Consider the following 55,500-nt stretch of genomic DNA (forward strand, 5'->3'; position numbering starts at 1 on the left):
AGCTCGTCCGGATCCAACTCCACGATCAGCGACACCTCGTTCCTGAACGGGGCGGATCCGGCGCTCACCAAGCCGTTCATGGTCGGCTTCACGAAGGCCATCGACGTCATCTACTGGGTCGGCTTCGGCGTGCTGATGCTCGCGTTCGTGCTGAGCTGGTTCTTCAAGGCGCCGCCGCTGCGCACGCGCTCGGCGCTGCAGGAGCAGGCCGACGCGGCGGGCGTCAGCGAGACCGGCACCATCAGGACCCAGCAGGCCTGAACGGAGGGGCCGGAACGGGCCGATTCCCGTTCCGGCCCTCCCGTCGGGGAGGATGAGGAGCATGATCGAGATCGCGGAAGGCACGGGCGCGGTGAGCGAGCGCGCCGGCGAGGGCCGACGCGAGCGCAAGAAGCAGCAGACCCGCCAGGCACTGCACGAGGCCGCCCTGCGCCTCGTCGAGGAGCAGGGGCTCGACGGCACCACGATCGAGCAGATCTGCCAGGCCGTCGACGTGTCGCCGCGCACGTTCTTCAACTACTTTCCCTCCAAGGCCGCGGCTGCGCTGAAGCTGCCCGCCTCCGGTGCGGCGGACGACGTGGTGCGGCGGTTCCTCGCGGCACGCGGCGAGCTCGTCCCCGCGCTGTGCGAGGTGGTCGGCTCCTCGATGGACGAGGGGATGGACCGGCAGCGGATCAAGCAGCTGCTCATCCGGCGGCCCGAGCTGCTGCCCGCGTTCTCGCAGTGGATGGGCTCGGTGCGCGAGCAGCTCATCGAGCTCGCCGAGCGTCGCTCCTCCGACCATGACGAGGCCGTGCGCGCGGTGTCGCTCGTGCTCGCGGCGATGAACGTGCTGGTGCACACCCGCACCACGCCCGATCGCCCCGGCGCCGCCCGCCTGCTGCAGGCTCTGGACGGCCTCGTCGACGTGCGCTCCGCGCGGATGTCGGATCCGGACCCTAGCCTGGAGGCATGACCTCCCCCGCCCTGGACCGGATCGCCCTCCCGCTGCGCACCGAGCGGCTCATCGTGCGCGCGAGCACGGCGGACGACTCCGACGCGGTGTGGCGCTACCGCCGCATCGACGAGGTGGGGCGCTGGCTGAGCACGGCGCCGGCCGACGCGGAGGCGTTCCGTGCGCACTTCACGGACCCGGAGCGGCTCGCCGTCACGCTGCTCGTGGAGCTGCCCGGGGCGGGCGTGATCGGCGACATCATGCTGCGCGTCGAGGACGCGTGGGCGCAGACCGAGGTGCGCGCGCAGGCGGAGGGCGTCCAGGCCGAGCTCGGGTGGGCAATGGATCCGGCGCATCAGGGCCGGGGCTACGCGACGGAGGCGGTGCGCGCGGTGATGGCGGCGTGCTTCACCGAGCTGGGTCTGCGCCGGGTGAGCGCCGGCTGCTTCGCGGCGAACGAGGCGTCCTGGCGGATGATGGAGCGGCTGGGCATGCGCCGTGAGGAGCACAGCCGGGGCACCGCGCTGCATCGCAGCGGCGAGTGGATGGACGGCATGAGCTACGGCCTGCTCCAGGAGGAATGGCACGCGCTGCCCGCGTGATCGCACCCTCTCGGCCGGAGCGCCTGGACAGGCCGGGCGCACTCGCCTAGTGTTGACCCGGCGCACATGAAAAGGGCCGTTCCCGTCCTGAGTCCCCAGCGAAGGCGGAAGGTCATCCCCAGCGACCGGCGGCCTGTGCGCACATTGGCCCCCTCGGCATATCCAGTCCCCAATGGATACCCCGAGGGGGCCGTCCTCCCCAGTATTCCGATGTATTGCGATGATAGACCCGCGACCCGGAATCTGTCCCCCTTTTGGGGGACAAATCCTTCGAACATGGGCTATGCTGATTTCAGACGCACCCTCCGGTCGTCCTGGGTCCCCATCGCTCCCCCCGCGGTGGGGACCCGCTCCATTTCCCGGCGGAACGCCGAGCGGCAGTCGGATCCCGGCCCGTCACGGGATGCAACATTTTCGTCACCTTGTTCCGCGGGGTGTTGCAATGACGGTGCTCTCGGATAGCGTTAGCATCGTCGGTGGCGTCTGCGCCGGCGTAAGCCCAAGCAAGAAGGCAGTACATGACTCAGGGCACGGTTAAGTGGTTCAACTCGGAGAAGGGCTTCGGCTTCATCTCCCCCGACGACGGTGGAGCTGACGTGTTCGCGCACTACTCCGCCATTGCATCCTCCGGCTACCGCTCGCTCGACGAGAACCAGCGCGTCGAGTTCGATGTGGCGCAGGGCCCCAAGGGCCTGCAGGCCGAGAACATCCGTCCGCTCTGAGCGACACGGACTTCTGACTCCCCCGAGGCTTCGGCCCCGGGGGAGTTCTCTTTGTCCGCGGTGACCGTCGGCTCGATTCGTGCGCGCGTCACCGCCGGCTCGATTCGTGCGCACGACCGCGAGACCGAACCTGCGTTCCGAAACCCACGATCCGAGCGTCGGTCTCGGGACGGAAGTTCGGTCTCGCGGTCGGGGGCGTTGCTGTCTCGCGGTCGCGCGCGTCTCGCGGAGCGTCGGGGTCGCGCTCAGCCGTGCGGGAGCAGGATCCGCAGCAGCTCTTCCGGCGTCGCGACCTCGGCGACGGATCCGGCGGACTCCCCCGCCTCGCCGAAGCCCCAGGTCACGAAGATCACGGGGACGCCCAGCGGGGCCGCTCCCTCGATGTCATGGAGGCGGTCGCCGATGAGCACGGGGCGGCTCACGTCCACGCCCGCATCGGCGAGACGGTGCAGTGCGCGGCGCAGCACCGCCTCCTTCCCGTCGTGCAGACCGGAGGCATCCGGGAGAGCGCCGGCGACGATGACGAAGTCGTCGAGCAGCGCGTAGTGCTCCAGGATCGCGAACACCTGGTTCTCGGGCTTCGAGCTGGCGGTCGCCTGCGGGATCCCCGCGGCCTTCACGGTCCGCAGCGCCTCCGCGACGCCGGGGTAGATGCGCACACTGGCCGCGTACCCGTCCCGAGCGGCGAGCCGGCGGTACTCCCGGACAGCCCGGTGGGCGTCCTCCTCGGAGAGCCCGGCCAGATCGCGGAACGATTCGAACATCGGAGGCCCGATCCACCGCGACAGCGACTCCGGCGCCGGCTCCTGCAGGCCGAACTCCGCGAAGACCTGGATGAGGCGCGGAAGGATGCCGGCCGAGGCGTCGGCGATCGTGCCGTCGACGTCCCAGAGGATGCAGGTATGGGGGGAGACGGCCATGCCTTCCAGCCTAGGGCGCGGGCTCAGGCGGGTTGTCGCGAGAGGCCCTCAGAACAGGGTGGGGATTCCGCTGTCGATGCCCCTCATCGCCTCGTAGTCGAGGACGAGGCAGCGGATCCCCCGGTCCTCGGCGAGCACCCGCGCCTGCGGCTTGATCTCCTGGGCGGCGAACACGCCCTGCACGGGCGCGAGGTGAGGATCCCGTCCGAGCAGCTCGAGGTAGCGGGTGAGCTGCTCGACGCCGTCGATGTCGCCGCGGCGCTTGATCTCGACGGCGATCGCCCTGCCCTCGGCGTCGCGGACCATGAGATCGACCGGGCCGATCGCGGTCGGGTACTCGCGGCGCACCAGGGTCGCGCCTTCGGAGATCCGATCCACCTGCTCGGCGAGGAGCCGCTGCAGATCCGCCTCGACGCCGTCCTTCTGCAGCCCGGGGTCGACGCCGAGCTCATGGGCGGAGTCGTGCAGGATCTCGTAGATCTGCACGCGCAGCGCGTCGCCGGTCTTCTGGTGGGTGACCCGCCAGACCTCGGTGACCCCGGCCGACGCCTCCTCCTCCCCCGGCGCCTCGGCCTCGAGCCGGCACGGCGGGCTCATCCAGTTCAGCGGCTTGTAGCTGCCGCCGTCGGAGTGCACGAGCAGGCTGCCGTCGCCCTTGTGCACGAGCAGACGCGTGGCGAGGGGCAGGTGGGCGTTGAGGCGGCCGGTGTAGTCCACGGCGCAGCGGGCGATGACGAGACGCACCCGAAGAGCCTAGCCCGCCGCGCGCCCGCGGGTCGCCCGGTCGACCCGGCTCCCCGCCCGGTCGCCCCGGCGTCCGCTCGGTCGACACGGCTCCCGCTCGCTCGACACGGCTCCCGCTCGCTCGACCCGGCTGTCGCGGGCGCCTGCTCGGCCGAGCCGGCGTCCCTTCGGCCGCCTCAGCCTGCGGAGACCTTCTCGTCCTCGCGGAGCGGCCGGGCGGCGCCGGAGAACAGGCCGGACAGGGCGGCGAGCACCACGATGATGTAGAGCGTGTTGAGCAGACCCAGGTGGTTGCTGATGAAGCCGAGCACCGGCGGGCCGCCGAGGAACGCGATGTAGCCGATCGTCGCCGCGGCGCTCACCCGGGCCGCCGCCTTCGCCGGATCGTCGGCCGCGGCGGACATGCCCAGCGGGAACCCGAGCGACGCGCCGATCCCCCACAGCGCCGCACCCAGGAACACCAGCGGAGTGCTCGGCGCGAGGATGAACAGCAGGATCCCGGCCGCGGCGGTGATCGCGAGCACGCGCAGCACGATGACGCGCCCGAAGCGGTCGACGAGTGGTCCGCCGAACAGGCGCACCACGGTCATCGAGACCGAGAACGTCGCCAGGGCCGCGGCTCCCAGCGCAGGACCCGCGTGGTGGTCCTCGGCGACGCCGAGCGCGAGCCAGTCGTTGGCGCCGCCCTCCGCGAAGGCCATACCGAGCATGACGACGCCGAGCGCGTACGTGCGCGGCTCGCGCCAGACTGCGAGCGAGGTGCGCATCCGCTCGCTCCAGGTGGCGCGCGGCGCGTCGGGAGTCGGATCCAGGGTCTCCTCGCACTTCGGCACCTGGACCACGCTGACGAGCGCGACGATCACGATGACCCCCGCGATCGCGAGGGTGTGCGGCCACACGGGGATGTGCAGCGCCGCCGCGGCGGCGCCGAGACCCGCGCCGATGACGGTGCCGAAGCTGAAGAAGGCGTGGAACACCGGCAGGATCGTCTTGCCGGCGTGCTGCTCGATCGCCGTGGCCTCGACGTTCATCATCACGTCGAGGCTGCCGCCGCCCAGCCCGAACAGCACGAGGCCGATCAGCACGACGGGCACGGCGTGCAGCACGTCGGCGCCGACACCGATCAGCACGGTGCCGACCGCCGTCGTGAGAAGCGTGATCAGCATGCCGCGTCGTCCCCCGGTGCGGGCGAGCACGGCGGGGCTGGTGGACACGCCCACGATCGAGGCGATGCCCATGCCGACGAGCACGAAGCCGAGCTGCGCCTTGTCGATCCCGAGCTCCTCCTTGATCGCCGGGACGCGCGACGCCCAGGTCGTCATCGTCATGCCGCTGACGAGGAAGATCGCGAAGATCGCGGTGCGCCAGCGCACGAACTGGGAGCGGGTGAGGGCGGTGTCCATCCGGACAGTGTATCGAATCGATTCGATTCCTGTGTTCCCCGCGGTGTTATTGTCGAGTCATGAGCTCGGATCCGGACGCCGCGGCCCCGCGGCGCCGCGCGACGATCGCCGACGTGGCCCGCACCGCCGGGGTGAGCCCGTCCACCGCTTCTGTCGTGTTCAGCGGCAAGGCCCCGGTGGCCGCGGCCACGAGGGAGCGCGTGCTCGCCGTCGCCGCAGAGCTCGGCTACACCGGCCCCGACCCCCGCGCGGCGTCGCTGCGGCGGGGGCGGAGCGGCATCGTCGCCGTCGCGCTCGAGGAGCACCTGCGCACCGCGTTCCTCGATCCCATCAAGACCGCGACCATGGACGGGCTGACCGACGGCCTCGCCGCGCTCGGCGCCGGCGTGCTGCTGCTGCGCGACGACCCCGAGGCGGGCGCCGATGCGCCGACGCTCGCCACCGCGCCGATCGACGCCGCCGTACTGATCGGCTGCAGCGGCCGCATGCGCGAGACGCTGCAGGCCGTGCGTGCGCGCGGTCTGCCCGTCGTGGTGATCGAGGGGGATGCGGGGGAGGGCGTGCCTCGCATGGAGCTCGACAACGTCGAGGCCGCGGCGCAGATCGCCCATCACCTGCGGGCCCTGGGGCACCGCAGCGTCGCCGTGGTGACGCTGCCGTTCGACACCGATCGGGTGCGCGGCGATGCGAGCCCGGAGCGCATCGCGAGCATCACGACGCCCGTGACCGCCGCCCGCCTGGAGGGCGCTCTCGCGGTCTTCCCGGACGCCCGGGTGGTGTCGGCGGGGGGCAGCCTCATCGACGAGGGCCTGATCGCCGGGCGACTGCTGTTCGCCGACCCGGAATCGCGGCCCACCGCGGTGATCGCGCAGAGCGACCTCATCGCAGCCGGGGTCATACGGGCTGCCGAGGAGGCGGGGCTGAGCGTGCCGGAGGACGTCAGCGTGGCCGGCTTCGACGGCATCGCGGTCGACGGCCTCGGCGAGCACGTGCTGACCACCGCCGTGCAGCCTGCGGTGGAGAAGGGACGCGCAGCGGGAGACGCCGTGGCCCGCCTGCTCGCGGGGGAGCAGGCGGCATCGATCCGCTTCACCTGTACGTTCCGCGAGGGCACCACGACCGGTCCCGCGCCGGCGCCCCGGCATTAGATTCCGGATCCGGCATGCAACGGGTCAGGCAACTGCCCCTAAACTGGACGGGAACCCGCCCGCCTGTGTCGACCTGCGCGCCCACCCGCTGAGTCCGCAGAGACCGACGAGCCAGAGGAGACCGCCATGCTGACGCTCCTCGCCGTGTTCGCCCTCGCCTCGTTGCTGCTGCCGCTGCTGGTCGCCTGGATCGGGGCCCGCGCGTTCGCCGTCGCGGCGCTCGTCCCGGCCGCGGCGTTCGTGTACACGGCAGCGCTGACCCCGCAGGTGCTGCTCGGATCCGCCGATCCGGATCTGGTCCCGCGGGAGTCGATCGAGTGGATCCCCCAGCTCGGGCTCTCGCTCTCGTTCCGGCTGGACGAGCTGAGCTGGCTGCTGGCCCTCATCGTCAGCGGTGTCGGGGCGCTCGTGCTGCTCTACTGCCGGTGGTACTTCCGCGGATCCAAGGAGGGGCTCGGCCAGTTCGCCGCCGTGCTGCTCGCCTTCGCGGGCGCGATGTACGGCCTGGTAACGACCGACGATCTCGTGCTGCTGGTGATGTTCTGGGAGCTCACCAGCATCCTGTCCTACCTGCTCATCGGGCATTATCACCGCCGCGGAGCGAGCCGGCGTGCGGCGCTGCAGGCGCTGCTCGTGACGACCCTCGGCGGACTCGCGATGTTCATCGGCGTCGTGTTCCTCTCCGTCGATGCGGGGACGTCGAGCATCTCCCGGATCCTGGAGATCGCACCCACCGGGCCGCTGGTCGATGCGTCGATCGTGCTGCTGCTCGTCGGAGCGCTCAGCAAGTCGGCGATCTTCCCCTTCCACTTCTGGCTGCCGGGCGCGATGGCGGCGCCCACGCCGGTCAGCGCGTACCTGCACGCCGCGGCGATGGTGAAGGCGGGCATCTACCTGATCGCGCGGTTCGCCCCCGTGTTCGCCCTGTCCGGCCCGTGGCGGCCGATCACGATCTCGCTCGGCGTCTTCACGATGCTGCTCGGCGGCGTGCAGGCGCTGCGTGAGACCGATCTGAAGCGCATCCTCGCCTTCGGCACGGTGAGCCAGCTCGGCTTCTTCACGATCGTGCTGGGCTACGGCACCTCGGACGCGATCCTCGCGGGTCTCGCCCTGGTGATCAGCCACGCGCTGTTCAAGTCGTCCCTCTTCCTCATCGTCGGCGTCATCGACCGCCAGCTCTCCACCCGCGACGTCACCGAGATCAGCGGCGTGGGGCGGCAGGCGCCGCTGCTGGCGACCGCCGGGTTCCTCGCGGTCGGATCCATGATGGGCATCCCGCCGACGATCGGGTTCGTCGCGAAGGAGTCGACGCTCGCGGCGCTGTTCGACGAGGCGCTGCGCGGGTCGCCCTGGGGGATCGTCGCGCTCGCCGGCGTGATCCTGGGCTCCATCCTCACCGCCGCGTACGGCGCGCGCTTCCTCTGGGGCGCGTTCTGGCGCAAGAAGGATGCGACTGGCGCATATATTCCCGATACGGAATGGCCTTCGCCGCCGTTCGGCTTCCTCGTGTCCCCGGTGGTGCTGGCCGCAGGCACCCTGGTGCTCGGACCCCTGGCGTCGGTGATCACCGTCGCGCTCTACGGTTTCGCGGACGACGCGAAGGCGCCGGACTATGACGGCAATCCGCTGGATCCGGGTTACCTCGCCCTGTGGCACGGCCTGGCCCCGGCCCTGTTCCTCTCGCTGGGCGCCGTGCTGCTCGGACTCGCGCTGTTCCCGCTCACCCGGCGCCTCGGCTGGGACCGTGCCCCCCGCCTGCTGCGGTTCACCGCCCAGGACGCGTACTACCTGGTGATGCGCGCGATCGACCGCCTCTCGGTCGTCACGACCTCCCTCACCCAGCGCGGCTCGCTGCCCGTGTACGTGGGGACGATCTTCGTCGTGGTGATCGCCGGGGAGACGACCGCCCTCCTCGCCGGCGGTCCGATCGACGCGAGACTCAGCGCGTGGCACACGCCGGTGCAGCTCGTCGTCGCGCCCATCATGATCGCCGCGGGACTCCTCGCGATCCGGGCGCGCAAGCGCTACACCGGCGTCGTGCTGGTCTCGGTCACCGGCCTCGGCATGGTCGTGCTGTTCGGCACGAGCGGCGCTCCCGACCTCGCGCTCACCCAGATCCTCGTCGAGACGGTGACCCTGGTCACCTTCGCCCTCGTGCTGCGCCGGCTTCCGGCGCGGATGGGGGAGCACAACGCCTCGGTGGGACGCGTTCCGCGGGCGATCCTCGGCATCGCGGCCGGACTGATGATGGCGGCCGTGGCGGTCGTCGCCACCGGATCTCGGGTCGCCGAGCCGATCTCCGAGGCGTTCCCGAAGCTCGCCTACGAGCTCGGGCACGGCAAGAACGTCGTCAACGTCGCCCTGGTCGACCTGCGCGGGTGGGACACCATGGGCGAGCTGTCGGTGCTGGTGCTCGCGGCGACCGGCGTGGCATCCCTCGTGTTCGTGACGCATCGCGCCGACCGGCTCTCGGCCACCAGGGCGCTGCCCGAGGGACCGCGCAAGGCGCGCCGGGCTCCGCTGGTCGAGACGACCGAGGGCGTGCGCGTGCAGACGGCCGGCGACACGGCGCCCCGCGCGTGGCTCGTGGGCGGCGGCAACGTCAAGCCGGAGAACCGCTCGATCCTGCTCGAGGTGATCGTGCGGATCCTCTTCCACACGATCATCGTGGTGTCGATCTACCTGCTCTTCGCCGGGCACAACGCCCCGGGCGGAGGCTTCGCGGGCGGCCTCGTCGCCGGCATGGCCCTCGTCATGCGCTACATCGCCGGCGGTCGCTGGGAGCTCGGCGCCGCCGCGCCCGCCGACGCCGGACGCCTGCTCGGAGGGGGTCTCATCCTCGCGGTCGGCGCCGCCGTGGTGCCCCTGTTCTTCGGTCTCGCCCCGCTGACGAGCGCGGTGTGGGAGGCGGAGATCCCCGTCATCGGGCACATCGAGTTCGTGAGCTCGACGATCTTCGACATCGGCGTGTACCTCGTGGTCATCGGGCTCGTGCTCGACGTGCTGCGCAGTCTCGGCGCGGAGGTCGACCGGCAGACCCTCGAGATGCGCGCCAGGGGGGTGGACATCTGATGGACGTCTCCCTCGTGCTCATCGTGATCATGGCCGTGCTGTTCGGGTGCGGCGTCTACGCGATGCTCGAGCGCAGCCTCACCCGCGTGCTCATCGGCTTCCTGCTGCTGGGCAACGCCGTGAACCTGCTGCTGCTCATCGTCATGGGCCGGCCGGGCCGGGCGCCGTTCTACGGCATCGACGGCGACATGAGCGACCCACTGCCGCAGGCGCTCACCCTCACCGCGATCGTCATCACGTTCGCGGTCTCCGCCTTCCTCCTCGCCCTCATCTACCGCTCCTGGCAGCTGGGCAAGGCCGACACCGTCGAGGACGACGAGGCCGACATCGCCCTGCGCGAGCGCACGGAGATCGAGGAAGACCTCATGGACGACGAGGTCGACCTCGAGGACGAGGACGCGACCACCGACTTCGTGGGCGTCGCAACCTCGCCGATCCGGGTGCTGCACGCGAAGGACCACGCCGCGCTCGTCGACGATGCGCCCGTGGATCTGCCGGATCCCACCCCCGACGACGCCGGAGGACGCGCGCACCGCACGACCGACGACGACCGCAGCCCGGGGGAGGGGGACCGATGAACGCCCTCGTCCCGCTGCTCGTCGCCCTGCCGCTGCTCGGCGCGGCGATCACCCTCGTGTTCGGCCGGAACACCCGGATCCAGGTGATCGTCACGGTCGCCACGCTCGCCGCCGTCTCGGTCATCGCCGCGACGCTGCTCGTGGTCGTCGACCAGACCAAGCCGATCGCCGTCATGGTCGGCGGCTGGCCCGCCCCGTTCGGCATCGTGCTCTACGTCGACCGGCTCGCGGCCCTGCTCGTCCTCGTGTCGAGCATCGTGCTCGTCGCGGTGCTGTTGTTCTCGGTGGGCCAGGGCGCCGCCGACGGGGCTGAGGAGACCCCGATCTCGATCTTCAACCCGTCGTACCTGATCCTCGCGGCGGGCATCTTCAACGCGTTCATCGCGGGCGACCTGTTCAACCTCTACGTCGGCTTCGAGATCCTGCTGGTCGCCTCCTACGTGCTCATCACGCTGGGCAGCACCGAGTCGCGGATCCGCACCGGCGCCGTCTACATCGTCGTCTCGCTCGTGTCGTCCGTCCTGTTCCTCGTCGCGATCGCGCTCATCTACGCCGCGCTCGGCACCGTCAACATGGCGCAGATCGCCGAGCGGATCGGGGAGATCCCGCCGAGCACCCAGCTCGTCCTGCACCTCATGCTCGTGGTCGCCTTCGGCATCAAGGCGGCGGTGTTCCCCATGTCGTTCTGGCTGCCGGACTCCTACCCGACCGCACCGGCACCGGTCACGGCGGTGTTCGCGGGCCTGCTCACGAAGGTCGGCGTCTACGCCCTGATCCGCACCGAGACGCAGCTGTTCAACGTGTCGAGCATCAACACCCTGCTCATGATCGTGGCGCTCGCGACGATGGTGATCGGAATACTCGGCGCCGTCGCGCAGGCGGAGCTGAAACGGATCCTGTCGTTCACGCTGGTCAGCCACGTCGGCTACATGGTGTTCGGCCTCGCGATCGCCACGCCGGCCGCGATCGGCGCCACCGTGTACTACATCGTCCACCACATCATCGTGCAGACCACGCTGTTCCTCGCCGTGGGGCTCGTCGAACGCCGGGCGGGCAGCACGTCGATCCTCAAGGTGCGCGGGCTCATGAAGGCGGCGCCCCTGATCGCGGTGCTCTACTTCGTGCCGGCGATCAACCTCGGCGGGCTCCCGCCGTTCTCCGGGTTCATCGGCAAGTTCGCCCTGTTCCAGGCGGCCGCCCAGGTCGCGACGCCCCTCATCTGGGTGCTCATCGTCGGCGGCGTGCTCACCTCGCTGCTGACGCTCTACGCCCTCATGCGCGCGTGGAACCTCGCGTTCTGGCGCAGCAAGGACGAGACGCCGGAGGAGATCGAGAACGAGCGCATCGCGCACCTCGGCGCGGCCCCCGCGGCCGACGAGCAGCAGGAGCGGCGCCGGATCCCCACCATCATGACCTTCGCGACCGGCGGGATGGTGGCCGTCACGCTCGCCCTCACCGTCTTCGCCGGGCCGATCTATGGGCTCTGCGAGCGGATCGGCGCCAACCTGCTGCAGCCGGTGCATCTCGACATGCTCGACGGCGACGAGGCCGGCTCATGAGCGCGGTGACGAAGCGCGGGATCTGGCGCGAGATCGGTCTGCAGCTGCCGTTCCTGCTCTGGCTGGTCGTGCTGTGGATGCTGCTCTGGGGTCAGTTCACGGCCCTCTCGGCGGTGACCGGCGTCGTCGTGGCGCTGTTCGTGACGCGCGTGTTCCGGCTGCCCACGATCGAGCTGTCCGGGCGGATCAACCTGTGGTGGGCGGCGCTGCTCGTCGTGCAGTTCCTCGCCGCGGTCGTGCACGGCTCGCTGAGCGTCGCCGTGCAGGTGCTGAACCCGCGGCGCTCGCCGGGGGCCGCGATCATCGCCGTGCCGCTGCGGTACGCCGACGACCTCGTGATGACCCACGTCGCGGTCACCTCGTCGCTCATCCCCGGTTCGCTCGTGGTCGAGGCCGAGCGCGACACCCGCACGCTGTACCTGCATGTGATCGGCGTGCGCTCGCTCGAGGACGTGGAGCACCAGCGCGCCGGAGTCCTGCGCTGGGAGCGCCGCATCGTGCGCGCCCTCGGCTCCCCGGCGCAGGCCGCGCAGCTGCGCGCCGATGAGCGCGCCGAGAGGGAGGTCCGCCCGTGAATCCGCTCCTGCTCGTGATCATGGTCGTGTTCGCGGTCGCCGCGATCCTCGCCGTGGTCCGCATCGTGATCGGCCCGTCGATCCTCGACCGCGCGGTCGCCGCCGACGTGCTGCTCACCGAGGTCATGTGCGTGCTCGGTGCGGACATGGCGATCAACCATCACACCCGGACGCTCCCGGTGCTCATCGTGGTCGCCGCGGTGGGCGTGTTCGGATCCATCTCGGTGGCGCGCTACGTCGCGCGGAGGGACAACACGCCGTCATGAACGTCTTCGAGTGGCGGATCCCGGATGCCGTGGTCGACACGGCCGTGTGGGTGCTCGTGCTGATCGGGGCGCTGTTGTGCCTCACTGCCGCGATCGGGCTGCTGCGCCTGCGCGATGTGCCGAACCGACTGCACGCCGCGACCAAGCCGCAGGTGCTGGGACTGCTGCTGATCTGCCTCGCGATCGCCCTCTCCCAGCGCTCTGTCATCGGGATCGTGCTGGGGCTGCTGCTCGTGGCGCCCGTAGTGCTGATGCAGTTCGCGACCGCCCCGCTCTCGGCGCACATGGTCGGACGGCAGGCGTACCGCAACGGCACGATCGACGAGCGCTCCCTCGTGGTCGACGAGCTCGCGGATTCGAAGCGCACCCCGCCCGCCGCCGGGTAGTCGGCGATCGGCCGCGGGGCGGGGGTCCGGGCCCGGGCGGTGGTTCGGCCGCGGGCGGTGGTCCGGCCGTAGGGCAGTCGTTCGGCCCGGCGCCGGTGGTTCGGCCCCGGGGCGGTGGTTCAGCCGTGCGGTGGCGTCGCCCCGCGCCGCATAATTCAGGCTGTAGTCCGTGGGCAGCGCGGATACGGGTATCTGCGCGGCCGATGCAGAGTTCTGGCCTGAGTTGTGCGCCCGGGATCTCGAGCCGGCCGCCGGTGCGGACGGTAGGCACGGTGCGGGAGCGGACGCTCGGGCCCGCCGCTGGCGCGGGCGCGTGGTGCCGACGCGACTGCGGTTCCGGGTGTGCGGAGGCTGAGCCACGCGCAATTCAGGCTGGACCGTTCGGTTTGCGGCCTATGTGGCCGTTCTCCGGGGTTTCCGGATACCGGGGCCTGAATAGTGCGCGGGAGAGGGGCGCGCTCCTTCGTCCTCCACAATCGGCGGCGAGCGGGAAGTTATTCATGACCCGGTTTCGGAGGGCCGTTCTGCGCCAGGGTCGGTGAATGCTGCGAACAACAACGTCGGATCCGGCGGGCACCACCGGACTGGATCCCTGCATCTTCCGGACCCGCGAACTGAGATCACAGGGCTGGACGCGATCGGCCATCGAGCTCGCTGTCCGGTCGGGGCGTCTCATCCGTGTGCGTCGAGGTGTCTTCGCCTCGGCCGACGCGCCCCCGGAGATGGCGAAGGCCGCGAGCCTCGGCGGCCGCCTGACCTGCGTGTCGCTGCTGCGACTCGTGGGCGTCTTCGTCCTGGACGATCGGCGCCTTCATTGCCACATGCCCCCGAATGCCGCGCGGCTTCCTCGTCGCGGCCCGCAGGAGGTGGCGCACTGGCGCGACCTGTCCGGGCCGACTCTGGGAACGCATGCTGTCGGTCTTCGGGATGCGATCCTGCAGTCGATCCTCTGTCAGAGCCCCCGTGCGACGATCGCCACCCTGGACAGTCTTCTTCATCTCGGGCTCATCGACCTGGAGGCCCTTCGGGACATCTTCGCCGAGCTCCCCGCGCGCTGCGGCGTCCTGCTGCGGCTCGTGGACGGCCGGGCCGAGTCCGGGCCGGAGACACTGGTGCGGCTGATCCTTCGCGGGCTGGACTGCTCGGTCGAGCTGCAGGTCTGGATCGACGACGTCGGCAGAGTCGACTTCCTGGTGGACGGCTGGCTGATCATCGAATGCGACAGTCGCGCCCATCACGGCGGGTGGGAGCAGCAGGTGCGAGACCGGGAACGCGACCTCGAGGCCGCCGCCCGCGGGTACGTGACGGTGAGGGTGATCGCCAGCGACGCCTTCGAGCGTCAGGACTGGCTCCGTCGGCAGCTTCAGCGGGTGATCGCCCATCGGCCTTCGTACAGTCCTCGCACAACTCAGGCCCCGCGGCGCAGAACCGGAGAAACACGGCGGATCGAAGCCCGGATCCGCGATGTGGCCTGAGTTGCGCGGAGGGTGCGCAGGCCACCGGATCCGCTTCACCTGCTGTTTCCCCGCCCGCGGTACCCTGGGCGCGCACGCGCCCCGCGTGCAGCCGCTCGAACGGAACCCGATGCAAGACATCCTCGACCGTGCCGCACTCGCGGCGACGCCCCGCACCCTGATCGACATCCTCGTCGACACCGCGCGGCGGCATCCGAACGCCTCGGCGATCGAGGACGCGGGCGGCGCGCTCAGCTACGGCGAGCTCCTCGCGCAGGTCTGGCGCACGGCGGCCCGCCTGCGGGAGCACGGGGTGCTGCGCGGCGACCGGGTCGGGATCCGCATGCCGTCGGGCGGCCGGGAGCTGTACATCGCCATCCTCGGCACCCTCGCGGCGGGCGCCGCGTACGTTCCGGTCGACGCCGACGATCCTCAGGAACGCGCCGACCTCGTCTTCGGCGAGGCGAAGGTGCGCGGCGTGATCGGTGCGGGCGGCGTGTTCCGCGGCCTGGATTCCCCGGAAGACACGGACGACGGATCCGGATCCGCGTCCGCCGGCGTCGCGGGCGACGGCCTGTTCGGCGGAGACGAGCCGCACCCCAACTCGGTCGCGATCACGACCGTGACCCCGCCGATGCCGCTCGACGACGCGTGGATCATCTTCACGTCCGGCTCCACGGGGGTGCCCAAGGGCGTCGCCGTGACGCACCGCTCCGCCGCCGCGTTCGTCGACGCCGAGGCGAACCTGTTCCTGCAGGATGCGCCGATCGGCCCCGGCGACCGGGTGCTCGCCGGCCTCTCCGTCGCCTTCGACGCCTCGTGCGAGGAGATGTGGCTCGCGTGGCGCTACGGCGCCTGTCTCGTCCCGGCTCCCCGCGCGCTCGTGCGCTCGGGGGAGGATCTGGGTCCGTGGCTGCTCGGGCACGGCATCACCGTGGTCTCGACCGTGCCGACGCTCGCCGCGCTCTGGCCCCAGGACGCGATCGAGAACCTGCGGCTGCTGATCTTCGGCGGCGAGGCGCTGCCGCCCGAGCTCGCCGCGCGCCTGGTGGGGGAGGACCGCGAGGTCTGGAACACCTACGGCCCCACCGAAGCCACGGTCGTCGCGTGCGCGGCGGAGATGGACGGCGACGCGCTGCGCGCCGGGGAGCCGGTGCGGATCGGCCTGCCGCTGGACGGGTGGGAGCTCGCGGTCGTGGACGCGGAGGGCAACCGCGTCGCGGAGGGCGAAGCCGGTGAGCTCGTGATCGGCGGCGTCGGTCTCGCGCGCTACCTGGATCCCGCGAAGGACGCTGAGAAGTACGCGCCGATGCCGTCTCTGGGCTGGGAACGCGCCTACCGCTCCGGCGATCTCGTGCGCTACGAGGAGGCGGGCCTGGTGTTCCAGGGCCGCGCCGACGACCAGGTCAAGATCGGCGGTCGGCGGATCGAGCTCGGCGAGGTGGAGGCCGCGCTGCAGAACCTCACGGCGGTCACCGCGGCGACGGTGGTGGTGCAGCGCAGTGAGGGCGGGATCCCGCTGCTCGTCGGCTATGTCGTGCCGACCGAGGGCTTCGACCGGCAGACCGCACGGGCCGAGCTCGCCGAGACGCTCCCCGCGCCGCTCATCCCGCTGCTCGCGGTCATGGACGACCTCCCGGTGCGCACCTCGGGCAAGGTCGACAAGGCCGCGCTGCCGTGGCCGCTGAACGACCCCGACGCCGACGACTCGACCCTCACCGGCACCGCCGCCTGGCTCGCCGAGCAGTGGTTCGCCGTGCTCGGCGTGCGTCCGCTCGACGAGGACGCCGACTTCTTCCAGCTCGGCGGCGGATCCCTCGCGGCCGCGCAGCTCGTGAGCCGGATCCGCGCCCGTGCGCCCGAGTTCACGATGGCCGACGTCTACGACCTGCCGCGCCTGCGCCGCATGGCCGACGCGGTCGAGGCCGAGGCCGGCGACGAGGAGCCGGAGCCCGGCGACTTCCACGAGTCGCGGCCGACGCCGCGGCGGATGCAGTGGATCCAGACCGTGCTCGGGGTTCCGCTGTTCGTGCTCGGGGGGATCCGGTGGGTGCTCTGGCTGCTCACCGGCAGCGCGCTCCTGCAGCTCGTCCCGGGCTTCGGCTGGCTGCCGACCGCACCGCTCTGGCTGCTCGTCGTGGGCCTGGTGGTGTTCGCGACCCCGTTCGGGCGCATGGCGATCGCCGCGGTCGCCGCCCGTCTGCTGCTCGCCGGGGTGCGCGCGGGGGATCACCCGCGCGGCGGCGAGGTGCACCTGCGCCTGTGGCTCGCCGAGCAGGTCAGCCACCAGATCGACCCCGTCGGCTTCGCGGGCGCCCCGTGGGTGAGCTACTACGCGCGGGCACTCGGGGCGAAGATCGGCCCCGACGTCGACCTACACACCCTTCCCCCCGTCACCGGCATGCTCGAGATCGGCCAGGGTGCCGCGATCGAACCCGAGGTCGACCTCTCCGGCTACTGGATCGACGGCGACGTCGTGCGCATCGGGGCGATCCGGATCGGCGCGGGCGCGGTGGTCGGCGCCCGCAGCACGCTCGCGCCGGGTACACGGATCGGGCGCGGCGCCGAGGTGGCCCCCGGATCCGCCGTCTTCGGGCGGGTGCGGGCCGGCCAGCGCTGGGCCGGGTCCCCCGCGGTGCGGGTGGGCGGCAAGTCGGCCCCGCTGGCTCCCGAGCGTCCGCCGTCGCCGCGGCGCTGGCTCTGGGCATATGCCGCATCGAGCATGGGTCTCGGACTGCTTCCGGTGATCGCCTTCGCCCTCGGCGCCCTGGTGCTGGTGCAGGGCGCGCGGGGGGCGGCGACGATCGGCGCGGCGATCCCCGGACTCGCGATCTGGCTCGTACCGTCGGTGCTCGTCACCGGAGTGGTGTTCGCGGTGCTCGTCGTGGCGTTCACGCGACTGCTCGCGATCGGGCTGCGCGAGGGGATCCACCCGGTCCGCGGGCGCATCGCCTGGCAGGCCTGGACCACCGAGCGTCTGCTCGACTCCGCCCGCACGCTGCTCTTCCCGCTGTATGCGAGCCTGCTCACCCCCACGTGGCTGCGGCTGCTGGGGGCGAAGGTCGGCAAGGAGGTGGAGATCTCCACCGTGCTGCTCATCCCCTCGATGACGACGATCGACGACGGCGCCTTCCTCGCCGACGACACCATGGTCGCCTCCTACGAGCTCGGCGGCGGCTGGATGCGGATCGCCGCGGCCCGCATCGGCAAGCGCGCCTTCCTCGGCAACTCCGGGATGGCCGGCGCCGGGCACAAGGTTCCCAAAGACGGCCTCGTCGCGGTGCTGTCGGTCGCGCCGGACAAGGCGAAGGCGGGCTCCTCCTGGCTGGGTTCGCCGCCGGTGCGTCTGCGCCGGGTCGTGAACGAGTCGGACCTCGAGCGCACCTATCGCCCGCGCACCGCCCTGCGGGTCGCCCGCGGGCTGTGGGAGCTGTGCCGGCTCGTGCCGGTGATCCTCACCTGTGCCCTGGGACTCGCGGTGCTGCTGACGCTCGCCGCCCTCGCCACGGGCGTCGGCCTGGGCTGGACGGTGGTGCTCTCCGGCGTCGTGCTGCTGATCGCCGGCGCCGTCGCCGCCGGGTTCGCGACCGCCGCGAAGTGGATCTTCGTCGGGCCGATCCGCCCCGGGGAGCACCCCCTGTGGTCGAGCTTCGTGTGGCGTACCGAGGTCGCCGACACCTTCACCGAGATGATGGCCGCGCCCTGGTTCGCCAACGCGGCGGCGGGCACGCCCGCGCTCGCCGTCTGGCTGCGCTCGCTGGGCGCGAGGATCGGGAAGGGCGTCTGGACCGACAGCTACTGGCTGCCCGAGCCGGATCTGGTCACCCTCGGCGATGGCGCCACGGTCAACCGCGGCTGTGTGGTGCAGACGCACCTCTTCCACGACCGGGTGATGAGCATCGACACGGTGACCCTCGAAACCGGAGCGACCCTCGGCCCGCACAGCGTGATCCTGCCCGCGGCGACGATCGGATCCGACGCCACGGTCGGCCCGGCGTCGCTCGTGATGCGCGGGGAGACCGTGCCGGTGGGGAGCCGCTGGAGCGGCAACCCGATCGGCCCGTGGCGCGCGGTGAAGGTGCGCACCTATCAGGCCGCGGAATGAACGTCGTTCCTCCGGGCGCGGGGGTCGCGCATCGCACGCCGCGATCTGTGAGCATGGAACCGTGAGCCCCGATGACTACACCCCGCACAGCGGCGACCGCCGCTACCGCGTCGAGCACTACGACCTGAGGATCGACTACCGCCTCGGCAGCAACCGGCTGGACGGGGTCGCGCTCGTGCACGGACGCGTGCTCGAGCCGACGAAGTCGATCTCGCTGGACCTCGTCGGCCTCCGCGCGACCAAGGTGCAGGCCCCGCGCGGGGGTGCGGGAAAGGGCGGCCGGATCGGCTTCACCCAGACCGACCGCAAGCTCAAGGTCGCGTTCGGGCGCGAGCTCGCACCGGGGGATCCGTTCGAGCTCGCCGTCTTCTACGGCGGGGCTCCCCGCCCACGGCGGACCCGCTGGGGCACCCTGGGCTGGGAGGAGCTGGAGGACGGGGCGATCGTCGCTTCGCAGCCCATCGGTGCGCCCTCGTGGTTCCCCTGCAACGACCACCCGGGCGACAAGGCGACCTACCGGCTCACCGTCACGACGGATCCGGGCTATGCGGTCGCCGCGGCCGAGCCCGTCTCCACCGCGACCAAGGGCGGGCGCACCACCTGGGTCTTCGAGCGTCCGACCCCCACCCCGACCTACCTGGCGACGGTGCAGATCGGGAAGTATGTCGCACGAGGCATGGATCTCGCGGGGGTCGAGGGGCAGGTGCTCCATCCGGCCGCGCTGACCTCGCGGGTGGACGCGGACCTGGCCCTGCTGCCGCAGATGATGGCGGTGTTCGCCGAGGCCTTCGGGCCGTATCCGCTGCCCTCGTACCGGCTCGTGGTGACCGCCGACGATCTGGAGATCCCCCTCGAGGCGCAGGGCATGGGCGTGTTCGGCGCGAACCACATCGACGGGCGGGGGAGCCTGGAGCGCCTCATCGCGCATGAGCTCGCGCACCAGTGGTTCGGCAACAGCGTGGGCGTGGAGCGCTGGCGCGACATCTGGCTCAACGAGGGCTTCGCCTGCTACGCCGAATGGATCTGGTCCGAGCGCAGCGGCGGCCACAGTGCGCACGCCAAGGCGCTCGGACACTGGGCGGCGCTCGCCGCCGAGCCGCAGGATCTGGTGCTCTCCGACCCCGGTCCCGAGCTCATGTTCGACGATCGCGTCTACAAGCGCGGCGCCCTGCTGCTGCACGCCCTGCGGCTCACCGTGGGCGACGAGACGTTCTTCCGGATCCTGCGGGAGTGGTCCTCGCGCTTCGCCGCGGCGACCGCCACGACGGCCGACTTCCGCCTGCTCGCCGCGGAGATCGCGGGCCGCCGGCTGGAGGCCTTCTTCGACGCCTGGCTCGACGCGACCGCGCTGCCGAGGTTGCCGGAACCGCCGGCGGGGATCGCGGCCGTCGAGCCGGCTCCGGTGACCGAGGCGCTGAACGTGAACCCGCGGGCGGGCGGTGCGGGCTGAGGAGCACGCGTGGCCGGGCGGACGAGGCGGGCTGACGACCACTCGTGGCCGGGCGGGCCGAGACGTGAGCCCACCGACCACCCGCGGGGGCTGTGCCTGATAGCCGGAACCGGTCACACTGGACATCGTGGCGACGGTGGCGGAGTGCGAGCGCGTGCAGACCGCGTGGTTCCGCGCCCGGGCGGAGACGCTGGGCGGCGAGTGCCTGGTCGAGGACGGGCTGGTCTGGACCGACGGGCCGGACGGCATGAACCTCCTGTTCCCGGAGGCGCCGACGGTCGACGCGCTGCGGCGCGGGGTCGCGCGGGCCGAGCAGCGGGGCCGGGAGATCGTCGGGGTCTGGCTCGGCGCGGAGGTCGACGAGACGCCGCTGGCCGAGGCCGGGTTCGAGCGGGGCTGGGCGCCGTGCTGGATGTCCGCGACGCTCGCCGAGACGCCGGTCGACGATGACGCGCGGATCGCCCTGATCCGCGAACCCGGATCCCTCGCCGGCGGATTCGAGCAGGAACGGCTCGCCCTCGCCCGCATCGAGCCCGCGATCGCCTGGTGCGCCGTGGCCCGCGACGCGGAGTCGGAGCGGTTCGCCGGGCGCGCCTGGTCTTTCCGCAGCGGGGACCTTGCCGGCGTCTTCGACATGGCGGTCTGGCCGGCGTTCCGTCGGCGCGGCCTCGGAACCGGCCTGCTCGCCGCCGTCTGCGCGGCCGCGGCGCGGTCCGGCGCCCGGGAGGCGGTGCTCAACGCGACGCCGGAGGGGGAGCTCCTCTACTCACGGTGCGGGTTCACCCGCGTGGGCACCGGCATCACGTGGTGGCGGCACCTCGCCGAGGGCTGAGCGGCCTCAGGTCCCGGCGTCCGGTGCGTCCCGCCCGATCCGCGCGAGCGAGCGGTCGAACACGGTGAGGACGAGGAAGACCGCGGCGATCCCGACCACGACCCAGCCGAGCACGTGCAGACCCTCCGTGGTCGCGCGCGCGCCGTAGACGTTGCCGTAGATCACAGAAGAGACGATCGCGCCGAGGTAGAAGAACGTGCGCAGCAGGCCGGCCGAGGACGCGATGCGCTCGGGCTCGGCCTGGTAGTACAGCGAGTTCTGGATCGCGAGGTTGTTGAGGCCCTGCGGGATGCCGAGCACGAGCATCGCGAGCACGAGGAACCAGATCGGCGAAGACCCGGTCATGAACAGCACGAGGATCCCGGCCACGAGCTGCGCGGCGGATCCGACCAGCAGCTTGCCGGCCACTTCGGGTCGCCGCCCGAAGGCGAGTGCGACAGCGATCCCCGCGGCGAAGACCGGGAGCAGCACCAGTCCCGCGAGGGTCGGGCTGAGGCCGCGGCCGTCCTCGAGCCACTGGGTGAAGCCGTAGACGAACGTGTACGAGATGGTCGCGGTCAGCAGGGAGCGCACGTAGCTGAGCAACAGCGGCCCGTTGCCCCAGAGCACGCGCACGTCGATGAAGGGATCCGGGATCCGGCGCTCCCACCACGCGAAGGCCGCTGCGGCCACGAGGGCGACGACCAGCAGCCAGATCAGGGTCGGTGCGAGGTTCTGCAGGAAGACGAGGAGGGCGAGCATCGCGACCGCGAAGAGGAGGATCCCGATCCCGTCGATCCGCGGCCGATCCTGCACGGCGGGCTCGAGGCCCGTCCGGCGCGGGAGGAAGAGGGCGCCGAGCAGCAGCGTCGCGAGACCCAGCGGCACGTTCACGGCGAACGTGGCGCGCCAGCCCCAGGCCCCCACGAGCACGCCGCCGAGCGCCGGCGCGATCACGGCGATGGTCTGCGTCGTGACGCTGAGCAGCGTGAGGATCCCCGCCGGCGATGCCAGGCCGGTGCGGTCTGCTTCCGCGCGGATCATGTGCATCGCGGCGGGGTAGCCGGCGCAGGTGCCGAGGCCGAGGATGACGCGCGCCGCGACGAGCCACCAGATGCTGTCGCGGTTCTCCGGCGCGAGCAGCCCGATGGCGCCCGCGGCGGTGACGAGCACCGCGCCGAGCAGGTACAGGGAGCGCACGCCGAAGATGTCGACGAGACGGCCGACGAGGGGCTGACCGATCGCGGTGGCGAGGTAGAGGCTCGACACCAGCCAGACGGTCTCCCGGGCGGGGGCGCCGAGCGCGAGGCCGATGGGGGTGAGCGCGACGGCGATGATGGCCGTGTTGATCGGATTGAGGATCGACCCCACCATCATCGGGGCGAGCAGCCGCCGGTCGAAGCGGCCCTCGGGCGCGGGCCCGCCGATCGGCGCCGCGGGCATCCGGATCACGGGAGCATCCGCTCCAGCAGTCCGGTCGCGGTGGAGATCGCGCGCAGCTCGCTCTCGTCGAGCGCGTCCAGAGCGTGCTCGAGCCAGGTCGCGGCCGCATCCCTCTGGCCCTCGATCCTGGCGCGTCCGGCGTCCGTGAGCTCGATGATCTGCCGGCGCCCGTCCCCCGGGTCGGGGCTGCGCGTGACGAGTCCGAGCGCCTCGATCGCGTCGACGGTCGCGGCCATCGACTGCGGCCGTACGCGCTCGGCCGTCGCGAGGGCGCTCACGGTCGAGACGCCGCCCTTGCCCAGCCGGGCCAGGGCCGAGGCCTGGGAGGGCGTGATCGTCTCGTCGGCGCCGGCCTCGCGGAACTGGCGGAGCAGCCGGGCGACCACGGTGCGGAGGTCGAGTGCGGTCTGCCGCGCACTCACAGCGGATGCATCGGTCGCGGGCGAGGTCTCGGACATATCAACAGCCTAGACTGCACAGTCGTACCTGTCTAATGGTCGAAGGGACCTCGGATGACCACCGCACTCCTGCTCATGGACTTCCAGAACGGCATCGCCGGACACTACGCCGAAGGCGGCTCCGATGTGCTCGTGCACGCGCAGCGCGCGCTCGCCGCCGCTCGCGCCGCGGGCATCCCCGTCGTCTTCGTCCGCGTCGCCTTCCGAGAGGGCTTCCCCGAGGCGGCCGCACGCAACAAGGCCTTCGGCGCGATCCGCCAGTCGCCCACGGCACCGTACATGGGGGAGGACGCAGAGGCCACGCAGATCGTCGCCGCTCTCGCACCCCTCCCCGGAGAGCCCGTCGTCATCAAGCGGAGGTACGGCGCGTTCGCCTCCGACCTCGACGTGCTGCTGCGGGGGTTCGATGCGACAGACCTCGTGCTCGCCGGCGTCTCGACGAGCGGGGTCGTGCTGAGCACCGTGCGCCACGCGGCCGACCACGACTTCGGGCTCACGGTGCTCTCGGACGCCTGCGCGGATCAGGATCCGGAGGTGCATCGGGTGCTGCTGGAGAAGGTGTTCCCCCGTCAGGCGGACGTGGTCACGGTCGACGAGTGGGTGTCGGGGCTGAGCGGCGGCGACGCAGGGCGAGGCTGACGACGAGGTCGGGACCGGCGGGGACCGGCAGGATCCGGAACGCACCGCCGCCGGGCACCGACGCGACTCCGTCCGGCGCGAACAGCACCTGATCCGGGGGTACGAGCAGTCCGCGCCCGTCGGCCTTGAGCACGGCCTCGATCGCCGTCCAGCCGCGCAGGTCCGGGGCGTCCGCGGGTGCGAACAGCGCCGTGAGATCGAGCGTGGTGTCCGGGACCTCCGCGTCGATGCCGAGAGCGTCGACCTCCCGATCCGGGGCGACCGCCACGACCACCCAGGGGTCCGCGTAGGCGACGCTGGCGTGCACCGGAGCGGACGGCAGCACCGGCCGTCCGTGCGCTCCGCCGCAGACGGGACAGCGGTGCTCGATCCTCAGGTCGGAACCCGGGGCGAGCTCGGCGGCCAGCGCGCGGATCAGGGTGCTCGCGGTCTCGCGGCGGTCGTCGGGGGCCGAGCGCGCCCAGGCGACGCGCACCCCCTCGACCATCGTCTGCTGCACGGGATCAGCGTAAGGCGGAATCTCTCCTCGACGCGGCGGGCCCGGGGCGAGTAGCTTCTCGCCATGGGAGACCACGTCGACGAACGGGTGTTCACCCGTCAGGACCGCACGGAGTTCCGCGAGAAGACCGCGCGCTGCCTGGACGCGCTCGCGATGATGCTCGCCGACGGGCAGTTCGAGATCGCGGAACCGCGGCTCGGTCTGGAGATCGAGCTCAACCTCGTCGACGGCGCCTGCGATCCGGCGATGGCGAACGCCGCGGCGCTCGACGCGATCGCCGACCCGGCGTTCCAGACCGAGCTCGGTCAGTTCAACATCGAGATCAACGTCGAGCCCCGCCCCCTCGCCGGACGCAGCGTCACCGACCTGGAGCACGCGCTGCGCGCCTCGCTGAACGCGGCGGACGAGAAGGCGCGCAGCACGGGGTGCGGCCTCGCCATGATCGGGATGCTGCCGACCCTCGACGAGCATCATTTCACCGGGGAATGGCTGTCGGCGGATCCGCGATATGACCTGCTCAGTCAGCAGATCCTCGCCGCCCGGGGGGAGGACATCGAGCTGCGGCTCGACGGACCGGCGCTCGGCGACGGCGCCGAAAGGGAGACGCTCGACATCGTCTGCGACACGATCCTGCCCGAAGCCGCGTGCACCTCGGTGCAGCTGCATCTGCAGGTGGATCCCGCGGAGTTCGCGGCGTACTGGAACTCGGCCCAGGCGATCGCGGGCGTGCAGGTCGCGCTCGCCGCCAATTCGCCCTTCTTCGCCGGGAAGGCCCTCTGGCACGAGACCCGGATCCCGCTCTTCGAGCAGGCGACCGACACCCGCTCGGTCGAGCTGAAGAACCAGCGCGTGCGCCCGAGGGTGTGGTTCGGGGAGCGCTGGGTGACGTCGATCTTCGACCTCTTCGAGGAGAACTCGCGGTACTTCCCCGCGCTGCTGCCCGTCAGCACCGCCGAGGATCCGTTCGCCGTGCTGGCGCGCGGCGGCACGCCCGCGCTCGCCGAGCTGCGCATGCACAACGGCACGGTCTACCGCTGGAACCGTCCGATCTACGACGGCAACGGCGACCGCTACCACCTGCGGCTCGAGAACCGCGTGCTGCCGGCCGGTCCGAGCATCGTGGACGTGCTCGCCGATGCGGCGTTCTACTACGGGCTCGTGCACGCGCTCGCGCAGGCCGATCGTCCGCTGTGGACGCAGATGACCTTCGACGCCGCGGAGGAGAACCTGCACGCCGCGGCGCGGGACGGCATCGAATCGCGCCTGTACTGGCCCGAGCTGGGCGGGATCGGCCCGCGCGAGCTGGTGCTGCGGCGCCTGCTCGCCCTCGCCTCCGAGGGGCTGGACGGCTACGGGGTGGATCCGGTCGAGCGCGACCGCTATCTCGGGATCATCGAGCAGCGCTGCCTGACCGGGCGCAACGGCGCGGTGTGGCAGCGTGAGAACGTCGCCGCGCGCGAGCGCGCCGGGGCCACCCGGTCCCAGGCGCTGCACGGCATGCTCGCCGACTACCTGGAGCACATGCACACGGGCGATCCGGTGCACACCTGGGAGCACTGACCGGCCGGCGTCGGGTGCACGCCGTGTGCCGCGCGCATCAGAGCCCTGCGAGGAACTCCCGGATCCGGTCGGCGGCGGGGCCGGCATCGCGGATCATCGTCTCGTGCCCGCATCCCGGGATCTCTGCGAACTCGCCGCGCGGGATCGCGTCGGCCACGGTGCGGGTCCACACCGGCGGGCAGACGGGGTCGCGCGCGCCGCGCAGGACGAGGGTCGGCACGGCGATCCGCGGATAGACCTCGTCGGGGTCGTGCGTGACCGTGGCGCGGATCTTGCGGATGATATGCGGGCCCGCCCGCAGGTACTCCCGTACGCCGCGCGCCACGACGCGGGGGTCGATCGAGGCGGTGTCGCGGAGGAAGCGCAGCGCCTGCCGCGCCACACGACGGGCGCCGGCGTCGACCGTCGGCGCCGCGAGCACCACCGCCCGCACCCGGTCGGGATGCCGCACAGCCAGCTCGGCCGCGACCTGGCTGCCCATCGAGTGGCCGATCACGGTGACCGGCGGCACGCCCGCTGCCGCGAGGTGCGCGGCGATCAGGTCGGCGTGCCCCGGCATCGTGAGCGGACGTCGGGGCTCCGGAGCCGCGCCGAACCCGGGGAGGTCGACGGCCACGACCCTCCCGTCGAGCCTGCGCGCCAGATCGGCGAAGACGCTGCGACCCATGCCGAGACCGTGCACGAGCAGGAAGGCGTCGGACCCGGATCCGGCGTGTTCGGCGATCAGCGTCGACGAACCGTCCGTGAACGCCAGGACGTCGCCGTCGAGCGCCGGCGTCAGATCGGGAGTGCTCACCTCACCACCTCATCACATCCGGCGGAGGACGAGCCCTACCGACCCGCGCCGCCGGCCCGCGCTGCCGGCCCGCGCGCCCGCGGCGCATGCCGAATTCAGGCCAGACTCGCGCGGAGACCCGAAACAGACGGCCGGGGCGCCCTTACGCGGACGTCCAGCCTGAATACGGTCGGCCGACGGCGGGCCACCGACGTCGCCTGGACCGCCTGAGGATCCGGCCGCCGGCCCCACCCGCCCGAGCCGGTCACCGCACGCACCCGCGCCGAACTCAGGCTGGATTCTTGCGCCGCCCCGGAACGGAGGGCTGAACTGCCGTTTCGCCGTTGTCCAGCCTGAATTGTGCTCGGCCGCGAGTCCGGCGCCGGTGCGGCCACCGCGGTGCCGGCGCCGGGGGCGGCAACCCGGCCGCGCCGCCGGCGCCGCCCACCCGGCCGCGCTGCCGGCGCCGCCCACCTCGCCGCTCACCCGACCGCGCTGCCGGCGCCGCCCACCTCGCCGCCCACCCGACCGCGCCGCCGGCGCCGCCCACCGTGGCGGGCGGCGCCGTGCCTCAGCCGATCAGGCTGGGCTGCAGGTCGCGCAGGGTGCGCTTGTGCGTCATCCTCGTCACGCCGATCATGGCGATCAGCAGGGATCCGACCAGCCAGATCCCGAGGACGCCCAGATCGGTCATCGCCCGGCCCACCTGGCCGCCGTACATGAGCTGGCGCATCGCGTCCACGACGTAGCCCATCGGCAGCACGTGGTGCAGGGCGGTGAGCGGCGTCGGGAGCGTCTGCCAGGGGAACGTGCCGCCCGCTGTCACCAGCTGTAGCACCATGAGCACGAGCCCCATGAACTGCCCGACGGATCCGAGCCACACGTTCAGCGCCAGGATGATCGCGGCATAGGTGGCCGAGGCGAGCACCATGATCCCGAGTGCGCCCCAGCCGTTCTGGAACGTGAACCCGAGCGCCCACGCCAGCACACCCAGCAGGCCCAGCATCTGCAGGGCGCCGAAGGCGGCGGGCGTGAGCCACCCCGCCAGCGTGATCCGGATCGGCGAGTGCAGCGCGGTCACCGCGCGCCGTGAGATCGGCTTGATGATGAGGAACAGCGCGTAGATGCCGATCCAGCCGGCCAGCGCCGCGAAGAACGGCGCGAGGCCCTGACCGTAGTCCTTCGCCGCGGCGACCTTGTCGCTCGACACGTCGACGGGGTTCGCGATGGTCTTGGCCTGCTCGGACCGCAGCTCGGGGGTGGACGCGGGGATCGCGTCGACGCCGGCGGCGAGGCCGTCCCGCAGGGTGACGATGCCGTTCGCGAGCGTGCCGAGGCCGTCGTGCAGCGCCTTCGCGCCGTCGCGCGCGCTCGCCGCGCCGGAGCTCAGGGTCGCGGCGCCCGATGCCGCGGTCTGGGCGCCGTTCGCGAGCTGCTGCGACTTGTCGGCGAGCGTCGCGCTGCCCGACGCCACCTGGGCGCTGCCGTCGGCGAGCTGGTCGATCTTGCCGACCGCGCCCTGCACTGTGTCGTTGCCGCTGCGGAGCTTGTCGCCGAGCGGATCCAGCTTCGCGAGCACCGCGTCGATCTCGGACGGCGAGAGTCCGCGGTCGGCGAGGGCGGCGGCGATGTCGCTGCGCACCTGGGGCAGGGTGTCGGTCGCCTGCTGCACGAGGGATCCGGCCTCGTTCGCGTACTGCGCGATCTGCTGGTTGCCGTCGCTCACCTGCTGCGCGCCGTTCGCCAGGGTCGCCGCGCCGTCGGCGAGCTGCTGCGAGCCGTCGGCGATCTGGGCCGTGCCGCCCGCGAGCTGTGCGGCCCCGTCGGCGAGCTGGGTGGTCCCGTCGGCGAGCTGACCGCTGCCGGAGACCGCGGTGTTCGCTCCGTCCGAGAGCTTTCCGGCGCCGTCGGCGGCCTCGCCGAGCTTGTCGCGCACGTCGCTGAGTCCGGTGAGCAGTTTGTCGGCCGCCTCCTGGCCCACCATCTCGGCGACCGAGCGCCGGATCTTCTCGACCGCGCCGGATCCGATCGACGACGCGAGGTAGTTGTTGGCGTCGTTCGTCTCGAGCTCGATCCGCGCCTGATGAGGGCTCGTGCCGGAGGAGGACAGTAGCGCCTCGGAGAACGTCTTCGGGATCGTCACCGTGAAGTCGACGTCGCCGTTCTTGAGCGCGGCGCGTGCGGCCGGGGCGCTCAGGCGCTGCCAGTCGAACGCCTTGCCCTCGACGAGGTTGTCGGCGACCTTCTCGCCGTAGTTCGTGGTGGTGTCGCCCGACGTGGCGCCGGTGTCCTCGACCACGAGACCCACCGGCACCTCGGTGAACTTGCCATACGGGTCCTGGTTCGCCCAGAGGTAGAGGCCGCCGTACAGGATCGGCACCGCCATCAGCGCGATCAGCGCGATCACGGCCATGGGCGACGCGGTCAGCCGGCGGAGCTCTGCGCCGATCATCGCGGGGATCTTCATCGCTCGGCTCCGTTCTCGGTCTCGGTGGGGGTGTGGGCTGGGGGATCCTGCGGGTCGTCGAGCGAGGACGGCGGGTCTTCCTCGGGATCGAGCGAGGGCGCCGGGTCTTCCTCGGGGTCGTCGAGCGAAGACCCCGCAGGCGCCTGAGACGAAACGCGCCGCTCGTCGGGTGGCGGGGTCTCCTCCCGCTCCGGCTCCGCCGGTGCCTGCTCGACGTCCACCGGGGGCAGCAGGTCCTCACTCGGATCCGCCGCCATCACCGCCGTCGAGCCGGTCACGTCGGCGAGCGGACGCACCGGCACCGTCGCGTTGGACGGATAGTCGGTCTCGAGCGCCTCCGGGAGTCGCTCGATGACGGCCGCCGCGGATCCGCCGACGATCACGAGCACGGCGAAGCCGCGCTCGGCGAACTCCGCGGCGATGCGCCACCATCCCTCGGGGCGTCCGCCGTGGCGGTCGGGGGAGACCAGCACGAACCCCTCCACGTCGTCGCGCAGCACGGCGAGCTCGGCCATGACGCGCACGCGCACGGAGGGCTTGATCGTGCCGATCGGCTGCGTGGCGAGCTCGGCGAAGCCGATCTGCTCGAGCCAGCGCCGGGCGTGCAGCGGGGTGGCGGGGAGACCGGCGAACATGAGCTCCTCGCCCACGACCGCGGCGAGCGTCACTCCGGGGTGCGGGTCGCTGACCTCGGGGGCGTCGACGAGGGCCATCCGGCGCCGCAGGTCGCGGTCGTTGCGGGTGCCGTCGATCGTGACCTCGCCCGTGTCGGGCCGCATGCGGCCCGTGGCGATGAGCCCCAGCACCGTGGGCCGCAGCTCGGTCTCGGCGAGCACGAACCGGGCGTGGCCCGTCTCGATCTCGAGCGATGTGGTGGGCAGCGCGTGGCCCTTCTTGCCCTTGCTGACCTCGTGCACGGCGATCCTCATGCGCGGCCCTCCTCGGCGGGAATCGTGGCAAGCGTATCGGGCGCGACGGTCGCCGCGAGTCCCGGGTGGGAGGCGAGCAGCGCGTCGATCTCCCGCCAGCCGAGGCCGGCGATGCTGAGCACCGCCCGCACGGCGATGCCCGCGGCGACGGGCGAGGAGGCGTCGGTGCGGGTGACCACGGTGCGTGCGCTCTCCTCGATGAGCCGGGCGAGCGTCGGTGCGGTCATGTCCTGCCGCAGCTCGCCGTCGTCCTGTCCGCGCCGCACGAGCGCGGCCAGCACGCGCCGCAGCGGGGCGAGCGCGGCCGCGGTCTCCTCGACGTGCGCCTCGTCGAGGGCGATGGCGGCGGCGACCTGCACGTGAGCGGCCTCGCGCCACAGGTCGGCGGTGAGCCGGGCAAGCGCGATGCGGCTGTCGGCATCGTCGACCCGCTGCGCGATCGCGTTGAAGCGCGCCGCCCCGGCGGAGACCAGCGCGTGCACGAGCGCGGTGCGATCGTCGAAGTGCCCGTACAGGGCGCGCCGGCTCAGGCCGGCTGCGCGCGCAATCTGGTCGACGGAGGCGTGCGGGTCCGCGGCGAGCGTCTGCGAGGCGGCGGCGAGGATGCCGGCGCGGTTCTCTGCGGCGTCGCGGCGCTGGCGCCGGGGAGCGGTCGTGTCTGTCACAGCACAAGTGTACCGCTAACTTGCACAGTTCTGTGCAAGTTACGGAGATGGACCGGCTCCGGGACGCCCCGGGGCCCGACCGGTCGCGCCGCTCGGCCGGTCGGAGGCCCCGGATCTTGTCGCAGGCCAACACCCGTTGTGGCGGAGGACGATCTTGGACTCGAGCGGGCGCGGGTTCAGGGATCCGTTGCCTACCGTGGAGCCGTGATCTCCATGGATCCAGGGCGGTCGGGCTTCGGCGTCTCGTGTCGGGCGGGCCGCGTCGCCGGGGCGGTCGGACGCAGGTCCGTCACGTCGACCCTTCTCGCGGTCCTCATGGCGCTGTTCCTCGTGGGCGGATCCGCCCTCGGGTCGCAGGCCTGGGCGCTGCACGCCGCTCTCGTGCTCGCCGCGTTCGCCGCCGCGGGCCTGCTGCGATCGTTCTGGTACACGAAGGGGCCGGGAGGGGTGCTGCTGTGGGCGCGCCTGATCGGCGGAGTGCGCCTGCAGCACGATGCGCGCATCCTGACGGTCGGAGCGACGCCCGATCACGTGGGTCTCATGCTGGCGTCGCGTTTCCCCACGGCGACCACGACGATCGGAGGGACCACCTCGTTCGCGGGCGGATGCCGCCTGCCGTACCGGGACGGGCAGTTCCAGCTCGTGACGCTCCAGCTGTCGAGCATCCCGGATCGCGCACGTGAGGAGCTGCTCCGCGAAGCGGCGCGGGTGCTCGCGCGCGGGGGGAGTCTCATCGTGCTGGACTACGGGCGCGCCTCCCGGGACGAGGTGCTCCTGCGCGCGTGCGGTCTCCGTGTCCGGCGCGTGCGCCCCGGGCCGCGGGGGCGCCCCGGTGGTCTGCTGGTGCCTCCGGCCGCCGTGGTGGCAGCAGGGTGACGCCGCCCTTCCCCGAGGATGCCCGGAGTTCCCGGCGCGGGGCGGGCCGCTGTCGACCCGCTCCGGGGGCGGCGAGCGGGAACCGGTCGTTCACGGCGGCCGATGCCGCCCGCGGTCAGTCGGTGCCGGAGTCGAAGGCCGCGCCCTCGCTGGCCGCGTCCACGGCGTCGGCGAGGGCCTCCTCGGTCTCGGCGAGGGTCGTGCCCTCGACCGACTCGGTGATCTCGTTCGCCTCACCCGCGGTCACACGGCCGACGAGCTCGCCCGTCGCGCCGCCGACCAGGCCCAGGCCGGCGTACTGCTCCAGACGCGCGCGCGAGTCGGCGATGTCGAGGTTGCGCATCGTGAGCTGGCCGATCCGGTCGACCGGGCCGAAGGCGGCGTCGCCGACGCGCTCCATCGACAGCTTCTCCGGACCGTAGGACAGGTTCGGCGAGACGGTGTCGAGGATCGTCCAGTCGTCGCCGCGGCGGAGGCGGATCGTGACGGTGCCGGAGATCGTGGATCCGACCCAGCGCTGGATCGACTCGCGCAGCATGAGCGACTGCGGCTCGAGCCAGCGGCCCTCGTACATGAGGCGGCCCAGACGGCGGCCCTGCTCGTGGTACGTGGCGAGGGTGTCCTCGTTGAGGATGCCGTTGACCAGGCGCTCGTAGGCGATGAACAGCAGCGCCATGGCGGGCGCCTCGTAGATGCCGCGCGACTTCGCCTCGATGATGCGGTTCTCGATCTGGTCGCTCATGCCGAGGCCGTGCCGGCCGCCGATCGTGTTCGCCTCCATGACGAGCGCGACCGGATCCGTGTACTCGACGCCGTTGATCGCGACCGGGCGGCCGGTCTCGAACGTGACCGTGACGTCCTCGGTGTCGATCGCGACGGACGGATCCCAGAACTTCACGCCCATGATCGGGTCGACGGTCTCGAGCGAGACGTCGAGGTGCTCGAGGGTCTTCGCCTCGTGCGTGGCGCCCCAGATGTTGGCGTCGGTCGAGTAGGCCTTCTCGGCGGAGTCGCGGTAGGGGAAGCCGTGCGCGACGAGCCACTCGCTCATCTCCTTGCGCCCGCCCAGCTCGGTGACGAAGTCGGCGTCGAGCCACGGCTTGTAGATGCGCAGGCGGGGGTTGGCGAGCAGGCCGTAGCGGTAGAACCGCTCGATGTCGTTGCCCTTGTAGGTGGAGCCGTCGCCCCAGATGTCGACGCCGTCCTCCTTCATGGCGCGCACGAGCAGCGTGCCGGTGACGGCGCGGCCCAGCGGCGTGGTGTTGAAGTAGGTCTTGCCGCCGGAGCGGATGTGGAACGCCCCGCAGCTGAGGGCGACGAAGCCCTCTTCGACCAGCGCGGTCTTGCAGTCGATGAGCCGCGAGGCCTCCGCGCCGTACTCCAGCGCGCGGCCCGGGATCGAGGCGATGTCGTCCTCGTCGTACTGACCCAGGTCGCCCGTGTAGGTGAAGGGCACGGCGCCCTTGTCGCGCATCCAGGCGACCGCCACGGAGGTGTCGAGGCCTCCCGAGAAGGCGATGCCGACGCGCTCGCCGACGGGCAGGGACTGGAGGACCTTGGACATGGGATCCAGTCTATCGGCGGCCCTGGACCCGATGACGGCGAGGCGGGCGGGCGGGTTCTTTTGCCCGGGTACCTGATAGTTTGACGAAGGGGCGACGAAAGTCTCACCGGTCGAGACGAATGGGCGAAGCGGCTCCGTCGCGTCGATCCCTACTCTGCAGATGCAGCCCATGGAGGGGTGCAGAGAACGGAGGGAGGGTCGTATGTCTGTGATGGAAGCGACCGCACTGCTGCAGAATCGCGTGGCCGAGGCCGTCGCGGCGGGGGAGGAGCGGATCCGAGGTCTGCTCGTGGTCCGTCGGGACAGCTACGTCTGGCTCATCGTCATCGCGATCGCCATCGTGATCGCGTTGGGGCTGATGACCGCGTGGTTCATCTACTGCCGCAATCAGGGGGGCTGGCCGGCACTGGACATGCCGTCCTGGACGTCCGGCGGCACGTGGAAGGTCTATTGCGCCTCCTAGGCGCGAGGTGACGGCGATGGCGGCGGAGGCGGTGCTGAGCGCGGAGGCGCTCGTGAAGAGCTACGGCTCGCGGACCGTGCTGGGGGACTTCTCTATGGAGGTCGGTCCGGGGCGGATCCACGGGCTGCTCGGGCCGAACGGCTCCGGCAAGACCACTGCGCTGCACATCGTCACCGGGCTGATCCGCCCGGATCGGGGCCGCGTCCGCATCGTCGGCGTCGACGTGCAGGACAAGGCGAGCCGGAGAGGGGTGGGATTCGCTCCCGACGACCTCCCCCTCCCCGGTGCCCTGACCGGCGGGGAGTTCCTCCGGTTCCACGATGCGCTGCGCGGACGGGACGACTCCGCCCGCGCAGCGAGCCTCGCCGAGATGCTCGGCATCGCGGATGACCTCGGCGTCGCCGTCGCCGAGTACTCGCACGGCATGCAGCGCAAGCTCCAGCTCATCGCCGCGGTCATGCACGAGCCGGCGCTGCTCATCCTCGACGAGCCTTTCCGCGGGCTGGATCCCGACGCCGCGCTGGGGGTGCGGCGTCTCCTCCTCGCCTACGCGGAAGGCGGGCACACCGTGCTGGTGGCGACCCATGACATGCTCCGGGCCGAGCGCGACTGCGATGAGGTGACCATCCTCGACCGGGGATCCATCGTCGTGGCGGGTGCGCCGGCGCGACTGGTCGCGCAGACCGACGGCTGCGCGACCCTCGAAGACGTCTTCCTGCGCGTGACGGGTCGCGCGGGCGATGCGGCGCTGCGTGCGGAGCAGCTCGCGTCGGTCTTCCTCTGATCCGCCCGACCGGTGAACGGCAGCCCGCCGTCCGCCGCATCTCGAAAGGAAGTGCATGCCGATGCCCTTCGGCCTCAAGGTCCTCCTGCATTGCCTCACCGGTCTCGTGCTCGGCGTGTGCGTGATGTTCATCGCCATCGCGGCGGCCCTGGCGATGGCGTTCAGCACCGCCGGAGACGTCGTGATCCCCGGGGTCATCAGGATCTGGCGTTCGGCGGAGAACAACGCGACCGCGCTGAACTTCGTGCCGCAGCCGATCGGCATCGGGGTCGGGGTGCTCGTCGTCGCCGCGCTGTACGTCGTCATCCGGACGCTCGCCGGGCGGAGGTCCCGCCATGCGCGGCAGCAGGCGGAGAACGCGGGGTGACTCCGTGCGCGAACTGAGCATGGTGTCGGCGGTCGTCCTGAAGCTCTGGGTCAGGGAGGTCGCGAAGATCCTCGGGACGACGACGCGGACGGTCACGGTCGCCGCCGGGAGCTCCGTCGTCGTCATGCTGCTGTTCGGGCTGGCGCTCGCCCTCATCGCGGGCGCGCAGCTGGGATCCGCGATCTCGCCGGAGCTGCGGCTGTCGCTCGTGAGGACGTCGTTCGCCGCGGCGGCGATGACGGCGGGGATCGTCGCGGTGGTGCTCTGCTTGGCCGCGCCACCGAGGACCGCGTTGCAGAACTCGCTGGATCTCCTTCCGGTCGGGCGGGGGAGCGCCCGCCTCGGGCAGCTCGTGCCGGTGCTGGCGATGGGTCTCGTCTCCAGCGCGGCCCTGAGCAGCACCTCGGTGGTCGTCCTGGTGCGGACGAGCCCGGATCCCCTCGGCATGGCGCGCGGCCTCGTGCTCTACGCGCTGCTGCTGCTCAGCATGATGCTCGCCGCGGTCGCGGTCTTCTCCGGCCTGCAGTCCGTCGGGATGAAGCGGCTGCGGCTGCCGCTCCCCTACGCATCCACGGTGGCGGGAGTGCTGACGTTCGCCGGTGTGCTCGCCGTCGCGGCACCCGACATCCTGGCGCTGCGCCGCTCCGGATCGGGGGGCGACGGGATCGGCGAGCTGCTGCCGTCGCGGGTCTTCGCCCGCACCGCGGTGGCTCCGGACGGGTGGTCTGCGGCGCTCGTCGTGCTCTGGATCCTGGTGGCGGCCGGCCTGCTCTGGTTCGTGTCCCGTCACCACGTGCCCGGGGCTCCGCGGACCTCAGTGCGACTGCTCCGCGGCACCCGTCCGCTCCGTCGTACGCCGTGGTGGGGTCAGCTCTGGGCGGAGGGTCTGATCGCGATCCGCAACCCTCAGTTCGTCGTCGCCGCACTCATGCTGCCGCTCGGGGCGGCGGCCGTCTGGGTGCTCGCCGTCACCGTCCCCGCCGCGGGGATCATCGTGCCCGCGCTCGCCGGAGCGCTGCCCGTGCTGCCGTTCGTGCTGGCGGTGCATGCGGTGGGGCGCACGATCCGCACCCACTGGGTAGCGCGGCTGGCGGGCGGCGATGCCGTGCCGCTGCTGTGGCCCAAGGCGCTCGCGGCGGCGCTCTCCGGAGCCGTGCTCGGTGCGCCGATCCTGCTCGCGGTGCTGCTGCTGGGCCTCGTCCCCGCGATGCAGCTCCCCGACATCCTGCTGCGGTGCGCCCTGGGTCTCGTCGCGGGCCTGCTCGGCGGCGCCGTGGTGCCGTACAGCGAGGAGCAGCCCCTGTCGGCGACCGCCGCGGGGTTTCTGGTCGCCCTCATCTACATGCCGGCGACGCTCGCGGCGGGCTGGGTGTCGACGGTCGCCGCGCCGGGAACGGATCGCGTGATCGTGCTCGCGGCGATCGTCGTGCTCGCGGGCCTCTTCGCCGTCGTCGCCGTGCGCCAGCGCGTGCAGGACCCGGCGCGTGCTTGAGGTCCGCCGCATCACCCGGAGCGGGGTCGGCGAGGCCGATGGCTTCCTCGAGTGCCCGGCGCTGGGACTCCGGATCCGGGAGTCGGATCCGGAGGCGGTCGCTCTCGGGCTCTGCAGCGACGAGCTCTTCGTGCACGTCGCCGGACGCCGCTGGCGGCTGCCGCCCTGGTTCACCACGCGGTCGCGGCGGCTGCCTTCCGGCGTCCTGGCCGCGGCCGGGATGTGCCTGCGGTTTTTCGCCGCGGGGATGGGGCTGATCGGGGCCGTACTCGCGGCGGCGCTCCTCGTGGGGGTGTGCGCGGGGTTCCTGGCCCTGATCGCGCTGTCGCTGACGGGCCTCGCGCTGATCGGCTCGGTGCTGGTGCACGAGCTCGGGCACGTGCTGGCGTATCGGATCCTGGTCGGCAGGACGGCGCCGGCGGTGCTGACGGTGAGAGGTGCGTCGTGCCGGGTGGTGCGGCTCTCGGGTCGCCGTAGCGCCGACCTCCGGGTCGTGCTCGCCGGGCCTTTCGCGCCTCTCGTCGCGGCGTCCCTCGGCTGGCCGCTGTTCGCCCTGGCGCCGGCGGCCGTGCTGATGGTGACCCTGATCGCGGCCGGGCATGTGGCCGGGCTCGCGCTCCCGGCCGGCGACGGCGCCACCCTCCGGGCCATCATCCGCGGCCGGTGAGTCCCGCGGAGCGCGGGCGGCCCCGCTCGACGGGGGCGCGGTTCCGCGGGCGGTGAGTCCCGCGGAGCGCGGTCTCGCAGGCGGCGCCGACCGTTGTCCACAGGGACGGGTTCCTCCCCTTCTCGCGGTACAGATGCCTGTACTGTGAGAAGGGGGTTCCATGAACGTGGATACCGAGTTTCGAGACGCGCCGATCGTCGTGGTCTCAGGCAATGGCTTGATGGCATCCGGGCTGTCGACGATCCTTTCGGCCGAGTTCGGCCGATCGGTCGAACAGAGGGGGTCGATCGGGGACGCGACGGCGATCTGCCGCGATCGCGGCGATCGGAGTGGGGATCCGCCGATCATCGTGTTCGATCTCACGCGCGCCGGCGGTCCTGATGAGGAGATCCTCGCGGCGCTCGCCGCAGCGACGTCCGTGGCGCGCGTCATCGTGATCGCACCGGCGGAGCCGTTCGGTCGCGTGCGGGAGCTCTTCGAGGTCGGCGTGCAGGGGGTGGTCGGAAGCGACGCCGACCCGCGCGAACTGGTGCATGCGATCGTCGAGGCGGCCGGGGGCAACGTCATCGCGTCGAGGCGGGTGCTGCGCGACCTCGTGGATCACGTGGTGCACTGCCCGAGTCGCGCCGTCGCGGCCGACCGCGCCGACCTGGACTCGCTGGCGCCGCGGGAGCGCGAGATCGTGCGGCAGCTGATGCGGGGCATGACGAACCGTGAGATCGCGGCGAATCTGCATCTCTCCGAGGCGACCGTGAAGGCCCATCTGGGTCGCGTCATGACGCGGTGGCAGGTGCGCGATCGGCTGCAGGTGGTGCTGCGCGCGCTGGGCCGGATCCCGGAGCGGATCTGACCCCGGGGTTCTGGGCCCGCGTCGTGGGCCCAGGCGCGGCAGGAGAAGCTTCCGGGACGGGGCGGATTCCGATCCGGGTCAGCGTCGGGAATGGATTCGTGCCGGCCGTGGATCGGATCTGCGGGGGCGGTGGATCCGCTCGGGTCGCGATAAGTGTCCTTCCGGTGGCTGGGGAAGCGCCGAAACTGCGACCTGAAGGGAGGAATCGCGACCTGAAGGGATCGGCCGGGGCGCTGGATCCGCTCGGGTCGCGATAAGTGCCCTTCCGGTGGCCGGGGAAGCGCCGAAACTGCGACCTGAAGGGAGGAATCGCGACCTGAAGGGATCGGCCGGGGCGCTGGATCCGCTCGGGTCGCGATAAGTGCCCTTCCGGTGGCTGGGGAAGCGCCGAAACTGCGACCTGAAGGGATCAATCGCGACCTGAAGGGATCGGCCGGGGCGGTGGATCCGCTCGGGTCGCTGGCGGAGCCGAGTCAGATCAGGCGGACGTCGACGCCGAGGGCGGCATAGGTCGACATCGCTCGACGATCGCAGGAGAGCAAGGTGATCCCGACCGTCCTGGCGGCCACGCCGACCAGCCCGTCTCGTCGTAGACGGCGCTGCCGGCGATCCCCGCTTCGGCGAAGAGCGGCACGGCGCCCCACGGCGATGCTCCGCGGAAGGGCGACGGAGGCCGGAAACTCCCGAGAGATCAGTCGTGCGGCATGCGCGGCCGTCAGTTTGCTCGAGCCGGGGAGACGAGTCAGCACGGAGAACGTCTCGACCATGGGTGTCCGGCGAGGCCGAGGACCAGGGCACACGCTCCCGGGGTGGGGAATCGGCGCGCGGCGCGGTCAGCTGCCGCGCTTGCGCGAGACCCAGACCACGCCGGCGCCCACGGCGATGATCGCGACGGCGATCGCCGCGATGTAGACGGCGACGCCGCCGTAGCCGCCGACGTTCGCCGGGTCGAGGAAGGGGTAGGGGTACCAGCCGCGGGCGCCCGTGCGGGGGTTGATGATGAGGTTCGCGCGCACGAGCGTGTACACGGCCCACACGATCGGGAAGATCGCGGTGACGCCGACGACGCCCCAGCCGAGGCGGCGTCGACGCGGCGCGAGGAGCACGTCGGCCAGCATCAGCAGCGGCCCCACCACGTGCATCATCTCGTTGGCCCACTCCACGGTCGAACCCTGCGGGAGTTCGATGCCACGCAGGAGGGTGTTGTAGACGATGCCGGTGACGATCATGTAGGTCGACCCGCACGCGAGCAGGATCGCGATCCCGCGCGGCTCCGGCTCTTCCGAGAGGGTCCCCGATGCTCCCGAAGGGCGAAGGCTCCACCCCGCCACGATCACGAGCATCACCGCGGCCCAGATATTCGACTCGATCGTGAAGAAGCTGAGGAAGTTCGCCACGATCGTCGGGAGGTGGGATCCGTAGGACGTCGTCGACTGCAGCGCGTTGCCCATCGTCACGACGAGCTGGTTGATCACGGCGGCCAGGATCGCGGCTGCCCCGACCAGCCGCACGATCGCCCACGGCCTCGTGGCGATCGCGAATCGGGCGGGACGGGACGCGGCGCCATCGGGCGCGGGGGTCTGCATTCCTTGACGATAGCGGGGAGGGACGCGCCGTGCGCCTCTTCTCATAGGAGAGCGCAGGTCCCGGCGCTCACGGGTACTTCGTGAGCGCCTTCTGGAACTCGGCGGCCTTCTTCTCGCTCAGCATGTAGCGGCCGACGATCGCGAGCTGCAAGCCCTCCAGCGGCTCTCCGGTGCGCTGCGACGTCTGCTCGCGCGACGCGCGGTACTCGCCGGTCACGTCGTTCGCGAGGTCGGTGATGTCGGCGTAGAACCAGCCCGGATCCGGTTCGTCGTCGCTGAACCACTCCCAGTCCACCTGGGTCTGAGGCGTCGCGCCGCCGTACATCTTCGAGATCATCGTCGGATCCACACCGCTGGCCGGGTCGTTGAACGCGACCATGCCGCGCCAGCCGTGCTGCACGATGATCGACTCGATCGTCTGCATCACCTCGAGCTTGTGGGCGTACCCGGTGACGGGCGTCGTCGTCGCCCAGGTGTCCGAAGCGAACCGCACGAGCATCGACTCGCCGCCGTAGCCGTTGCGCTCGGGGCGCTCCTGGGCGTCGGCGGACTTCACCCACTGCAGCCCGTACTTCGCGGTCAGCTGCGTGCGCACGTCGGTCATCGTCTCGTCGGCCAGCGCCTGCAGGCCCTCCAGCGACTGCTGGTTCAGGAACGTGCTCGGATCCTTGTCCTTGATGCCCGGGTACCCCTCCCAGAGCTTCTGCTTCTCGGTCTTGTGCCCGTCGTAGGATCCGGTCGCGGCGACCCGCACGGCGCTGAGCGCCCCCATCGTGCCGACGTTGAGTACGAGGGAGATGGTCAGGGCGATCGCACCGAGCGCACGGCCGGCCCGGGTCGCGACCGCGGCGACCGCGAGGCCCAGCACCACGAGCTGCAGTACGAGCATGGTCGCGCCGAGGAAGGCGTCGGCCGCGCCGATCGCAAGCAGGATCAGGGACGTGATCACGAAGACGATCGACGCCGCGAGGGCGATCCAGCCGAGGGGGCTCCGCTTCTTCTGCGACGGGGTGCGCGCGCCGGGGCGCCGCGTTTCGTCTCGGTCGCCTGCGGCGTCCTCGCTCAACGACCCCGGGAAGGGGGCCGGGCCTGCGGTGGTGCTCGACGCCCCCGGGAAGGGGGCCGGGCCCGCGGTGGTGCTCGACGCCCTCGGGAAGGGGGCCGGGCCTGCGATGCCGTTCGCCGACCCCGGGAAGGGGGCCGGGCCTGCGGTGCCGTTCGCCGACCCCGGGAAGGGGGCCGGGTGGGTGGCGGTGCTCGACGACCCCGGGACCGGCGCGACCGCGGGACCGAGCAGCGCGCGGCGCGCGCCGCGGTAGCCGCCGGGAGGCGGCATCGGCGGAGCGCCGGTCGAGTCGGACACGTACCGGGGCGGATCGCTGCGCTCTACCATGGCTTGTCCGTCCCGCTGCTGCCGCCGTCGTCGGTGCCGTCCTGCTGGTTCTGCTGTCGCTCCTGCTCGCCCTGCTGCAGCTTCTTCTGCAGTTCGTCGAGCTTGCTCGGGTCGGGCGTCGGCTGCTGCGGGTCCTGCTTCTGGTCGGGGTTCTGCCGCGGATCCTGCTGCTGCTTCTGCTGCTCGTCCTGCTGCTTCTGCTGCAGCCGATCCTTCTGGTCCTTGTTCGACTGACTCATATCGCGCTGCGGATCCGGGGACTGCTGCTGCGCCTGCTCGCTGTCGCACTCCTTCGGGCGTTCCGCGTTCACCTGCAGCGCCTGGGCGTAGAACTCCAGGGCCGTGACGTGGTCCTGATCGTCGGCCGCCGCGTCGCCCTCGCGTTCGAGCACCAGCGCCAGGTTGAACCGCACCGCGCACACCTCGAGTCCGTGCGCGAGCTTCAGCGACTCCTCGAACTTCTTCTGTCCCGCCGCGAGCTTGCCCGACTCCGCGAGTCCCACGCCCTGGTCGAACGGCGCCTTGTAGGGCTCGAACCAGTTCGCCGGGTTCAGGTTCTCCGCCGCGCTCACCGACCCGGTGTAGTCGCCCGCGACGTACGCGGTGATCGACTGATAGGCGAAGGCGTACAGGCTCACCAGCTTTCCGACGAACAGCACGGCGACGAGGATCAGCGGGAGCGAGCACCAGGCGATCCAGCGGCGCACGGCACGGCGACGCCGGTTCGCCGCGAGGAGCAGCGACGGGACATCGCGACTCCGACCGAGCGGCGTTCCGTCTCGGTCGCATGCGGCATCCTCGCTCGACGACCCCGGGTGGGGGTGCTCGCTCGACGACTCCGGCGGGGTGGGGAGGACGTGGCTCATGCGTCACCTCCCTGCCTCGGTCGCACCGAGAGCCCGCGCATCCGCAGGATCAGCATCGTCGCCCGGGTGATCTCGGCGCACAGCAGCGCGGCGATCACGAGCGCGACGATCCAGCTCAGGTCGGTCGGCTGGGTGAGCGGGTCGTCCTCCCGGTACGCCGTGGTCGAGGTCGGCGCAGGCGGCAGCTGCGCCTTCTTCTCGGCCGTGCGATGCTCGTAGCCCACGCCGAGCTCGCCCGCGATCTGCTGCAGGTTCTTCTCGTCGATGCGGCTGAGCGCGTCGGATCCCTGGTACTGGATGTAGTCACCGGAGCCCGAGAGCGCGCCCGTGGTCTCCCGCATCGGACCGCCCTTCGCCGTGCCGTAGCCGAGCACCTCGCCGCCGGAGACGAGCTTCTTCGAGGTCGCGAACGACTCGGGCGAGGTCGAGACGGTCTGCTCGCCGTCGCCGAGGTAGAAGACCATCCGCGCGCGGTCGGGTGCCGCCTTCTGCGCGCTCTGCAGCGTCTGCGCGAGCAGCTGGTTCGCGATGCCGATCGAGCTGCCCTTCGACTGCCGGGTCACCTCGGGCTGCAGCACGTCGACCGCCGAGATCAGCGCGCCGGTGTCGGTCGTCAGAGGGAGGCGCAGCACGGCGTTCGCGTCGAACGTGATGAGCGCGAACCGGGCGCCGGGGTAGGCCTCCGCGATGCGGCGCACGTCTTCACGCACGCCCGCCAGGCGGGTGGTGTCGCCGGCCGAGGCGGTGGATCCCTGCGCGCCGTCCCAGTCCTCGGCGACCATGCTGGCGGTGGTGTCGACGGCGATCACCACATCCGTGGCCGACGCGAGGGTGCGCACCTGACCCCCGGGCACGCTCGGGCGCAGCAGCAGCACGCCGCAGGCCAGCACGAGCAGGATCCGGAGGATCCACAGGACCGGGCCCGCGCCGGCCCCCGCCGACGACCGCGTCTCGTCTCGGGCGCGCTCCGCGCGTCCTCGCTCGACGACCCCCTGCTGTGCGCGTCGGGAGGAGACGCTGCGCACGAGCATCCACACCGCGGCGCCCAGCACGGGCAGCACGAGGAGGATCACCAGGAACGGTGCGATGACGGGCTGGAGGATCACAGGCGCACCCTCCACAGCAGCACGACGAAGCCGAGGGCGAGCACGATGAGCGCCGCGATCCACAACTGCGGCACGTCGGTCCAGATGACGGTGGCCTGTCCCTTCAATTGGGACGCCTCCTGCTTCTGCACCTGCGCGATGATGTCGCCGACGGTCGTGGTCTCGCGCAGCGCATAGGCCTTGCCGCCCGTCACCGCGGCGGCGTCGGCCAGGCCCTGCGAGCCCTGCTGGTCGATGCCGTCGACCGGATTGATCGTGTAGACGCGGATCTTCTTCGACGCCGCGTAGTCGGCCGCCTCCGGCAGTGTGACGATCGGGGATCCGTTCAGCTCGTTGTCGGTGGCGAGGATGATCGAGCGTGCGCGCTGCTGGTCGGCGTGGTCGAAGCGCATCACACAGGAGGCGAGGCCGTCGCCGATGAGCGAGGCGCCCACGCCGTTCATCGTGCCGACCCACTGCTCCGGCACGGCGGTCGAGTAGTCGAAGCCCTTCATCAGGCTGCGCAGGCGCTCTCGGATGAACGCGTAGTCGTCGGTGAGAGGGAAGACCTGCACGGCCGAGCTGTTGAAGATCGTCAGCCCGATGCGCTCGCCCTTGAACCCGTCGGCGAGCTTGTCGAAGATCGACACGATCTCCTTGTCGACATCGGTCATGGATCCGGAGACGTCGAGGCACAGCATGATGTCGCGATTGGTCGACACCGGCTGGATCGTCTTCTGCGCCACCGGTCGCGCCGCGACCACGCCGGCGAGCACCACCGCGAGCATGCCGAGGGCGACGATCCCCGCGAGCGCCGCCTGGCGCCGCCGCACCGCGCGACGGAACGCCGGCAGCGCGCGGATGCGCTCGGCCCGGGCGATCGGGGCGCCGTGGTCCGCGGATCCGCCACCGCGCCCGCGCAGCCCGAGCAGCACGCCGAGCGCGATCGCGAGCAGCAGCGCGCCGGCGATCGCGAGCAGGATCCAGGCGTTCGCTAGTACCACGTCGTCACCACCGTGCGGGCGGCCTCGGCGCCGACGAGCGGGTCGATGGGGGCGGTGCGCCGGAAGATGCTCGGATAGTAATTGCGCCCGATCGCGTCGATGAGCGCGGGGTGCACGCCGAGGCGCACCAGGTCGTCGAGCGCTAGCACCGGCGCCTCGATGCCGCTGTACTCGTTGACGAACCCGCGCACCGTGCGACTGAGATCGAGGTTGGCGCGACGGGCGTCGGTGACCCCCGCGCGGTAATCGGCCTCGATCTGCGCGATCGCCCCGAGGTACTCCTGGCGCAGCACGGTCGCGACGTCGGCGGTGAGCGCCGGCACCGGGACCGGGGAGGCGGCCACCGGGATCGCGCTGCGTGGTCGGGTCAGCACGATCACGAGCCACGCGGCTCCGGCGAGCAGCACGAGCACGCCGATCGCGAGCAGGATCCAGCCCCCGCCGTACTGGGCCGGCGGGTACAGCTCATCGGTGCCGGACATGAGACCTCGCATCCAGCATCGCGAGGAGACCGGCGACCGCCTCGTCCTGTGCTCCGAGGGCGACGTGCGTGATCTCCAGACGCCGCAGCAGCTCCCGCGTGCGCGCGGCGTCGGCGGCGTCGGCCGCCTGCAGCTCGGCGGCGAGCTCGGCGTCGCCCTGCAGGAACTCGGGGATCGCCCAGTGCGAGGCGACGTCGCGACGTGCGCGCTGCGGGACGCGCGGCGACGCGCTGCCCGCGGGGGCGTCGAGCGAGGACGCGGCGCGCGAAGGACCGGCTGGGCGCGCTGCGAGCACCGGATCCGCGTCGTGCAGGGCGATCCAGAGCACGTCGTGCTGCACGCGCAGGCGCCGCAGCAGCCGCTCCGTCTCGTCGGACACCGGGGCGTCGTCGGTGACCACGACGACGATCATGCGCCGGGAGATCGTGCGCGCGACGTACGACAGCAGCGCGTCGCGGTCGCTCGGGACGGAGGCGGCGTCGACCGCGCGGTCGATCTGGCGCAGCGTGTGCTCGAGCGCGGCCTCGCTGCGGCCGATCTCGCGCCGGCGCACCCCGTCGGCGTCGCCGTTCACGAGGCAGAAGTCGTCGCCGTGCCGCAGGGCGAGCAGCCCCAGCACGCCGACCGTGAGGATCGCCAGATCCTTCTTCGGCCGCTCGTCGTGCGCGAGAGCGGCCATCGAGAGCCCGGTGTCGACGACGAAGAGCACGGTGTGCATGCGGGTGGCGAGCGACCGGCGCACGACGGCGGAGCCGAGCCGCGCCGTCGCCTTCCAGTCGATGTCGCGGATCTGGTCGCCGTATTCGTAGGCGCGCAGGTCGTCGAAGTCGAGGCTGTGCCCGCGCAGCAGTGACGCGTAGGCGCCGTCGAGCGCGTGCGTCGACTTGCGCGTCGAGTCGATGAAGAGCTTGCCCTTCACCGGCGTCAGCAGGCTGGCCATGGTGTCCTCCGGTTCCTGAGCCTGTCGAAGGTCAGGGGGTGGGCACGGCGCCGAACACGGCGTCGATGACGTCTTCGCTGCGCACGTTCTCCGCCTCGGCCTCGAAAGTCAGCAGCACGCGGTGGCGCAGCACCAGATGGCGCAGGTTCCGGACGTCCTCGGGGATCACGTACGAACGCCCGGCGAGCAGGGCGAGAGCGCGCGAAGCCTGCAGGAACGCGATGGATCCGCGCGGGCTCGCACCGTACTTGATGTACCCGCCGAGGGTCTCGCCGATGTACGGAACCGGGTTCCTGGTGACGTAGACGAGCGAGACGATGTAGTTGCGGATGGCCGGATCCACGTACACCCGCGACGCGATGTCCTGCAGCTGCTCGACCTCGGCGAGCGAGATGGTCGTCTCGGCATGACGGTCGGGATCCAGAGCACCGGAGTCGATGCGCGCGAGCACCTCGAGCTCGTCGGCGGGACTCGGGTACTCGACGATCTCCTTGAGCAGGAAGCGGTCCATCTGCGCCTCGGGCAGCTCGTAGGTGCCCTCCTGCTCGATCGGGTTCTGCGTGGCGATCACGAGGAACGGGCGCGGAACCCTGTGGATCTCGCCGCCGATCGTCGTCTGCCGCTCCTGCATCGCCTCGAGCATCGCCGACTGCGTCTTGGCGCTGGAGCGGTTGATCTCGTCGAGCAGCACGAAGTTCGCATGCACCGGACCGAGCACTGTGCGGAAGGATCCGTTCGCCGCGTCGTAGATCTGCGTGCCGGTGATGTCGCTGGGCAGCAGGTCGGGCGTGCACTGGATCCGCTTGAAGTCGGCCTTGACCGTATCGGCGAGGGTGCTCGCGGCCGTGGTCTTGGCCAGGCCCGGCACGGACTCGAGGAGGATGTGGCCGCCGGCCATGAGCGCCAGCAGCAGGCTGGTGCGGAGGCGCTCCTGGCCCACCATGCGGGCGGAGTACGCCTTCGACACGATGTCGAGGATCTCGCGGGCGCGGGCCATCTCGGCCTCGGTCGGGGCGGGCTTCGGCTCGGTGGGCACGTCGGGCGTCGCCGGGGCGGTGGACGCCGGCGGGACGGAGGGGGCGGCCGGAGCGGAGGGCGCGGGGGCGGCGCTCGCCGCTCCGGGCACCGGTGCCGTCGGGGCTGCGGGGGGAGCGGAGGGCGCGGCCGTCGCGGCGGCCTGCTCGCGACGCGTGCTCGGTGCGGGCGGCATCGGCGGCGCCGGAGGGATGATCGGGGCGCCCGTGGCCGCGGGCGGAGGCGGCGTCTGCGCGGCGAACGATCCCGCGTCGTTGTTCTGGCTCACGTGCAGCTCCCCCTGGTCCGTGTCGCGCGTCGACCACGCGCACCTCTGCCAGCGTAACCGCCGAGGCCGCGCCCGCCGCCTGTGCGGCATGGGGAGGACTCCCCATGAGACCAGCGGGGAATGGTATTATCGAATTCGATCATAGGGGGTGATGATGGACGCCGAAGCGCTACGGAGGGCGCGCCTGAATGCGGGGCGGAGCCTCTATGACCTCGCCTCCGTGTCGGGCATAGCTGCCAGCAACATCTCGGCCATCGAGCACGGGCGACGCCTTCCGACGATCGGGACGGTCGATCTGATCGCCTCCGCGATGGGTGTCGAGTTCGTGCCGGTTTCCTTGCATGGGCGTGCGACCGTCGCCCGTGCTTCGGCGGAGATCATCATGCAGGAGGAATCTGCCCCTGCCGTCGCGTATCGTACGTTTCTGCAGATCGCCGACGATCTCGCCGCAGTCAATGCGTTCCAGCGCGTGCTGCTTGCGGCCGAGGAACCTCTGCGCACGCGATCTCGATGGGATGACGCCGTTGCGGGGCTTGTCGAATGGCGACTGGGACAGGTCGATGCGCCGCTTCCCGATTGGCTGGCCAGACGAGAAGCGGTGGACCGGGGCTGGTGGCAGCCGCAACGTACCGAGACTCCGCTCGCACTGACCGCCGATCCGGATCATGTCCCGGAGCCACTGCGCCGACGAAGGATCCTCATCGAGGAGGAGGAGTTCGCGAGTCTATGAGCGAGATCCTTCTTTCCCGTGCCGACATCATCGACGCCCTGACCGAACTGGTGAGCGAGTTGAGGGCTGATGGCCGGCGGTCTCACATCCAGATCGTCGGAGGTGCGGCGATCGCATTGACGCTGAATGCGGACCGCCGAGCTACGCGTGACGTCGATGCTCCCGCGACGCCAGCGGAAGCGGTTATCGCGGCTTCGGCTCGCGTCGCGCAGGCGCGGGGCTGGCCTGACGACTGGTTCAACAACGCGGCGGAGCAGTTCGTGCCGGCCGGCTTTGGTCGGGCCGCCGAGTGGCGGACGGTCCATGATGACGGCGTCGTGCGGATCGATGTGTCGTGCGGATCGATGTAGCGTCCCCTGAGATGCTGCTCGCGATGAAGCTGCACGCTGCGCAGCGACGACACCTTCGCGAAGCGGACGATCTCTCGGTTCTTCTCCGGCGGCTCGAAGTGCGCAGCGTGACGGAGGCTGAGGAGACCTACGGCGAGTTCTACCCCGGCGACGAGTTCAGCCCACGGCTCTTTGCTCTCGTCGGGGCGCTGCTCGATGTTCCTGGTGACGCACCACCCCTACCCGATCCGCCGCGCTTCGCTTGAGTCCGGTCGCCGGGGACGCATCTCCGCGGCGCCCGGGCCTCGAACGACGGAATCTCCCACCGCACGGGTTGCTGCCGAGCGCACGGGATACATGCGTCGGCAAGTCATGCACTCCGCAGGTCCCCACTCGACGCCCACGCGGAGCAGAGGCCGGCACCGGGCAGAGGTCGACACCGACACAGCCCGCAACCCCGCCCCCTCCCGTACCCCCGACACCGATACCACGGGGTGACGTGCCGGGCGGTGTGAGGTCGTAGCGTGGATCCGACCGCATTCGACCGCGGAGAGGGGGCGGCATGACCGTCGAGGATCGGCAGGATCGTCGACGTCCGGCGCGCCGCCGGTTCGGGATCCTGGCCCTGCGCGTGGCGCCCGGGCGTGCGAACCTCGCGATCTGGGCCCTCGCGATCGCGTGCGCGCTGGCTCAGCTGGCGGTCGCCGCCTCGTTGGGCGTCACGCTCTACCGGATTCCGCTCGCCGCGGCCCTCATCCTGTCGCTCGTGCAGGCCGCGGCCATCGTGCTCGCGCTGTTCGCGCCCGTGTGGGCGACCCTGCTGGCTCTGATCGCGGGCAATGCGCTCGCCGGGCTGGCCGCAGCGACCCCCGATCAGCCGTGGCCGATCGCCGTGTCCACGATCGTGGCGAACACGCTGGTGTGGATCGGCGTCGCGCTGCGGGCGCGCTGGTGGCTGCCCGCTGCCGGGTGGGCGTTCAGCGTGCTCTCCGCCGTCATGGTCGCCGTCGACGCGCCCGTGAAGGCGGACGACGGCCGTACGATCGCCGACCTCGTCGTCTTCGCGGCCGTCACCCTCGGCGCCGTCCTGGTCGGCGTCGGGATCCGCAACTGGTCGCTGCTGCGTGCGCAGTTGCGGGCCGAGCGTGCGGCGACGGCCGTCGAGCTGGCCCGCCGCGAGGCCGTCGAGGACAAGGCGCGGATCGCCCGCGAACTGCACGACGTCGTCGCGCACGGGATGTCGGCGATCCAGGTGCGCGCCGCGAGCGCGCGCTACCGGATGCCCGATCTTCCGCCCGACGCCGCCGCGGAGTTCGACGAGGTCGCGGCGACGGCGCGGTCGGCGATGAAGGAGATGCGCGTGATCCTCGGGCTCCTCCGCGACGAGGAGGGGGAGGCCGAGCATGCGCCGCAACCGGGCCTCGCCGACGTCCCCGAGCTGATCGCGCGGGCCGGCGACCTCGGTCCGGTGTCCGAGCGCGGGACGTGGGAGCTCACGGAGCGGGAGCAGCAGGATCCGATCCTGGGCCTCGCCGCGTACCGCGTGGTGCAGGAGGGGCTGAGCAACGTCGCCCGGCACGCCCCGGGCGCCGCCACGGAGGTGGTGTGGACGCAGACGCCGGCAGAGCTCGGGATCCGCGTGCGCAACACGGCCCCGGCGGGGCCCGCCGAACCACGCGCGGACGGGGGCGGGCACGGACTCCGCGGAATGCGCGAGCGGGTGGCGACGATGGGCGGCGCGGTGCACGCGATCGCCCAGGACGACGGCGGATTCGTGCTGCAGGTGCGGATCCCGAGGGAGGAGCGGTCATGACGACGGTGTTGATCGTCGACGATCAGGCGATGCTGCGGGCGGGGTTCGCCGCGATCCTGCAGGCGCAGGACGGGATCGACGTGATCGGGCAGGCGTCCGACGGTGCCGAGGGGGTCGACGAGGCCCGGCGGCTGCGCCCCGAGGTCGTGCTCATGGACGTGCGGATGCCGAACCTGGACGGGATCGAGGCGACCCGGCGGATCCTCGCTGCGGCGGAGCGAGACGGCCGTGCGGCGCCCGCCGTGCTGGTGCTGACCACCTTCGATGCCGACGAGTACGTGCACGAGGCGCTGCAGGCCGGCGCCAGCGGGTTCCTGCTCAAGGACGCCCTGCCTGAGGAGCTCGTGCAGGCCGTGCGGGTGGTCGCGGCCGGGGACGCGCTGCTCGCTCCGCGGATCACCCGGCGGCTGCTGGAGCGGTTCGCAGAGAGCCGACCCCGGACGAACGGCGCCGAGCTGCGGCTGAAGGGCCTCACGGAGCGCGAGCACGAGATCCTCGTGCTCGTCGGCCGCGGGCTGTCGAACCGCGAGATCGCGACCGACCTGTTCCTCGCCGAGCAGACCGTGAAGACGCACGTCAGCCGTATCTTCGCGAAGCTCGGGCTGCGCGACCGGGTGCAGGCGGTGATCCTCGCCTACGACGCGGGGCTGGTGGCGCCCGCGGGGTGACGCCGCAGGCTCAGCTCGTCTGGGAGACGGCGATGCCGAGCGCCGAGAATCCGACGACGAGGACGAACACGACGATGATCGCCCAGACCAGCAGGATCAGGCTCGAGATGATCACGCCCGTCAGGGCCATGCCCCGGCCCGCAGGCTCTCTGCGCAGACCCGCGATCCCCAGGATCAGCGCCGCGATCGGCACCAGGAACGTGAACCCGAACACGATCGAGACGAGGGCGAGCACCATCGACGCGATGCTCATGCCCTTGGGCTCGGGCGCCGCGAGATAGACGGGCATCGGGTAGTACGACGGACCTCCGGCCGGATTCTGCGCCATCGGATACGGCGGCGGTCCGGGCTGCGGATCCTGCGGATAGGTCATGATTCCCCCTGGTCTGCGTGGTGCGGGTTCCTGCCCCTCCTTCCTAGCGCACCCGGGCGGAACCCGTGCCCGCCGTCGCGAACCTGCGACACCGGGTCAGAGCCCTGCGACACCGGGTCAGAGCAGTGCGGCGACCTTCCGCGCCGTCTCCTTGGCGGATCCGGGGTTCTGGCCCGTGACGAGCTTCCCGTCGGCGACGGCGTACGCGACGAACGGGAGGCGCGCCTTCTCGTAGAGTGCTCCGCGCTTCTTCATCTCCTCCTCGGCGTTGTAGGGGACGAGCTTGTCGACCCCCGCCAGGATCTCCTCCCGCCAGGCGAAGCCGGTGAGGTGCCTGCCCTCGACGAGGAGGCTGCCGTCACTGAGGTGGACATCGAGCAGCCCGCAGTATCCGTGGCACACCGAGGAGACGATCTTGCCCTGCTCCCACAGCTCACGGGTGACGCGCTGCAGGCCCTCGCTGCCGGGGAAGTCATACATCACGGCGTGCCCGCCGGTGAAGAAGATCGCGTCGAAGGCCTCCGTGTCGACCTGCTCAGGGCTGAGGGTGTCCTCGAGCAGGGCCATCCGGGCGGGGTCCTCGTGCCAGGCCTTCGCGACCTTGTCGTAGGCGGGGAACTTCAGCGAGCGGGGCTCCAGCGGCACCCGCCCCCCGGCAGGGCTCACGAGGGTCTGCTCGAAGCCGTGCTGCTCGAACACCTCCCAGGCGTGGGCGAGTTCGGACAGCCACAGCCCGGTCGGGTGGGTCGGGTCGTCGTAGTGTGCGACGTTGGTGACGACGTGCAGGATGCGGGCGGTCATTCTTCTTCTCCTCGGAGGCTGTCTTCTCGGGTGGTGGGCGGATCAGGATCCGGACGCCGGGACGCTCGCGACAGAACCCGCCGCGAGCAGCGCTCCGATGGTCGCGCGGACCCGCTCGGCGACCTCGTCGAACGGCTCGGGGCGGAGCTTCCCGTCCAGGTGCAGGAAGGCGAGGCCGTGCGCGGCGCTCCACATGCCCGTCGCGATCGCCGGAGACGGGACGCCGGGGAACAGGCGCTCGGTGACGCCGCCGAGCAGGGCGTGCAGTCGCTCGGCGGCCTGGACGCGTTCGCCGTCGGCGGGGTCGCACTCGTTGCCGAACATGAGACGGAACACGGCGGGGCGGCGAAGTGCGAATCCGACATAGGCGACGCCGAGGGCGCTGAGCACGTCGACCGCGGTCGCGTCGTCGGCTAGAGCTGCGAGAGAGTCGGAGAGATCGCCGGTGAGGTCGGTGAAGCCCTCGACGGCCACCGCGGCGTCCAGCGCCGCACGATCGGCGAAGTGCCGGTAGGGCGCCGTCTGAGAGACCCCGGCCCGGCGGGCGACGGCGCGCATCGAGAGCTGCTCGCCGTCCTCCAGGGACGCGATCGCCGCAGTCAGGAGCGCCGCCCGCAGGTCGCCGTGGTGGTAGGACTTCTCGGAAGTTGACACTGAACACTTCCCTCTCTACGATCATGTGTGCAGTGCAAACATAGCGCACGGAAGGCGATGGGACAGGGATGCAGACGATCCTGGGGGCGAATGGTCAGATCGCGATCGAGCTGGCGCGGGAACTGGACCGCGCGGGCGCCGGAGAGCTCCGGCTGGTCAGCCGCACCCCGCGAAAGGTCAACGACGCGGACGACACGCGCAGCGCCGACCTCCTCGACGCCGAGCAGACCGGATCCGCCGTGGCGGGGAGCGAGACCGTCTACTTCACGGCCGGTCTGCCCGCCGACACGGCGCTCTGGGAGGCGCGGTTCCCGACGATGCTCCGCAACGCGCTCGACGCCGCGAAGGCCGCGGGAGCCCGGTTCGCCTACTTCGACAACACCTACATGTATCCGCAGGACGCCCGGGTGCAGACCGAGGACACGCCCTTCGAGCCGGTCGGTCCCAAGGGGCGCGTCCGCGCCGCGATGGCCCGGATGGTGCTCGACGAGATGGAGCGCGGCGACATCCCGGTCCTGATCGCCCGCGCCCCGGAGTTCTACGGCCCGGGTCGCACGCAGAGCGTGACCAACGCCCTGGTGATCGATCGCCTCGCGGCGGGGAAGCGCCCGCTGGTGCCGGTGCGCGACGACCGCAGGCGCTCGTTGATCTGGACCCCGGATGCGAGCCGCGCGCTCGCCCTGCTGGGCCGCACGCCCGATGCGTACGGGCAGACCTGGCACCTGCCCGTCGATCCGCAGCGACCCGCCTACCGAGAGTTCGCCGACCTCGCGGCGCCCGCCTTCGACCGCTCCTCCGGGTACACGGTGGTGCCGGAATGGCTGCTCCGTGCCGGTGGCATGGTGAGCCCGCAGGTGCGCGAGCTGCAGGAGCTCCTGCCGCGCTATCGGCATGACAATCTCTTCGACTCCGGCAAGTTCCTGGCCCGCTTCCCGGAGTTCCCGGTGACGACGTACGCCGAAGGGCTGCGAACGGTCCACGCGGAAGCGGCGTCGCGCCGGGAGAACCGAGCATCGTGATACTCCGGTAGGGGGTGGATCCGGCTCCGCAGCGGGACGCGAAGGCGCAGACCTGCCCGCGACCGTAGGGGAATGGCACTCCTCACCCCCGTTCCCCCCGTCGCCGCGGTCGCGCCCGCGCCGTCCGCTCCGGCCACCCCTGCCGGAGCCCGCCCCGCACGCGACACCGCGGTGGATGCCGTGCGCGCCCTGCTGCTGGGCGTCGTCGTGCTCCTGCACGCCCTCATGGCCGGAGTGAGCGTCGCCGCCGACGGATCCCCGATCCTGCGCAACGCGATGGAGGGCTGGGACGGATTCGCCCCGCTCACCTGGATCCTGCAGATCATGCCGCTGTTCTTCGTGCTGGGCGGCTTCGCCTCGTACACGCAGTGGACGCGGCAGCGGGCGAAGGGCGCGACCGCCGGCGACTACGTGGCCGGGCGTGTGCGCCGGCTGCTGATCCCCGCGGTGGGCGCGATCATCGCTGCGGCCGTGCTGCTCGCGGCGCTCGTCGTCGCCGGGGTGCCGGCTGACGTCGTGGCCACGGCGGGATTCCGGATCGGCCAGCCGTTCTGGTTCCTGGGTATGTATCTCGGCTGCTCGGCGCTGGTGCCCGTGATGGTGCGACTGCACGAGCGCCACCGCGCGCTGACCTTCGCCGCGCTCGCCGCGGGGGTCGTCGTCGTCGACATCGTGCGCGGTGCGACGGGCGTCACCGCGATCGGCCTGCTGAACATGGCGTTCGTGTGGCTGCTGCTGCAGCAGCTCGGGTTCGCGGTCGCGGACGGATCCCTCGACCGCCTGCGGCGGGGAGCGCTGCTCGCGGTCGCCGGGGTCGCCGCCGGCGCCGCCGCCGTGCTCATCGTCACCGGCGCGGCGCCCGGCGACCTCATCGCGGCGCTGAACCCGCCGATGGCGATCCTCGTGGTCGTGGGCGTCGCGCAGACCGCGGTGTTCCTCGCGCTGCGTCCGCGACTGCGGGCGGCGGTCGCGGGTCCGCGCACGGCCGCCGTGGTCTCGTGGGTGAACGGCCGGGCGATGACGATCTACTCCTGGCACATGCTCGTCGTGATCGCCCTGGCCGGGATCCTGCTGCTCGCGCACGTCGGCCTGCCGGCACCGCTCACCGCCGCCTGGTGGGCGAGCCGACCGCTCTGGTTCGCCGCGGTGCTGGTGGCCGTCGCGCTCGTCGTCGCGGTGACCGGCAGGCGCGAGGCCGCCCGCGAGTCCGCCGGGGCCCGCGTGGGCCGGATGCGGGCGACCGGGGCGACGCTGACCGGAGTCGCGGGGGTGGTGACGATCCTCGTCGGCGGATCCTCTCCCTCGGCATGGGTCGTGGGCGCGGTGCTCGTGCTCGGGGCTCTGCGACTGGCCGGGGGCCGTGCCGGGCGTCTCGCCTAGGGCCGCGCCTGAGCGGGCGGGCGTCGGCGCAGGCGCGTCACGAGCACGCCGAGCAGGCAGAGCGCGCCGCCGACGAACATGAGCGGCGTCGGCACCTCGCCGAGGATCAGCCACGACAGCAGGATCGCGATCGCGGGCACAACATAAGTGGTGGCGGAGGTCTGCCCGGCCGTGCTGCGCTGCAGCACGTACGCCCAGGTCGTGAACGCGATCGCGGTCGGGAAGATGCCGAGGTACACCACCCATAGGGTCGCGTCGAGGGGCGCGGTCTCCAGCGCCCCGACGAGGCTGCCGCTCCAGGGCAGCAGCGCCACGGTGCCGGCCGCCGCACCGAGCCAGGTGAGCGTGGTCGCGTCGGAGCCCTGGCTCAGCAGATGCTTCTGCAGCAGCGTGCAGCCGGCGTACATGACTGCGGCGAGCAGGGCGAGCAGGAGACCGGCGATGTCGAGGGCTCCGCTCTTGGTCGAGGAGTTCAGGCCGATGAGCACGACTCCGCCGAAGGCGATCGGCGCCCCGATCAGCAGTGGTTTCGGGAAGCCTTCGCGCAGGAACAGCCCGCTGAAGACGACCACCATGAGCGGTGCCAGGTTGACGACCATCGCCGCGGTGCCGGCGTCGAGGGTGTGCTCGGCGGCGTTGAGTGCGAGGTTGTAGACGCAGAACCAGCCGACGCCCCAGACGGCCACCAGCAGCCAGTGCCGCCGTGGCGGCAGGCGGATCCCGCGGCGCAGCGCGATGACGGTGAGCGCCACGGTCCCGACCGCCATGCGCAGCAGCGCGAGCGCGCCCGGGTCGAAATGCGGGCCGGCGCCGCGGATCCCGATGAACGCCGAGGCCCACAGGACGACCGTGACCACGGCCGCCGTCAGGACGAGGGCCCCGTTGCGGCGCGGCGGGGGGACGAGGGCGCCCGCGCCGTCCGCCGGTTCGCGCTTCGGTCCTGCCGTGGTCTCCGCCATCCTCCGATCGTCGCAGGGGTCGCCGACATCGGTCGAGACCGGCGACAGCCATCGCCCGCCGACATCCCGCCATGCGTCGGCGGCGCGGTCAGATCGCGTCGCGTCGCGCCTGGATCGGTGCGCCCGGGGTGCCGTCCGTGTAGACGGCCGTGATGATCGGGTTCCCGATCCCGAGGTCGATCGCCCCGGCGCCGAGGGTGATCGACGCTCGACCGGCCGCGTCGAAGGTGACGGATCCCGCCGCCGCGCCGCCGTACGTGACCGCCGCGGTCGAGCCGGGCTGGCCCGAGAGCATCAGCGTGTAGCTGCTGAGGATCCTGATCCCGAGCAGGTTCACGGTCTGATTCGCGACGATCCCGGTGAAGGCGAGCGGCGCGGGGGCCGGTGGCACCGGCGTCGGCGCGGGCGGCGCCGGGTCCGGCGACGACACCGCGGGGACGGGAGCCGGGGCGGGCGGGGCCTGCGTCGGCGACGCTACGGGACCCTCGTCGGCGGAGGGCGTTCCGGGCGCCGGCGACGCCACGGCGGGGACGGGCGGGGCGCTCGTCGCGGGAGGCGTCGCCGGGGCGGATGTCACGGCGGGCGCCGGAGGGCCCCCGTTCTCGAGACCGCGCTCGACGAGGGGGTTCGGGGCGGCTGGGGCGGAGATGTCCTGACCGATCGCCGCGGGGCCGTCCGGGGTGCGCAGGAACCAGAGTCCGATCGCTCCGAGGGCGAGGCAGAGCAGCACCGCTGCTCCGGAGATCCACAGCGCCGTCCGCCGCCGAGGGGGCGCGGTCGCGGCCGGCTCGATCGGGGCGGCGGAGGGAAGAGGCAGGGGCACCGGAAGCGGGGAGCCGGGCTTCGCCGGGGGAACCGTCAGCGGTGCCGCGAGCAGAGGCCCCGGCG

At 71.8% G+C, this 55,500-nt stretch carries 56 protein-coding genes (2 of these 56 running past the window's edge); 31 read left to right on the forward strand and 25 right to left on the reverse strand.

Translation table 11 applies throughout. The features are described 5' to 3' along the window. From J8G10_RS10145 to J8G10_RS10160, 4 genes are all read left to right on the forward strand, one after another. On the forward strand, nt 1–261 hold the end of the coding sequence (locus tag J8G10_RS10145) for an MDR family MFS transporter (protein ID WP_251443962.1). Its footprint begins 1,818 nt before the window's first position; 261 of the gene's 2,079 nt are visible here — the last part of the coding sequence; its start codon lies off the left edge, out of view; it ends in the stop codon at nt 259–261. Nucleotides 262–322: 61 nt separating this feature from the next. Beyond that, nucleotides 323–955: a TetR/AcrR family transcriptional regulator gene (locus J8G10_RS10150; RefSeq protein WP_251443965.1), complete on the forward strand. Its 633-nt coding sequence runs from the start codon at nt 323–325 to the stop codon at nt 953–955. After that, nucleotides 952–1,536 (forward strand): GNAT family N-acetyltransferase, encoded by a 585-nt coding sequence (locus J8G10_RS10155; protein ID WP_251443968.1) that lies wholly within the window; start codon nt 952–954, stop codon nt 1,534–1,536. The genes J8G10_RS10150 and J8G10_RS10155 overlap by 4 nt, the downstream gene beginning before the upstream one ends. A 518-nt stretch (nt 1,537–2,054) precedes the next feature. After that, a complete protein-coding gene (locus J8G10_RS10160; RefSeq protein ID WP_045250254.1) occupies nt 2,055–2,258 on the forward strand; it encodes a cold-shock protein in 204 nt (67 codons plus the stop codon). A gap of 245 nt (nt 2,259–2,503) precedes the next feature. On the opposite strand, the gene J8G10_RS10165 is transcribed toward J8G10_RS10160, so the two are convergent. The 3 genes from J8G10_RS10165 to J8G10_RS10175 all read right to left on the reverse strand — a co-directional run bounded on the left by J8G10_RS10165 (nt 2,504) and on the right by J8G10_RS10175 (nt 5,325). After that, nucleotides 2,504–3,178, reverse strand: a complete 675-nt coding sequence (locus tag J8G10_RS10165; protein ID WP_251443970.1) for an HAD hydrolase-like protein — start codon at nt 3,176–3,178, stop codon at nt 2,504–2,506. A 48-nt stretch (nt 3,179–3,226) separates the two neighbouring features. Next, on the reverse strand, nt 3,227–3,922 hold the full coding sequence (nucS, locus tag J8G10_RS10170) for an endonuclease NucS (protein ID WP_251443973.1): 696 nt from the start codon (nt 3,920–3,922) through the stop codon (nt 3,227–3,229). A gap of 176 nt (nt 3,923–4,098) precedes the next feature. After that, complete coding sequence (locus J8G10_RS10175) at nt 4,099–5,325, reverse strand: MFS transporter (RefSeq protein WP_251443976.1); 1,227 nt, start codon at nt 5,323–5,325, stop codon at nt 4,099–4,101. A 59-nt stretch (nt 5,326–5,384) separates the two neighbouring features. On the opposite strand from J8G10_RS10175, the gene J8G10_RS10180 reads away from it, so the two are divergent. The 11 genes from J8G10_RS10180 to J8G10_RS19560 all read left to right on the forward strand — a co-directional run bounded on the left by J8G10_RS10180 (nt 5,385) and on the right by J8G10_RS19560 (nt 20,750). Next, a complete protein-coding gene (locus tag J8G10_RS10180) occupies nt 5,385–6,473 on the forward strand; it encodes a LacI family DNA-binding transcriptional regulator (RefSeq protein ID WP_251443979.1) in 1,089 nt (362 codons plus the stop codon). A gap of 126 nt (nt 6,474–6,599) precedes the next feature. After that, nucleotides 6,600–9,545 (forward strand): Na+/H+ antiporter subunit A, encoded by a 2,946-nt coding sequence (locus J8G10_RS10185; protein ID WP_251443982.1) that lies wholly within the window; start codon nt 6,600–6,602, stop codon nt 9,543–9,545. Continuing rightward, nucleotides 9,545–10,123 (forward strand): Na(+)/H(+) antiporter subunit C, encoded by a 579-nt coding sequence (locus tag J8G10_RS10190; RefSeq protein ID WP_251443985.1) that lies wholly within the window; start codon nt 9,545–9,547, stop codon nt 10,121–10,123. The genes J8G10_RS10185 and J8G10_RS10190 overlap by 1 nt, the downstream gene beginning before the upstream one ends. After that, a complete protein-coding gene (locus J8G10_RS10195; RefSeq protein ID WP_251443988.1) occupies nt 10,120–11,682 on the forward strand; it encodes a Na+/H+ antiporter subunit D in 1,563 nt (520 codons plus the stop codon). Before J8G10_RS10190 ends, J8G10_RS10195 begins: the two co-directional genes overlap by 4 nt. Then, a complete protein-coding gene (locus J8G10_RS10200; protein ID WP_251443991.1) occupies nt 11,679–12,257 on the forward strand; it encodes a Na+/H+ antiporter subunit E in 579 nt (192 codons plus the stop codon). Before J8G10_RS10195 ends, J8G10_RS10200 begins: the two co-directional genes overlap by 4 nt. Then, nucleotides 12,254–12,523: a monovalent cation/H+ antiporter complex subunit F gene (locus J8G10_RS10205; RefSeq protein WP_251444004.1), complete on the forward strand. Its 270-nt coding sequence runs from the start codon at nt 12,254–12,256 to the stop codon at nt 12,521–12,523. Before J8G10_RS10200 ends, J8G10_RS10205 begins: the two co-directional genes overlap by 4 nt. After that, entirely contained in the window at nt 12,520–12,909 is a 390-nt protein-coding gene (gene mnhG, locus J8G10_RS10210) for a monovalent cation/H(+) antiporter subunit G (protein WP_251444007.1), read from the forward strand. The genes J8G10_RS10205 and mnhG overlap by 4 nt, the downstream gene beginning before the upstream one ends. A gap of 542 nt (nt 12,910–13,451) precedes the next feature. Beyond that, a complete protein-coding gene (locus J8G10_RS10215) occupies nt 13,452–14,384 on the forward strand; it encodes a type IV toxin-antitoxin system AbiEi family antitoxin domain-containing protein (RefSeq protein WP_251444010.1) in 933 nt (310 codons plus the stop codon). 109 nt (nt 14,385–14,493) lie between these two features. Next, nucleotides 14,494–18,468 carry a Pls/PosA family non-ribosomal peptide synthetase gene (locus tag J8G10_RS10220; RefSeq protein WP_251444013.1) on the forward strand — a complete coding sequence of 1,325 codons (3,975 nt, stop codon included), beginning with the start codon at nt 14,494–14,496 and terminating at the stop codon, nt 18,466–18,468. A 61-nt stretch (nt 18,469–18,529) separates the two neighbouring features. After that, nucleotides 18,530–19,918, forward strand: a complete 1,389-nt coding sequence (locus J8G10_RS10225; protein WP_251444016.1) for a M1 family metallopeptidase — start codon at nt 18,530–18,532, stop codon at nt 19,916–19,918. A gap of 127 nt (nt 19,919–20,045) precedes the next feature. Further along, entirely contained in the window at nt 20,046–20,750 is a 705-nt protein-coding gene (locus tag J8G10_RS19560; RefSeq protein ID WP_251444019.1) for a GNAT family N-acetyltransferase, read from the forward strand. 6 nt (nt 20,751–20,756) lie between these two features. Here J8G10_RS19560 and J8G10_RS10235 read toward each other — a convergent pair whose 3' ends face one another. Beyond that, nucleotides 20,757–22,172, reverse strand: coding sequence for an MFS transporter (locus J8G10_RS10235; protein WP_251444363.1), 1,416 nt, complete (start codon nt 22,170–22,172; stop codon nt 20,757–20,759). A 5-nt stretch (nt 22,173–22,177) separates the two neighbouring features. After that, nucleotides 22,178–22,630, reverse strand: a complete 453-nt coding sequence (locus tag J8G10_RS10240; protein WP_251444023.1) for a MarR family winged helix-turn-helix transcriptional regulator — start codon at nt 22,628–22,630, stop codon at nt 22,178–22,180. A gap of 54 nt (nt 22,631–22,684) precedes the next feature. On the opposite strand from J8G10_RS10240, the gene J8G10_RS10245 reads away from it, so the two are divergent. Continuing rightward, nucleotides 22,685–23,269 (forward strand): cysteine hydrolase family protein, encoded by a 585-nt coding sequence (locus J8G10_RS10245; RefSeq protein ID WP_251444026.1) that lies wholly within the window; start codon nt 22,685–22,687, stop codon nt 23,267–23,269. Here the strand turns inward: J8G10_RS10245 and J8G10_RS10250 are convergent. Continuing rightward, nucleotides 23,214–23,768, reverse strand: a complete 555-nt coding sequence (locus tag J8G10_RS10250; protein ID WP_251444029.1) for a 4'-phosphopantetheinyl transferase superfamily protein — start codon at nt 23,766–23,768, stop codon at nt 23,214–23,216. The genes J8G10_RS10245 and J8G10_RS10250 overlap by 56 nt on opposite strands. A 63-nt stretch (nt 23,769–23,831) precedes the next feature. Between J8G10_RS10250 and J8G10_RS10255 the strand changes: the two genes are divergently transcribed. Continuing rightward, nucleotides 23,832–25,328, forward strand: a complete 1,497-nt coding sequence (locus tag J8G10_RS10255; RefSeq protein ID WP_251444031.1) for a glutamate-cysteine ligase family protein — start codon at nt 23,832–23,834, stop codon at nt 25,326–25,328. A gap of 37 nt (nt 25,329–25,365) precedes the next feature. Here the strand turns inward: J8G10_RS10255 and J8G10_RS10260 are convergent, their stop codons facing one another. The 4 genes from J8G10_RS10260 to J8G10_RS10275 all read right to left on the reverse strand — a co-directional run bounded on the left by J8G10_RS10260 (nt 25,366) and on the right by J8G10_RS10275 (nt 30,164). Then, on the reverse strand, nt 25,366–26,124 hold the full coding sequence (locus tag J8G10_RS10260) for an alpha/beta fold hydrolase (RefSeq protein WP_251444034.1): 759 nt from the start codon (nt 26,122–26,124) through the stop codon (nt 25,366–25,368). A 550-nt stretch (nt 26,125–26,674) separates the two neighbouring features. Further along, a complete protein-coding gene (locus J8G10_RS10265; protein WP_251444036.1) occupies nt 26,675–28,570 on the reverse strand; it encodes a YhgE/Pip domain-containing protein in 1,896 nt (631 codons plus the stop codon). Next, complete coding sequence (locus J8G10_RS10270; protein ID WP_251444039.1) at nt 28,567–29,499, reverse strand: hypothetical protein; 933 nt, start codon at nt 29,497–29,499, stop codon at nt 28,567–28,569. The genes J8G10_RS10265 and J8G10_RS10270 overlap by 4 nt, the downstream gene beginning before the upstream one ends. Further along, the gene (locus J8G10_RS10275; protein ID WP_251444042.1) at nt 29,496–30,164 is read right to left on the reverse strand and encodes a TetR family transcriptional regulator; all 669 of its coding nucleotides are present in this window, start codon (nt 30,162–30,164) and stop codon (nt 29,496–29,498) included. Before J8G10_RS10275 ends, J8G10_RS10270 begins: the two co-directional genes overlap by 4 nt. 204 nt (nt 30,165–30,368) lie before the next feature. On the opposite strand from J8G10_RS10275, the gene J8G10_RS10280 reads away from it, so the two are divergent. Beyond that, on the forward strand, nt 30,369–31,040 hold the full coding sequence (locus J8G10_RS10280; protein WP_251444045.1) for a class I SAM-dependent methyltransferase: 672 nt from the start codon (nt 30,369–30,371) through the stop codon (nt 31,038–31,040). A 115-nt stretch (nt 31,041–31,155) separates the two neighbouring features. On the opposite strand, the gene argG is transcribed toward J8G10_RS10280, so the two are convergent. Then, nucleotides 31,156–32,604, reverse strand: coding sequence for an argininosuccinate synthase (argG, locus tag J8G10_RS10285; RefSeq protein ID WP_251444048.1), 1,449 nt, complete (start codon nt 32,602–32,604; stop codon nt 31,156–31,158). Nucleotides 32,605–32,806: 202 nt separating this feature from the next. Between argG and J8G10_RS10290 the strand changes: the two genes are divergently transcribed. The 6 genes from J8G10_RS10290 (at nt 32,807) to J8G10_RS10315 (ending at nt 37,227) form a co-directional block, all read left to right on the forward strand. Next, a complete protein-coding gene (locus tag J8G10_RS10290; protein ID WP_251444051.1) occupies nt 32,807–33,067 on the forward strand; it encodes a hypothetical protein in 261 nt (86 codons plus the stop codon). Between the two features lie 16 nt (nt 33,068–33,083). Next, on the forward strand, nt 33,084–33,851 hold the full coding sequence (locus J8G10_RS10295; RefSeq protein WP_251444054.1) for an ABC transporter ATP-binding protein: 768 nt from the start codon (nt 33,084–33,086) through the stop codon (nt 33,849–33,851). A 55-nt stretch (nt 33,852–33,906) separates the two neighbouring features. Next, entirely contained in the window at nt 33,907–34,218 is a 312-nt protein-coding gene (locus tag J8G10_RS10300) for a hypothetical protein (RefSeq protein ID WP_251444057.1), read from the forward strand. A gap of 4 nt (nt 34,219–34,222) precedes the next feature. Next, entirely contained in the window at nt 34,223–35,710 is a 1,488-nt protein-coding gene (locus tag J8G10_RS10305; protein WP_251444060.1) for a hypothetical protein, read from the forward strand. Next, nucleotides 35,703–36,377: a hypothetical protein gene (locus J8G10_RS10310; protein ID WP_251444063.1), complete on the forward strand. Its 675-nt coding sequence runs from the start codon at nt 35,703–35,705 to the stop codon at nt 36,375–36,377. The genes J8G10_RS10305 and J8G10_RS10310 overlap by 8 nt, the downstream gene beginning before the upstream one ends. 349 nt (nt 36,378–36,726) lie before the next feature. Beyond that, nucleotides 36,727–37,227: a response regulator transcription factor gene (locus J8G10_RS10315; protein WP_251444066.1), complete on the forward strand. Its 501-nt coding sequence runs from the start codon at nt 36,727–36,729 to the stop codon at nt 37,225–37,227. Nucleotides 37,228–37,700: 473 nt separating this feature from the next. Here J8G10_RS10315 and J8G10_RS10320 read toward each other — a convergent pair whose 3' ends face one another. From J8G10_RS10320 to J8G10_RS10360, 9 genes are all read right to left on the reverse strand, one after another. Next, nucleotides 37,701–37,994, reverse strand: coding sequence for a hypothetical protein (locus J8G10_RS10320; RefSeq protein WP_251444068.1), 294 nt, complete (start codon nt 37,992–37,994; stop codon nt 37,701–37,703). Nucleotides 37,995–38,060: 66 nt separating this feature from the next. Then, on the reverse strand, nt 38,061–38,813 hold the full coding sequence (locus tag J8G10_RS10325) for a Pr6Pr family membrane protein (protein ID WP_251444071.1): 753 nt from the start codon (nt 38,811–38,813) through the stop codon (nt 38,061–38,063). Between the two features lie 67 nt (nt 38,814–38,880). After that, entirely contained in the window at nt 38,881–40,206 is a 1,326-nt protein-coding gene (locus J8G10_RS10330; RefSeq protein ID WP_251444074.1) for a hypothetical protein, read from the reverse strand. Beyond that, nucleotides 40,200–41,072: a hypothetical protein gene (locus J8G10_RS10335; protein ID WP_251444077.1), complete on the reverse strand. Its 873-nt coding sequence runs from the start codon at nt 41,070–41,072 to the stop codon at nt 40,200–40,202. Before J8G10_RS10335 ends, J8G10_RS10330 begins: the two co-directional genes overlap by 7 nt. Next, nucleotides 41,069–42,178: a VWA domain-containing protein gene (locus tag J8G10_RS10340; RefSeq protein ID WP_251444080.1), complete on the reverse strand. Its 1,110-nt coding sequence runs from the start codon at nt 42,176–42,178 to the stop codon at nt 41,069–41,071. The genes J8G10_RS10335 and J8G10_RS10340 overlap by 4 nt, the downstream gene beginning before the upstream one ends. Then, nucleotides 42,175–43,161, reverse strand: a complete 987-nt coding sequence (locus tag J8G10_RS10345; RefSeq protein WP_251444083.1) for a VWA domain-containing protein — start codon at nt 43,159–43,161, stop codon at nt 42,175–42,177. Before J8G10_RS10345 ends, J8G10_RS10340 begins: the two co-directional genes overlap by 4 nt. Beyond that, nucleotides 43,152–43,643: a hypothetical protein gene (locus tag J8G10_RS10350; protein WP_251444086.1), complete on the reverse strand. Its 492-nt coding sequence runs from the start codon at nt 43,641–43,643 to the stop codon at nt 43,152–43,154. The genes J8G10_RS10345 and J8G10_RS10350 overlap by 10 nt, the downstream gene beginning before the upstream one ends. Continuing rightward, entirely contained in the window at nt 43,627–44,583 is a 957-nt protein-coding gene (locus J8G10_RS10355; protein ID WP_251444089.1) for a DUF58 domain-containing protein, read from the reverse strand. The genes J8G10_RS10350 and J8G10_RS10355 overlap by 17 nt, the downstream gene beginning before the upstream one ends. Nucleotides 44,584–44,614: 31 nt before the next feature. Continuing rightward, complete coding sequence (locus J8G10_RS10360; RefSeq protein WP_251444364.1) at nt 44,615–45,580, reverse strand: MoxR family ATPase; 966 nt, start codon at nt 45,578–45,580, stop codon at nt 44,615–44,617. 460 nt (nt 45,581–46,040) lie between these two features. Here J8G10_RS10360 and J8G10_RS10365 point away from each other — a divergent pair, with 460 nt between their 5' ends. The 5 genes from J8G10_RS10365 (at nt 46,041) to J8G10_RS10385 (ending at nt 49,426) form a co-directional block, all read left to right on the forward strand. Continuing rightward, nucleotides 46,041–46,616, forward strand: coding sequence for a helix-turn-helix transcriptional regulator (locus J8G10_RS10365; RefSeq protein ID WP_251444092.1), 576 nt, complete (start codon nt 46,041–46,043; stop codon nt 46,614–46,616). Further along, complete coding sequence (locus tag J8G10_RS10370; protein ID WP_251444095.1) at nt 46,613–46,966, forward strand: hypothetical protein; 354 nt, start codon at nt 46,613–46,615, stop codon at nt 46,964–46,966. The genes J8G10_RS10365 and J8G10_RS10370 overlap by 4 nt, the downstream gene beginning before the upstream one ends. 11 nt (nt 46,967–46,977) lie before the next feature. Next, nucleotides 46,978–47,211: a hypothetical protein gene (locus tag J8G10_RS10375; RefSeq protein WP_251444098.1), complete on the forward strand. Its 234-nt coding sequence runs from the start codon at nt 46,978–46,980 to the stop codon at nt 47,209–47,211. A gap of 296 nt (nt 47,212–47,507) precedes the next feature. Next, the gene (locus tag J8G10_RS10380; RefSeq protein WP_251444101.1) at nt 47,508–48,758 is read left to right on the forward strand and encodes a histidine kinase; all 1,251 of its coding nucleotides are present in this window, start codon (nt 47,508–47,510) and stop codon (nt 48,756–48,758) included. Continuing rightward, the gene (locus J8G10_RS10385) at nt 48,755–49,426 is read left to right on the forward strand and encodes a response regulator transcription factor (RefSeq protein WP_251444104.1); all 672 of its coding nucleotides are present in this window, start codon (nt 48,755–48,757) and stop codon (nt 49,424–49,426) included. The genes J8G10_RS10380 and J8G10_RS10385 overlap by 4 nt, the downstream gene beginning before the upstream one ends. A gap of 10 nt (nt 49,427–49,436) precedes the next feature. Here the strand turns inward: J8G10_RS10385 and J8G10_RS10390 are convergent, their stop codons facing one another. From J8G10_RS10390 to J8G10_RS10400, 3 genes are all read right to left on the reverse strand, one after another. Further along, nucleotides 49,437–49,799, reverse strand: coding sequence for a DUF4190 domain-containing protein (locus J8G10_RS10390; protein WP_251444107.1), 363 nt, complete (start codon nt 49,797–49,799; stop codon nt 49,437–49,439). A 117-nt stretch (nt 49,800–49,916) separates the two neighbouring features. After that, the gene (locus J8G10_RS10395; protein WP_251444110.1) at nt 49,917–50,600 is read right to left on the reverse strand and encodes a type 1 glutamine amidotransferase domain-containing protein; all 684 of its coding nucleotides are present in this window, start codon (nt 50,598–50,600) and stop codon (nt 49,917–49,919) included. 42 nt (nt 50,601–50,642) lie between these two features. Continuing rightward, nucleotides 50,643–51,254, reverse strand: a complete 612-nt coding sequence (locus J8G10_RS10400; RefSeq protein ID WP_251444113.1) for a TetR/AcrR family transcriptional regulator — start codon at nt 51,252–51,254, stop codon at nt 50,643–50,645. A 68-nt stretch (nt 51,255–51,322) separates the two neighbouring features. Between J8G10_RS10400 and J8G10_RS10405 the strand changes: the two genes are divergently transcribed. After that, on the forward strand, nt 51,323–52,273 hold the full coding sequence (locus tag J8G10_RS10405; RefSeq protein WP_251444116.1) for an NAD-dependent epimerase/dehydratase family protein: 951 nt from the start codon (nt 51,323–51,325) through the stop codon (nt 52,271–52,273). Nucleotides 52,274–52,345: 72 nt separating this feature from the next. Continuing rightward, entirely contained in the window at nt 52,346–53,653 is a 1,308-nt protein-coding gene (locus J8G10_RS10410) for an acyltransferase (RefSeq protein WP_251444119.1), read from the forward strand. Here J8G10_RS10410 and J8G10_RS10415 read toward each other — a convergent pair. After that, on the reverse strand, nt 53,650–54,612 hold the full coding sequence (locus tag J8G10_RS10415) for a DMT family transporter (RefSeq protein WP_251444122.1): 963 nt from the start codon (nt 54,610–54,612) through the stop codon (nt 53,650–53,652). The two genes, J8G10_RS10410 and J8G10_RS10415, sit on opposite strands and share 4 nt — an antisense overlap. Before the next feature lie 88 nt (nt 54,613–54,700). Then, a protein-coding gene (locus J8G10_RS19395; RefSeq protein ID WP_285814179.1) for a hypothetical protein crosses the window boundary here: on the reverse strand, nt 54,701–55,500 show its 3' portion. 106 nt of this gene lie beyond the right edge of the window; only the last 800 of its 906 coding nucleotides appear in the window; its start codon lies beyond the right edge, outside the window; the stop codon is at nt 54,701–54,703.

Source organism: Microbacterium sp. USTB-Y, assembly GCF_023703415.1.
Lineage (GTDB): Bacteria > Actinomycetota > Actinomycetes > Actinomycetales > Microbacteriaceae > Microbacterium.

Excerpts from the sequence above, each read along its gene's own strand:
- J8G10_RS10360 (WP_251444364.1), bottom strand. The coding sequence starts at position 45,580 with ATGGCCCGCGCCCGCGAGATCCTCGACATCGTGTCGAAGGCGTACTCC.
- J8G10_RS10180 (WP_251443979.1), top strand. The coding sequence starts at position 5,385 with ATGAGCTCGGATCCGGACGCCGCGGCCCCGCGGCGCCGCGCGACGATC.
- J8G10_RS10350 (WP_251444086.1), bottom strand. The coding sequence starts at position 43,643 with ATGTCCGGCACCGATGAGCTGTACCCGCCGGCCCAGTACGGCGGGGGC.
- J8G10_RS10215 (WP_251444010.1), top strand. The coding sequence starts at position 13,452 with ATGCTGCGAACAACAACGTCGGATCCGGCGGGCACCACCGGACTGGAT.
- J8G10_RS10160 (WP_045250254.1), top strand. The coding sequence starts at position 2,055 with ATGACTCAGGGCACGGTTAAGTGGTTCAACTCGGAGAAGGGCTTCGGC.
- J8G10_RS10320 (WP_251444068.1), bottom strand. The coding sequence starts at position 37,994 with ATGGTCGAGACGTTCTCCGTGCTGACTCGTCTCCCCGGCTCGAGCAAA.
- J8G10_RS10200 (WP_251443991.1), top strand. The coding sequence starts at position 11,679 with ATGAGCGCGGTGACGAAGCGCGGGATCTGGCGCGAGATCGGTCTGCAG.
- J8G10_RS10290 (WP_251444051.1), top strand. The coding sequence starts at position 32,807 with ATGTCTGTGATGGAAGCGACCGCACTGCTGCAGAATCGCGTGGCCGAG.
- J8G10_RS10375 (WP_251444098.1), top strand. The coding sequence starts at position 46,978 with ATGCTGCTCGCGATGAAGCTGCACGCTGCGCAGCGACGACACCTTCGC.
- J8G10_RS10390 (WP_251444107.1), bottom strand. The coding sequence starts at position 49,799 with ATGACCTATCCGCAGGATCCGCAGCCCGGACCGCCGCCGTATCCGATG.
- J8G10_RS10150 (WP_251443965.1), top strand. The coding sequence starts at position 323 with ATGATCGAGATCGCGGAAGGCACGGGCGCGGTGAGCGAGCGCGCCGGC.
- J8G10_RS10265 (WP_251444036.1), bottom strand. The coding sequence starts at position 28,570 with ATGAAGATCCCCGCGATGATCGGCGCAGAGCTCCGCCGGCTGACCGCG.
- J8G10_RS10165 (WP_251443970.1), bottom strand. The coding sequence starts at position 3,178 with ATGGCCGTCTCCCCCCATACCTGCATCCTCTGGGACGTCGACGGCACG.
- J8G10_RS10195 (WP_251443988.1), top strand. The coding sequence starts at position 10,120 with ATGAACGCCCTCGTCCCGCTGCTCGTCGCCCTGCCGCTGCTCGGCGCG.
- J8G10_RS10155 (WP_251443968.1), top strand. The coding sequence starts at position 952 with ATGACCTCCCCCGCCCTGGACCGGATCGCCCTCCCGCTGCGCACCGAG.
- J8G10_RS10185 (WP_251443982.1), top strand. The coding sequence starts at position 6,600 with ATGCTGACGCTCCTCGCCGTGTTCGCCCTCGCCTCGTTGCTGCTGCCG.
- J8G10_RS10365 (WP_251444092.1), top strand. The coding sequence starts at position 46,041 with ATGGACGCCGAAGCGCTACGGAGGGCGCGCCTGAATGCGGGGCGGAGC.
- J8G10_RS10325 (WP_251444071.1), bottom strand. The coding sequence starts at position 38,813 with ATGCAGACCCCCGCGCCCGATGGCGCCGCGTCCCGTCCCGCCCGATTC.
- J8G10_RS10270 (WP_251444039.1), bottom strand. The coding sequence starts at position 29,499 with ATGAGGATCGCCGTGCACGAGGTCAGCAAGGGCAAGAAGGGCCACGCG.
- J8G10_RS10355 (WP_251444089.1), bottom strand. The coding sequence starts at position 44,583 with ATGGCCAGCCTGCTGACGCCGGTGAAGGGCAAGCTCTTCATCGACTCG.
- J8G10_RS10395 (WP_251444110.1), bottom strand. The coding sequence starts at position 50,600 with ATGACCGCCCGCATCCTGCACGTCGTCACCAACGTCGCACACTACGAC.
- argG (WP_251444048.1), bottom strand. The coding sequence starts at position 32,604 with ATGTCCAAGGTCCTCCAGTCCCTGCCCGTCGGCGAGCGCGTCGGCATC.
- J8G10_RS10295 (WP_251444054.1), top strand. The coding sequence starts at position 33,084 with ATGGCGGCGGAGGCGGTGCTGAGCGCGGAGGCGCTCGTGAAGAGCTAC.
- J8G10_RS10405 (WP_251444116.1), top strand. The coding sequence starts at position 51,323 with ATGCAGACGATCCTGGGGGCGAATGGTCAGATCGCGATCGAGCTGGCG.
- J8G10_RS10220 (WP_251444013.1), top strand. The coding sequence starts at position 14,494 with ATGCAAGACATCCTCGACCGTGCCGCACTCGCGGCGACGCCCCGCACC.
- J8G10_RS10410 (WP_251444119.1), top strand. The coding sequence starts at position 52,346 with ATGGCACTCCTCACCCCCGTTCCCCCCGTCGCCGCGGTCGCGCCCGCG.
- J8G10_RS10330 (WP_251444074.1), bottom strand. The coding sequence starts at position 40,206 with ATGGTAGAGCGCAGCGATCCGCCCCGGTACGTGTCCGACTCGACCGGC.
- J8G10_RS10370 (WP_251444095.1), top strand. The coding sequence starts at position 46,613 with ATGAGCGAGATCCTTCTTTCCCGTGCCGACATCATCGACGCCCTGACC.
- J8G10_RS10415 (WP_251444122.1), bottom strand. The coding sequence starts at position 54,612 with ATGGCGGAGACCACGGCAGGACCGAAGCGCGAACCGGCGGACGGCGCG.
- J8G10_RS10380 (WP_251444101.1), top strand. The coding sequence starts at position 47,508 with ATGACCGTCGAGGATCGGCAGGATCGTCGACGTCCGGCGCGCCGCCGG.
- J8G10_RS10240 (WP_251444023.1), bottom strand. The coding sequence starts at position 22,630 with ATGTCCGAGACCTCGCCCGCGACCGATGCATCCGCTGTGAGTGCGCGG.
- J8G10_RS10335 (WP_251444077.1), bottom strand. The coding sequence starts at position 41,072 with ATGAGCCACGTCCTCCCCACCCCGCCGGAGTCGTCGAGCGAGCACCCC.
- J8G10_RS10385 (WP_251444104.1), top strand. The coding sequence starts at position 48,755 with ATGACGACGGTGTTGATCGTCGACGATCAGGCGATGCTGCGGGCGGGG.
- mnhG (WP_251444007.1), top strand. The coding sequence starts at position 12,520 with ATGAACGTCTTCGAGTGGCGGATCCCGGATGCCGTGGTCGACACGGCC.
- J8G10_RS10175 (WP_251443976.1), bottom strand. The coding sequence starts at position 5,325 with ATGGACACCGCCCTCACCCGCTCCCAGTTCGTGCGCTGGCGCACCGCG.
- J8G10_RS10245 (WP_251444026.1), top strand. The coding sequence starts at position 22,685 with ATGACCACCGCACTCCTGCTCATGGACTTCCAGAACGGCATCGCCGGA.
- J8G10_RS10255 (WP_251444031.1), top strand. The coding sequence starts at position 23,832 with ATGGGAGACCACGTCGACGAACGGGTGTTCACCCGTCAGGACCGCACG.
- J8G10_RS10235 (WP_251444363.1), bottom strand. The coding sequence starts at position 22,172 with ATGCCCGCGGCGCCGATCGGCGGGCCCGCGCCCGAGGGCCGCTTCGAC.
- J8G10_RS10300 (WP_251444057.1), top strand. The coding sequence starts at position 33,907 with ATGCCGATGCCCTTCGGCCTCAAGGTCCTCCTGCATTGCCTCACCGGT.
- J8G10_RS10190 (WP_251443985.1), top strand. The coding sequence starts at position 9,545 with ATGGACGTCTCCCTCGTGCTCATCGTGATCATGGCCGTGCTGTTCGGG.